The 55,816-nt window shown below is 70.0% G+C and carries 50 protein-coding genes and 1 pseudogene (1 of these 51 cut by a window edge); 21 read left to right on the forward strand and 30 right to left on the reverse strand.

Annotation, left to right across the window (positions count from 1 at the left end):
• Positions 1-275: integrase core domain-containing protein (locus T336_RS24725; RefSeq protein WP_035225256.1), on the forward strand; the 275-nt coding region annotated here is incomplete at its 5' end.
• Between the two features lie 32 nt (positions 276-307).
• Positions 308-799 (forward strand): annotated as a pseudogene (locus T336_RS24730) (transposase); the annotation flags it as partial.
• A gap of 33 nt (positions 800-832) precedes the next feature.
• Here the strand turns inward: T336_RS24730 and T336_RS0103530 are convergent.
• From T336_RS0103530 to T336_RS0103550, 6 genes are all read right to left on the reverse strand, one after another.
• Positions 833-1,711, reverse strand: a complete 879-nt coding sequence (locus T336_RS0103530; protein WP_026431513.1) for a macro domain-containing protein — start codon at positions 1,709-1,711, stop codon at positions 833-835.
• 21 nt (positions 1,712-1,732) lie between these two features.
• Positions 1,733-2,305, reverse strand: a complete 573-nt coding sequence (locus T336_RS24735; RefSeq protein WP_035225257.1) for a TIR domain-containing protein — start codon at positions 2,303-2,305, stop codon at positions 1,733-1,735.
• A gap of 271 nt (positions 2,306-2,576) precedes the next feature.
• Positions 2,577-3,746 carry a mandelate racemase/muconate lactonizing enzyme family protein gene (locus T336_RS0103535; protein WP_026431514.1) on the reverse strand — a complete coding sequence of 390 codons (1,170 nt, stop codon included), beginning with the start codon at positions 3,744-3,746 and terminating at the stop codon, positions 2,577-2,579.
• A gap of 54 nt (positions 3,747-3,800) precedes the next feature.
• Positions 3,801-4,604, reverse strand: coding sequence for an SDR family NAD(P)-dependent oxidoreductase (locus T336_RS0103540; protein WP_244883864.1), 804 nt, complete (start codon positions 4,602-4,604; stop codon positions 3,801-3,803).
• A complete protein-coding gene (locus T336_RS0103545) occupies positions 4,594-5,562 on the reverse strand; it encodes a Bug family tripartite tricarboxylate transporter substrate binding protein (protein WP_026431516.1) in 969 nt (322 codons plus the stop codon). Before T336_RS0103545 ends, T336_RS0103540 begins: the two co-directional genes overlap by 11 nt.
• A gap of 93 nt (positions 5,563-5,655) precedes the next feature.
• On the reverse strand, positions 5,656-6,594 hold the full coding sequence (locus tag T336_RS0103550; RefSeq protein WP_026431517.1) for a dihydrodipicolinate synthase family protein: 939 nt from the start codon (positions 6,592-6,594) through the stop codon (positions 5,656-5,658).
• 150 nt (positions 6,595-6,744) lie between these two features.
• Here T336_RS0103550 and T336_RS0103555 point away from each other — a divergent pair, with 150 nt between their 5' ends.
• Positions 6,745-7,734 (forward strand): LysR family transcriptional regulator, encoded by a 990-nt coding sequence (locus tag T336_RS0103555; protein ID WP_026431518.1) that lies wholly within the window; start codon positions 6,745-6,747, stop codon positions 7,732-7,734.
• Positions 7,735-7,759: 25 nt separating this feature from the next.
• Here the strand turns inward: T336_RS0103555 and T336_RS0103560 are convergent, their stop codons facing one another.
• Complete coding sequence (locus T336_RS0103560) at positions 7,760-8,200, reverse strand: VirK family protein (protein WP_026431519.1); 441 nt, start codon at positions 8,198-8,200, stop codon at positions 7,760-7,762.
• Between the two features lie 283 nt (positions 8,201-8,483).
• On the opposite strand from T336_RS0103560, the gene yddG reads away from it, so the two are divergent.
• Positions 8,484-9,395, forward strand: coding sequence for an aromatic amino acid DMT transporter YddG (yddG, locus tag T336_RS0103565; protein WP_026431520.1), 912 nt, complete (start codon positions 8,484-8,486; stop codon positions 9,393-9,395).
• A gap of 38 nt (positions 9,396-9,433) precedes the next feature.
• Here the strand turns inward: yddG and T336_RS0103570 are convergent, their stop codons facing one another.
• From T336_RS0103570 to T336_RS0103580, 3 genes are all read right to left on the reverse strand, one after another.
• Positions 9,434-10,507, reverse strand: coding sequence for a tripartite tricarboxylate transporter substrate binding protein (locus T336_RS0103570; protein ID WP_244883865.1), 1,074 nt, complete (start codon positions 10,505-10,507; stop codon positions 9,434-9,436).
• Between the two features lie 80 nt (positions 10,508-10,587).
• The gene (locus tag T336_RS0103575; protein WP_051647043.1) at positions 10,588-11,811 is read right to left on the reverse strand and encodes a CaiB/BaiF CoA transferase family protein; all 1,224 of its coding nucleotides are present in this window, start codon (positions 11,809-11,811) and stop codon (positions 10,588-10,590) included.
• A gap of 105 nt (positions 11,812-11,916) precedes the next feature.
• The gene (locus T336_RS0103580) at positions 11,917-12,894 is read right to left on the reverse strand and encodes a hydroxymethylglutaryl-CoA lyase (protein ID WP_026431523.1); all 978 of its coding nucleotides are present in this window, start codon (positions 12,892-12,894) and stop codon (positions 11,917-11,919) included.
• A gap of 115 nt (positions 12,895-13,009) precedes the next feature.
• Here T336_RS0103580 and T336_RS0103585 point away from each other — a divergent pair, with 115 nt between their 5' ends.
• The 4 genes from T336_RS0103585 to T336_RS0103600 all read left to right on the forward strand — a co-directional run bounded on the left by T336_RS0103585 (position 13,010) and on the right by T336_RS0103600 (position 16,052).
• Complete coding sequence (locus T336_RS0103585) at positions 13,010-13,948, forward strand: LysR family transcriptional regulator (RefSeq protein ID WP_026431524.1); 939 nt, start codon at positions 13,010-13,012, stop codon at positions 13,946-13,948.
• Positions 13,949-14,092: 144 nt separating this feature from the next.
• The gene (locus T336_RS0103590) at positions 14,093-14,428 is read left to right on the forward strand and encodes a winged helix-turn-helix transcriptional regulator (RefSeq protein WP_019700377.1); all 336 of its coding nucleotides are present in this window, start codon (positions 14,093-14,095) and stop codon (positions 14,426-14,428) included.
• Between the two features lie 64 nt (positions 14,429-14,492).
• Positions 14,493-14,852, forward strand: a complete 360-nt coding sequence (locus T336_RS0103595) for an FKBP-type peptidyl-prolyl cis-trans isomerase (RefSeq protein ID WP_013593870.1) — start codon at positions 14,493-14,495, stop codon at positions 14,850-14,852.
• A 111-nt stretch (positions 14,853-14,963) separates the two neighbouring features.
• A complete protein-coding gene (locus T336_RS0103600; protein WP_026431525.1) occupies positions 14,964-16,052 on the forward strand; it encodes a TIGR03118 family protein in 1,089 nt (362 codons plus the stop codon).
• 2 nt (positions 16,053-16,054) lie between these two features.
• Here the strand turns inward: T336_RS0103600 and T336_RS0103605 are convergent, their stop codons facing one another.
• From T336_RS0103605 to ppsA, 4 genes are read right to left on the reverse strand one after another with little or no spacing between them, the layout of a single operon-like run.
• A complete protein-coding gene (locus tag T336_RS0103605) occupies positions 16,055-16,600 on the reverse strand; it encodes a hypothetical protein (RefSeq protein WP_035225262.1) in 546 nt (181 codons plus the stop codon).
• Positions 16,601-16,650: 50 nt separating this feature from the next.
• The gene (locus tag T336_RS0103610) at positions 16,651-18,738 is read right to left on the reverse strand and encodes a VC_2705 family sodium/solute symporter (protein WP_026431527.1); all 2,088 of its coding nucleotides are present in this window, start codon (positions 18,736-18,738) and stop codon (positions 16,651-16,653) included.
• The gene (locus tag T336_RS0103615) at positions 18,731-19,078 is read right to left on the reverse strand and encodes a DUF4212 domain-containing protein (RefSeq protein WP_019700372.1); all 348 of its coding nucleotides are present in this window, start codon (positions 19,076-19,078) and stop codon (positions 18,731-18,733) included. Before T336_RS0103615 ends, T336_RS0103610 begins: the two co-directional genes overlap by 8 nt.
• A 16-nt stretch (positions 19,079-19,094) precedes the next feature.
• Entirely contained in the window at positions 19,095-21,485 is a 2,391-nt protein-coding gene (ppsA, locus tag T336_RS0103620) for a phosphoenolpyruvate synthase (RefSeq protein ID WP_026431528.1), read from the reverse strand.
• A 273-nt stretch (positions 21,486-21,758) separates the two neighbouring features.
• On the opposite strand from ppsA, the gene ppsR reads away from it, so the two are divergent.
• Positions 21,759-22,580 carry a posphoenolpyruvate synthetase regulatory kinase/phosphorylase PpsR gene (gene ppsR / locus T336_RS0103625; RefSeq protein ID WP_013593864.1) on the forward strand — a complete coding sequence of 274 codons (822 nt, stop codon included), beginning with the start codon at positions 21,759-21,761 and terminating at the stop codon, positions 22,578-22,580.
• 9 nt (positions 22,581-22,589) lie between these two features.
• Here ppsR and T336_RS0103630 read toward each other — a convergent pair whose 3' ends face one another.
• Positions 22,590-23,018: a hypothetical protein gene (locus T336_RS0103630; protein ID WP_026431529.1), complete on the reverse strand. Its 429-nt coding sequence runs from the start codon at positions 23,016-23,018 to the stop codon at positions 22,590-22,592.
• Between the two features lie 130 nt (positions 23,019-23,148).
• On the opposite strand from T336_RS0103630, the gene T336_RS0103635 reads away from it, so the two are divergent.
• Complete coding sequence (locus tag T336_RS0103635; RefSeq protein WP_026431530.1) at positions 23,149-24,093, forward strand: restriction endonuclease; 945 nt, start codon at positions 23,149-23,151, stop codon at positions 24,091-24,093.
• A gap of 64 nt (positions 24,094-24,157) precedes the next feature.
• On the forward strand, positions 24,158-24,550 hold the full coding sequence (locus T336_RS0103640; RefSeq protein WP_026431531.1) for a hypothetical protein: 393 nt from the start codon (positions 24,158-24,160) through the stop codon (positions 24,548-24,550).
• A gap of 43 nt (positions 24,551-24,593) precedes the next feature.
• Here T336_RS0103640 and T336_RS0103645 read toward each other — a convergent pair whose 3' ends face one another.
• From T336_RS0103645 to T336_RS0103665, 5 genes are all read right to left on the reverse strand, one after another.
• Positions 24,594-24,965: a hypothetical protein gene (locus tag T336_RS0103645; protein WP_026431532.1), complete on the reverse strand. Its 372-nt coding sequence runs from the start codon at positions 24,963-24,965 to the stop codon at positions 24,594-24,596.
• A 111-nt stretch (positions 24,966-25,076) separates the two neighbouring features.
• On the reverse strand, positions 25,077-25,850 hold the full coding sequence (locus T336_RS0103650) for a DeoR/GlpR family DNA-binding transcription regulator (protein WP_026431533.1): 774 nt from the start codon (positions 25,848-25,850) through the stop codon (positions 25,077-25,079).
• A gap of 175 nt (positions 25,851-26,025) precedes the next feature.
• Positions 26,026-28,230 (reverse strand): phosphocholine-specific phospholipase C, encoded by a 2,205-nt coding sequence (locus T336_RS0103655; protein ID WP_026431534.1) that lies wholly within the window; start codon positions 28,228-28,230, stop codon positions 26,026-26,028.
• Between the two features lie 102 nt (positions 28,231-28,332).
• A complete protein-coding gene (locus T336_RS26480; protein ID WP_156957786.1) occupies positions 28,333-28,542 on the reverse strand; it encodes a hypothetical protein in 210 nt (69 codons plus the stop codon).
• A gap of 255 nt (positions 28,543-28,797) precedes the next feature.
• The gene (locus tag T336_RS0103665) at positions 28,798-30,294 is read right to left on the reverse strand and encodes a carboxylesterase/lipase family protein (RefSeq protein WP_026431535.1); all 1,497 of its coding nucleotides are present in this window, start codon (positions 30,292-30,294) and stop codon (positions 28,798-28,800) included.
• 90 nt (positions 30,295-30,384) lie between these two features.
• On the opposite strand from T336_RS0103665, the gene T336_RS24740 reads away from it, so the two are divergent.
• Positions 30,385-31,305 (forward strand): LysR family transcriptional regulator, encoded by a 921-nt coding sequence (locus tag T336_RS24740; protein WP_209435939.1) that lies wholly within the window; start codon positions 30,385-30,387, stop codon positions 31,303-31,305.
• A gap of 100 nt (positions 31,306-31,405) precedes the next feature.
• Here T336_RS24740 and ahpF read toward each other — a convergent pair whose 3' ends face one another.
• Together ahpF and ahpC are read right to left on the reverse strand one after the other, a co-directional pair.
• Positions 31,406-32,974 carry an alkyl hydroperoxide reductase subunit F gene (gene ahpF / locus T336_RS0103675; protein WP_026431536.1) on the reverse strand — a complete coding sequence of 523 codons (1,569 nt, stop codon included), beginning with the start codon at positions 32,972-32,974 and terminating at the stop codon, positions 31,406-31,408.
• A gap of 154 nt (positions 32,975-33,128) precedes the next feature.
• Complete coding sequence (gene ahpC, locus T336_RS0103680) at positions 33,129-33,704, reverse strand: alkyl hydroperoxide reductase subunit C (protein WP_026431537.1); 576 nt, start codon at positions 33,702-33,704, stop codon at positions 33,129-33,131.
• A 256-nt stretch (positions 33,705-33,960) separates the two neighbouring features.
• Between ahpC and bfr the strand changes: the two genes are divergently transcribed.
• The 7 genes from bfr (at position 33,961) to T336_RS0103715 (ending at position 42,514) form a co-directional block, all read left to right on the forward strand.
• The gene (bfr, locus tag T336_RS0103685) at positions 33,961-34,437 is read left to right on the forward strand and encodes a bacterioferritin (protein ID WP_011794517.1); all 477 of its coding nucleotides are present in this window, start codon (positions 33,961-33,963) and stop codon (positions 34,435-34,437) included.
• Positions 34,438-34,772: 335 nt separating this feature from the next.
• On the forward strand, positions 34,773-36,941 hold the full coding sequence (locus T336_RS0103690) for a TonB-dependent siderophore receptor (protein WP_026431538.1): 2,169 nt from the start codon (positions 34,773-34,775) through the stop codon (positions 36,939-36,941).
• A gap of 19 nt (positions 36,942-36,960) precedes the next feature.
• Positions 36,961-37,269 (forward strand): DUF3649 domain-containing protein, encoded by a 309-nt coding sequence (locus T336_RS0103695; protein WP_026431539.1) that lies wholly within the window; start codon positions 36,961-36,963, stop codon positions 37,267-37,269.
• Positions 37,266-38,954 (forward strand): PepSY-associated TM helix domain-containing protein, encoded by a 1,689-nt coding sequence (locus T336_RS0103700; RefSeq protein ID WP_026431540.1) that lies wholly within the window; start codon positions 37,266-37,268, stop codon positions 38,952-38,954. The genes T336_RS0103695 and T336_RS0103700 overlap by 4 nt, the downstream gene beginning before the upstream one ends.
• Before the next feature lie 5 nt (positions 38,955-38,959).
• Entirely contained in the window at positions 38,960-39,316 is a 357-nt protein-coding gene (locus T336_RS0103705) for a DUF3325 domain-containing protein (protein ID WP_026431541.1), read from the forward strand.
• A gap of 126 nt (positions 39,317-39,442) precedes the next feature.
• A complete protein-coding gene (locus tag T336_RS0103710) occupies positions 39,443-40,162 on the forward strand; it encodes a DUF4198 domain-containing protein (RefSeq protein WP_026431542.1) in 720 nt (239 codons plus the stop codon).
• Positions 40,163-40,276: 114 nt separating this feature from the next.
• The gene (locus T336_RS0103715) at positions 40,277-42,514 is read left to right on the forward strand and encodes a TonB-dependent siderophore receptor (protein WP_026431543.1); all 2,238 of its coding nucleotides are present in this window, start codon (positions 40,277-40,279) and stop codon (positions 42,512-42,514) included.
• Positions 42,515-42,548: 34 nt separating this feature from the next.
• Here the strand turns inward: T336_RS0103715 and T336_RS0103720 are convergent, their stop codons facing one another.
• The 6 genes from T336_RS0103720 to T336_RS0103745 form a co-directional block, all read right to left on the reverse strand.
• The gene (locus tag T336_RS0103720) at positions 42,549-43,814 is read right to left on the reverse strand and encodes an FAD-dependent oxidoreductase (protein WP_026431544.1); all 1,266 of its coding nucleotides are present in this window, start codon (positions 43,812-43,814) and stop codon (positions 42,549-42,551) included.
• A 229-nt stretch (positions 43,815-44,043) separates the two neighbouring features.
• Positions 44,044-45,483, reverse strand: a complete 1,440-nt coding sequence (locus T336_RS0103725; protein WP_019700790.1) for an NAD-dependent succinate-semialdehyde dehydrogenase — start codon at positions 45,481-45,483, stop codon at positions 44,044-44,046.
• A gap of 204 nt (positions 45,484-45,687) precedes the next feature.
• The gene (locus T336_RS0103730) at positions 45,688-47,160 is read right to left on the reverse strand and encodes an efflux transporter outer membrane subunit (protein ID WP_026431545.1); all 1,473 of its coding nucleotides are present in this window, start codon (positions 47,158-47,160) and stop codon (positions 45,688-45,690) included.
• A 14-nt stretch (positions 47,161-47,174) separates the two neighbouring features.
• Complete coding sequence (locus T336_RS0103735; protein WP_026431546.1) at positions 47,175-50,420, reverse strand: efflux RND transporter permease subunit; 3,246 nt, start codon at positions 50,418-50,420, stop codon at positions 47,175-47,177.
• A 32-nt stretch (positions 50,421-50,452) separates the two neighbouring features.
• Entirely contained in the window at positions 50,453-51,709 is a 1,257-nt protein-coding gene (locus tag T336_RS0103740) for an efflux RND transporter periplasmic adaptor subunit (protein WP_019700787.1), read from the reverse strand.
• Positions 51,710-51,953: 244 nt separating this feature from the next.
• Complete coding sequence (locus T336_RS0103745; protein ID WP_026431547.1) at positions 51,954-52,799, reverse strand: alpha/beta hydrolase; 846 nt, start codon at positions 52,797-52,799, stop codon at positions 51,954-51,956.
• A 164-nt stretch (positions 52,800-52,963) separates the two neighbouring features.
• Between T336_RS0103745 and T336_RS0103750 the strand changes: the two genes are divergently transcribed.
• Both T336_RS0103750 and T336_RS0103755 read left to right on the forward strand, forming a co-directional pair.
• A complete protein-coding gene (locus T336_RS0103750) occupies positions 52,964-53,875 on the forward strand; it encodes a LysR family transcriptional regulator (RefSeq protein ID WP_026431548.1) in 912 nt (303 codons plus the stop codon).
• Positions 53,876-53,913: 38 nt separating this feature from the next.
• Entirely contained in the window at positions 53,914-54,249 is a 336-nt protein-coding gene (locus tag T336_RS0103755) for a VF530 family protein (RefSeq protein ID WP_209435940.1), read from the forward strand.
• 57 nt (positions 54,250-54,306) lie between these two features.
• Here T336_RS0103755 and T336_RS0103760 read toward each other — a convergent pair whose 3' ends face one another.
• Together T336_RS0103760 and T336_RS0103765 are read right to left on the reverse strand one after the other, a co-directional pair.
• Positions 54,307-55,215, reverse strand: a complete 909-nt coding sequence (locus tag T336_RS0103760; protein ID WP_225980290.1) for a hypothetical protein — start codon at positions 55,213-55,215, stop codon at positions 54,307-54,309.
• Positions 55,212-55,816: the 3' portion of an adenosylhomocysteinase gene (locus T336_RS0103765; protein ID WP_026431551.1), read on the reverse strand. The gene runs 538 nt beyond the window's last position; the window shows 605 of its 1,143 coding nt (coding positions 539-1,143); its start codon lies off the right edge, out of view — the gene reads right to left on this strand; its stop codon occupies positions 55,212-55,214. The genes T336_RS0103760 and T336_RS0103765 overlap by 4 nt, the downstream gene beginning before the upstream one ends.

Genomic DNA, 55,816 nt, shown 5'->3' on the forward strand with positions numbered 1-55,816 from the left:
TGGGCCTGAAACCCATCCACACGCCCGTGTGTAGCCCGCAGAGCAACGGGATTGCCGAGAGCTTCGTCAACACCTTCAAACGGGACTACGTGGCCCGCATGGACCTGAGTGATGCAAGGACGGTGCTGGCCCAACTGCCGGCTGCCTTCGAGCACTTCAACGAGGTGCACCCACACTCGTCGCTGAAAATGTGTTCGCCTCGTGAGTTCAGGCGGCAGCAGGCCGCCCGGGTGCGGCTGGAGCCATCGGTGGACCAGACGCTTTATTGCGAATAGGACGGGACCGGGAATACGGGGGCAACATCAGGCGCACATTGCAATCGAGTTGCGAGAGCGGGCCACGCGCAGGCTACGACGGCTACAAACGCAAGCGTGGCAGCAAGGTGCACATGGCTGTGGACACGCTGGGCCACCTGCTGGCTGTGCATGTCACGCCTGCAGACGAACAGGAGCGCGCGCAAGTGCAACGCCTCTGCGAAGACGTGCAGCAGGCCACGGGCCACACGGTGAAACTGGCCTGGGCGGATCAGGGCTACACGGGTGAAGCGCCATCCAAGGCGGCGCAGGACAACGGCATCGACCTGCAGATCGTGAAGCTGCCCGAGGCGAAGAAGGGCTTCGTACTGCTGCCACGGCGCTGGGTAGTGGAGAGAAGCTTCGGCTGGCTGGCGAGATTCCGCAGACTCACACGGGACTACGAGCGCCTACCCGAAGTGCTCGGCGGGCTGCATTTCTTGGTCTTCGCTGTGCTCATGTTGCCTGCCGCTGCACGGGTGCTGGCAGCGGCGGGAAGTTCATAACACGCTCTAGGAAAAGGGTTTTGCAGACCTTCCCTAGATATGCAAGCTTCGACTTAGGTAGTCTTTAATCTCAAACAGATTGACTTGAAAACGTTCAGCATCCTCTGGGCGAATCATTATTGTCAGCTTGTTGCTGAACACCTTTCCGATTGCGGCATCGGCAAACGATTGCGCGATCTTCTCTGTCATCTTCTTTCGAGACGTATCTATGCGACCTCGCCCCGTTCCAACCAGAGGAACCGCAAGATCATGCAAATGCCCCTGATCGGCAATGAACTGCCACAGGCACTCAAGCGCATCCTCTACGTCGCGAAGCGTTGAATAGGCCGTACCATGAGAGTTCAATCTCGACATGGCTAGAAAATAGAACGTCTTGTTGCCAGCATTGACCTTTGCCACCGTCCCAATGGGATATTCATGCTTCTTGCCGAGGGCATTGGGATTGATTGACGAATTGACCCCGCTAAGTCCCACTGCAAGCTGTCGGTCAATCTCTGCGGTGTTTCCTTGAAAAAACTTCAGCGCCAGCTGCCCCTGAAGACTATCAGGAGAGATCAGGCCGCTGGCCATATCTGTGTCAAAGGTTGTATTGGTGCTGATGACCGTGTCGCCACCCTCCGCAAAGATGTCTCCAATCTTTACCTCAAACATTACATCCCGCTTTGGAACCTTATATCCAACTCGGGAGACAGGTCGACGAGTGGTGATTACCCAGAGAATCGCCGCGGCAAGGATTGGGAAGATTGCGAATTTGCTGTACTTGTCCTTGGTATAGATTCCCAAGAAGTCCATGAACTCCATGAGGAAGTAAAGAGACCCGACGGTCGCGAAAATGGCAATAAGCGCGTCTCGCGAGAACAGCGCGTACTTCCAGAACGACGCTGTCGCAAGCGATCGAATGAAGAACTTCATAGATGTGATGCCAGCGCTTGATCAGGACAAACTAGCCGGATACCGGAAGAGGCCAGGAGCGCACTTGGTGGCAAGCATCAGGTCGGTATTCTTAAACGCGTGGGTGATCAAGCCCTTTGCCATAGGGACATGCAGAGTTGGCACCAAATTCATCGAGTCCCGAAACACCGGAAGTCCGTCCCATAGGTCCTTTACCGATTGCTTCAACAATCCATTTTCGAGAAGACTGTCTTTTGAGTCATACTCCGGATAGATCACGATAACGGGCAAACCCTGATCGTTGATGCCGTAGTCCACCTCTTCCCTCAACGCCCTCGAGTTTCGAGTGGCCGAGCTAAGAATGAGCACAATGTTCTTTGATGCGCGAAGCCGCTCCCGAAGTCTTGGTTTTAATGTTGTTTCCCAATTACTGTCGTCTCGTACGCTGTAAGTAATGGCGTGTGAATCAGTGAATGGAAACGAAGCATCTTGACCCTTCCACATTCGCAGCGTGTTGTAGTAGCAGAAATCCTTCGTCGCATGTGCACCTAGTGAACTGGGATTGAACGGTTCTGCAACATAGAACGCTGTGTAGTTCCCGCATCTTTGCGCCATATGATCCTCCCTCGTTGTCTCCACAGGATCATACAACTTTGCCAGCCCCCCGCCGGGGGTCGCCTCAGCTCAAACGCTGGACGTTTGCTCTTGGCCGAACACCGTCATTTGCAACCATAGCTTCAAGATGGGTAACCGCTGCAAACCAGTCTGTTGTTGAATCTCCAAAACCGGCAACAAACAACCCCGTGTCATACAGAAATGGCCACTAGTGGCCATTTCCCATAGGTCGCTGCCAACGCCCTTCCACAAGCGCCAGCACCTTCCTCCATCAACCCGCCAACGCCCGCATCTCCCTAATCAGGTCCGATTTCCCCTCAAACCCAATCCCCGGCAACGCCGGCAGCGTCACATACCCGTTCTCCACCTTCACTCCGTCCGGGAATCCGCCATACGGCTGGAACAAATCCGGGTAGCTCTCGTTGCCGCCCAGGCCCAGGCCGGCGGCGATGGCGAGTGACATCTGGTGGCCCCCGTGGGGGATGCAGCGGCTGGGGGACCAGCCGTTCTCTTTGAGCATGTCGAGCGTGCGCAGGTATTCGACGAGGCCGTAGCTGAGGGCGCAGTCGAACTGCAGCCAGTCGCGGTCGGGGCGCATGCCGCCGTGGCGGATGAGGTTGCGGGCGTCCTGCATGGAGAACAGGTTTTCGCCCGTGGCCATGGGGCCCTGGTACACCTCGCCGAGTTTGGCCTGTAGTTCATAGTCGAGCGGGTCGCCGGCCTCTTCGTACCAGAACAGGGGGTATTGCGAGAGGGCCTTGCCGTAGTCGATGGCGGTTTGCAGGTCGAAGCGGCCGTTGGCGTCCACGGCGAGCTGCTGGCCGGGGCCGAGGATCTTCAGGACGGATTCGATGCGTTCGCAGTCATCCGCCAGCGTGGCGCCGCCGATCTTCATCTTGACGACGGAGTAGCCGCGCGCGAGGTAGCTCTCCATCTCTTGCTTCAGGCCGTCCAGGCCCTTGCCGGGGTAGTAGTAGCCGCCGGCCGCATAGACGAAGACGCGCGGGTTGGCGGGCGTACCGTTGCCGTAGCGCTCGGCGAGCAGCTGGTAGAGGGGCTTGCCGGCTATTTTTGCCACGGCGTCCCACACGGCCATGTCGATGGTGCCGACGGCGACGGAGCGCTCGCCATGGCCGCCGGGTTTTTCGTTGGTCATCATGCGCGCCCAGATCTTGTGGGGGCACAGGTTCTCGCCCGTGTCATCGACCAGGGAGGCGGGGTCGGCCTCCAGCACGCGCGGGATGAAGCGGTCGCGCATGAGCGCGCCCTGGCCGTAGCGGCCGTTGGAGTTGAAGCCGTAGCCGATCACCGGCTTGCCGTCGCGGATGACGTCGGTGACGACGGCCACGAGGCTCAGCGTCATCTTCGAGAAGTCGATGTAGGCGTTGCGGATATCGGACTTGATGGGGCGCGTGGATTCGAGGATGTTGACGATTCGCATGGTGGTCAAAGGCGCGGGCCGTGTGGGATGAAACGGGATGGATGAAGGGGCGGCTCAGCGGGCGAGCGAGGAGCCGCCGCAGATGGCGATGTCCTGCCCGGTGATGGCCGCCGCCGCGGGCGAGAGCAGGTAGCCCGTGAGCGCAGCGATTTCCGCGGGTTCGATGAGGCGGCCGATGGGCGGCAGGCGCGGCGCGCTGCCGGCGCGGGCCGGGTCGGCGAGCATGCCGGTGGCGGTGGCGGCGGGCGAGACGACGTTGACGGTGACGCCCTGCCCCGCCACCTCGGCCGCCCAGCTGCGCGCGAGGGCGATGAGCGCGGCCTTGGTGGCGGCGTACTGGCCGCGCCCGGGCATGCCCTGGGCCACGCGGCTGCCGATGAAGACGACGCGGCCCCGCCCGCGAGCGGCCATGGCGGGCACGAGGGCGTCGGCGAGGCGTGTGGCGGCATCGACGTGCAGGCACCACATGAGTTCGCCGCCGGCATGGTCCAGCTGGCCGAGCGGGCCGACCCGCAACACGCCTGCAGCGTGTACCAAGGCATCGGGGGCCCGGGGCGCAGGCGGGGATTTCGGCGGCTGGGGGCTGGCGTGGCCCGATGCGTTCGGTGCCACGGTTTCGCGCGGCCCAGCCTCCAGCAACCCCGCCGCGGCCCGGGCGATGGCCTCGCCGTCGGCCAGGTCCACGGGCAGGTGCGCGAAGGCCGGGTGCACGATGGCGGGCGGCGCGATGTCGAGCCCCGTCACGCGCCAGCCGGTTGCGAGCAGCGATTCGGCGATGGCGCGGCCGATGCCGCTGCTGCTGCCGGTGACGACGGCATGGGGCACGGGGCCGGCCGCTGGAAGCGTGTCATTCGGCACGGATGCGGCCCTCGGTCACGATTTTCTGGGAGCGCTCCATGTCCTCGCGCTGGAATTTGGCGAAATCTTCCGCGCTGCCGGGCGTGACGAGCAGGCCCTGCTCCTTGAGCTTGGGGCCGATCTCGGCGAGGGCCTTGTTGACCTCGGCGTTGAGGCGCTGCACGAGCGCGGGCGGGGTCTTGGCCGGGGCCCAGAGGCCGTACCAGCTGTAGAACTCGTAGCCGGGGATGGTTTCGGCCACGGTGGGCACGTCCGGCAGGCTGGGCACGCGCTGGGCCGAGGTGACGGCCACCACGCGCAGCATGCCGCTCTTGTGGTACTGGAGCGAGCCGAGGATGGGGTCGATGAAGCCGTCGATCTGCCCGCCGATCAGGTCCTGGAAGGCCGGGGCCGTGCCCTTGTACGGCACGATCAAATAATCGATCTTGCCGGCGCGCTTGAGCAGTTCGGTGGAAAGATGCCCGGCCGAGCCGATGGAGCCGACGGCGAAGGTCATCTTGCCGGGGCGCGCCTGGGCGTAGGCGATCAGGCTCTTGATGTCGGTGATGGGCAGGTCCTTGTTGATCGCGACCGAGAGGGGCGCCTTGGCGACCAGGGCCACGGGGATGAAGTCCTGCGTGACGTTGTAGGGCACGGACTTGAGCGTCATCGGCGCCGTGGTGTGCGTGGAGGCACTGAACAGCAGGGTGTAGCCGTCGGCCGCCGCCTTGGCGACGGTATCGCCGCCGATCACGCCGCTGCCGCCGGGCTTGTTGTCCACGACGAAGGACTGGCCCATCTGCTCGCCGAGCTTCTGCGCGAGCATTCGGCCGACGGCGTCGAGCGTGCCGCCCGGCGGGAAGGGGATGACCATCCGCACGGGCTTGTTCGGATAGGTCTGCGGCTGTGCCACGGCGCCGGCCGCCACCGCGAGGGCGGCGGCGCCCAGGGCGGCGCGGAGGAAGTGCTTGCGTTGCATGGTGTCTTGTCTCCTGTCGTTGTTTCTTTGTGAGGCCACCCAGGCGCAGGGGACTCAAAATCCCCCGCCCCTTTTTGCTGGTGCTGCTGGCGTTCAGCGCTGGAGCAGGCCGGCCTGCTTCACCGCCGCGCGCAGCGCGTCCATTTCCTTGGCGCTCGGCGCCTCGGTGGGCGGGCGCACGGTGGCGTCGTCGATCACGCCGGCCAGGTACATGCCGCCCTTCATGCGGGCATGGGCCTCGCCCGTGGGTTCGCCGCCGCCATAGACGGCGTCTTTCAGCGGGGTGATGACGGCCTGCACTTCCATGGCCTTCTTGAGGTCGCCCGCCTTGACGGCGTTCCACAGGTCGATGATGAGCTGCGGGATGAAGGTGGCGAAGCCGACCAGCGCGCCATCGACGCCCTGCACCATGGAGGCGAGCAGGTATTCGTCGTGGCAGGTGAGGATGGCCTTGGAGGCATCGGCCTCGCGGATCGCCTGGATGTCGCGGGCGTATTTGTTCATGTCGCGCTGGCCCACCTTGAAGGCCTGCAGGTAGGGCAGCTTCGCGAGGTCTGCGAGCAGTTGCGACGAGTAGGAGGCGCGCGTCCAGGCGGGATAGACGTGGCAGACGAGGTCGGCCTCCGGCGCGGCCTCATGGATCGCCTCGAAGTACTGCAGGGCATGGCCGGAGGTGAAGCCGAAGCGCAGCCAGTGGTGCGGGGGCATCACGTCGAGGGCGACGGCGCCGGCGGCGACGGCGGCGCGGGCATGGTCGGCGGCGTCCTTCAGGCCCTCGCAGACGATGGAGGAAATGACGGGGCAGCGTCCTTTCAGTTCATCCGCCACGATGCGGGTGACTTCGGCGCGCTCGGCCGGGGTGAGCGAGAACACTTCGCCCGTGTGGCCGTTGGTCATGATGGCGACCACGCCGTCGTGGCCGGCCAGCCAGGAGGCGAGCTTGCGCAGGGCGGGCTCGTCGATGCGGTGGTCCGGCGTGAAGGGGCACGAAATGGCGGGGATGATGCCGCGATAATTCGCGATGGAAGGCATGTGGGCTGTCTCCGTGGTTCCGGGATGGTCCCGTCGTTGGATCGTTGGATGGAAGGGGAACGCAGCGGATGATTCCCGCCCCGCCCGCGGCCGTCCAATACCCGAATCGCATACAACTATCCGCGCGTGCCGCCACGCGCCAGGAGACCCATGGGCCCCGGCAACCGACCGCTGGATCTGGAGTGGCTGGAGGATTTCCTCGCCCTCGCCGAGAGCGGCAATTTCTCGCGCGCGGCCGAGGCCCGCGCCATCGCGCAGCCCGCGTTCAGCCGCCACATCCGCGCGCTGGAGGATTGGGTGGGCGCCGAGCTGTTCGACCGCAGCGCGCACCCAGCCACCCTCACCGCAGCGGGGCAGCGCTTCCAGCCGCTGCTGGAAGACGTGCTCGCGCGGCTGGAGGCGGCGCGGATCAAGGCCTGCGCGGCGCAGGCCCAGGCGGCGGCCAGCCTGCGCTTCGCGGCGACGCATGTGCTCTCGCTCACGTTCTTTCCGCGCTGGCTCGGGGGGCTGGAGTCGCAGTTGCGGCTGGGGCCGATCCAGACGATTTCTGACAGCTACCAAGCCTGCGAGGACCTGGCCCTGCAGCGGCGCGTGCAGTTCGTGCTCTGCCACGGCCATGCGGCCGTGCCGGGGCGGCTGGACGAGGCGGGCTATCCGGCGGCGCGCCTGGCGGACGACGTGCTGCAGCCCGTGTCGGCACCGCAGGGGGACGGCACGCCGCTGCATGCCATCCCCGATCCGCAGGCGCAGGGCAGCGCGCGGCCGCCGCTGCCGGTGCTGGCGTACAGCGATGCCTCGGGCCTGGGGCGGATCATGCGCGCGCTGCGCAGGGGCGTGTTCGATGCGGGGGGCGTGGCCGGCATGCCGGGCGAGGTGGAGGTGGTGTTCACCGCCCACCATGCGGCGCTGCTCAAGGCGATGGCGCTCGAAGGCCGCGGCATGGCATGGCTTCCGCGCAGCCTGATCGCGGAGGAACTGCAATCAGGCGCGCTGGTGGCCGCCGGGCCGGCCGGATGGGACGTGCCGGTGGAGATCCGGCTGTACCGGCAGCGCACGGAGATGTCGGACGCGGCGGAGACGCTCTGGCGCCTCGCCGCGGGCGGGCAGGCCGGGCAGGCCGCGGGCACCGCCCTGCCCTGATGCGCCGCCAGGCGGCGGCGGGTGTTCAATCCTTGTGGAAGCGCGTGCCCTGGCCGATGGTGCAGCGGTAAGCCACGGACGGCGTGCGCAGGTCGTAGCCCGGCAGGTTGAACATCCAAGTGGTGAAGTCCACGGACTGGTCGGGGCGCACCTGGTAGCGCATGAACTGGACGATGGGCTGGCCGTCGCCCGCCACGGTGAAGTGCGAATCGCTGAAGGAGACGGTGCCGTCCGGCACGATGCGGTAGGCGTCGATGCGGCGGCCGCCGCGCGTCTGCGAGGGCTTGGCACCGCCCTGGGGCATGCACTGGGAGAGATCGATGGCGACGGAGACGCTCTCGCCCTGGTCCAGCGCCTGCTGGATGGCGGCGTGGGTGGGCAGGACGTCGCCGGCATGGGCGGCGGCCATCCAGAGGGCGGGCGCGAGCAGCAGGCAGTAGGTGCGGTAGGGCAGCAGTCGGACCATGGTTGCGAACCTTTCGATGCATGGGTTGGAGGCAAAAGCGTGCCCATGGTAGGCAGCCATCGCGTCCGTGGTACCCCTGCCGCGCAGGGTGGCCACGGTGCGCGCGCGCAGGTCCGGCGACGGTGGCGATGTGCCCTTTGCACGGGAAAACCCTTATCCCACAAGGCCTGCGCGCCGATCGGCGCCGGCCGCAGGGACCTGCCGGACGGCTCGGCATTCAGGAACTTCATCCACTGCATTAGCTTTCAGCGGGATGCCAGCCAGGCGCTTCGATAATCCGGTGATGGAAAAAAGACACCGCGCCACCGGCATCGGGCTGGTCGCCATCCTTCTGTGGGCGTCGATCGTGGGCCTGATCCGCGGCGTGAGCGAGGGCCTGGGCGCGGTGGGCGGCGCGGCGATGATCTACAGCGCCGCAGCCGCCCTGCTGTGGGCGACGGTGGGTTTCACGCCGCTGCGCGCGTTCCCGCGCCGCTACCTCGCGTGGGGCAGCGTGCTGTTCGTGGGCTACGAGCTGTGCCTGTCGCTGTCCATCGGCCATGCGCGCAGCCGCCAGCAGGCGATCGAGGTGGGCATGGTGAACTACCTGTGGCCGACCTTCACCATGCTGGCCGCGATCGCCTTCAACGGCCAGCGCGCCAGCTGGCTGGTGGTGCCGGGGCTGGCCGTGTCGCTGGCGGGCATCTGCACGGTGCTGGGCGGCGGCAACGGCGTGAGCCTGGCCGGCATGGCCGCCAACATCCAGGACAACCCGCTGAGCTACGGCCTGGCCTTCACCGGGGCCGTGGCCTGGGCCGCGTACTGCACGGTGACGGCACGCCTGGCCCGCGGCACGAACGGGATCACGCTGTTCTTCCTGCTCACCGCGCTGGTGCTGTGGGCCCGGTACCTGGCCGGCGGCGCACCCGCGATGCAATGGAGCGTGCCCACGGCGGTGCAGCTGGCGTTCGCGGCGGCGGCGATGGGTTTCGGCTACGCGGCGTGGAACGTCGGCATCCTGCACGGCAATGTCACGGTGCTGGCCGGGGCGTCGTATTTCACGCCGGTGCTGTCGGCGGCGCTGGCCGCGCTGCTGCTGCGCGTGCCGCTGTCGGCGGCCTTCTGGGCGGGGGCGTGCATGGTGTGCGGCGGCGCGGTGCTGTGCTGGCTCGCCACCCGCGGCCGGCCGCGTGCGCCCGGCCCCGAGGCCTGCTGACGGCCGGCGCGCGCGGCACAGGGCGGAAGGCGGAGCGATCAGTCCATGGTCAGGTGCGCGTTCTTCACCACCTGCGCCATGCGCGCGGCCTCGCTGCGGAAGAAGGCTGCGGCCTGCCCGGGCGGGGTGAGCTTGATCTCGTAGCCCTGGGCGACGAGCGCGTCGCGCGCCGCGGGCATGTCCATCGCGGCCTGGAAGCCGCCGTAGAGGCGCGCGATTTCCGCCTTCGGCAGGCCGGCCGGCCCCACGGGCGCGATCCAGCCGTCGAGCTCGAAACCCGGCAGGCCCTGCTCGGCAATGGTGGGCACGCCCGGCAGCGTGGGCACGCGCGCCGCGGTGGTCACGCCCAGCGCCCGCAGCGCGCCCGACTGGATGTGGGGCGCGGCGGGAGCAGCCGCCACCACGGCCAGCTGCACCTGGCCGCCGAGCACGTCGTTCATCAGCGGCCCCATGCCTTTGTACGGGATGTGCTTGATGTCCAGCCCGGCCCGGTCCACGAACATGGCCGCGCCCAGGTGCAGGATGGTGCCGTTGCCGGAGGAGCCGTAGTTCAGCACGCCGGGCCTCGCCTTCGCATAGGCGATCAGCTCGCGCACGTTGGCGGCCGGCAGGGCCGGGTTGGCGACGAGCACGAAGGGGGTCGCGCCCAGGATGGTGATGGGCGTGATGTCGGCCAGCGAGTCGAACGGGATGTTCCGGTACACGCTGGGGTTCACCACGTGGTTGTTGGAGACCACGCCGATGACCGATCCGTCTTTCGGCGCGCGCACGATCTGCGCGGTGCCGGTGATGCCGCCCGCTCCGGGCAGGTTCTCGATCACCACCGGCTGGCCGAGCGCCTTCGCGAGGCTGGCGCTGATGGCGCGGATGGCGCCGTCGGCCCCGGAGCCGGCCGAGAGCGGCAGGATGACGCGCAGCGGCCGGTCCGGGTGGCCCTGCGCGCGTGCGGGGCGCAGGCCGGTCCAGGCCGCAGCCAGGGCAGCGGCGCCCCAGGCAGCCGCCGTGCGGCGGGTCAACCCGCCAGCAGGTCCGGCGGGGCCGGCAGGCACCGCAGGCGCGGCATCGGGGCGGCTGCGGCCGGGGGCCGCCTTCGGAAGTTCAGGGTTCGGCATGCGCGTGTCTCCATCGTTGTGGTGGGGCCGCGCGGACTGGCGCCGCGCTCGTCGAGGCCCCGGGGAATTCGGTCGGCCGGTCAGGCCACGGAACAGGCCTCGAGCAGCGCGTCGATGGCGCCGGGTGCGTAGCCCAGCCCTTCGAGCAGTTCGCGCGTGTGTTCGCCCAGGCGCGGTGGATCGGCGCGCACGGGCAGGCGTTCGCCGCCCATGCGCAGCGGCAGGAGCGTGACGCGCGCGCGCTCGCCAGCGTGCTCGCCGTCGGGCAGCGTGACGTCGGCCAGGCCGCCGGTGGCGTTCAGGTGGGGATCGTCGAAGAGCTGCTCCGGCCGCAGGATGGGTGCGAACGGCAGGCCGTGGCGCTCGAAGACGGCGGCGAGCGCGTCGGCCGTGTGCTCCGCGAGGCGCCGCCGCAGCTCCGGCAGCAGCGTGCCCCGGGCCCGCACGCGGTCGTTGTTGGTGGCCAGGGCCGGGTCGGCTTTCAGGTCGGCGTAGCCCATGGCATCGCAGAAGGTCTGCCACTGCGCGTCGCTCACCGCCGCCAGGAAGATCTGGCCGCCGTCCTTCACGCTGAACACGTCGTACACGGCCCAGGAGGAGATGCGGTCCGGCATGGGCGCAGCGGGCTGGCCGGTCACGGCGTACTGCATCATGTGCTGGCCTACCAGGAACACGTTGTTCTCGAACAGCGCGGAGTCCACTTCCTGGCCGCGGCCGGTGCGCGCGCGCTGCATCAGCGCCGCCATGGCGCCGATGGCGCCGAACATGCCGCCCATGATGTCGTTCACGCTGGTGCCCGCGCGCAGCGGGTCGCCGGGGCGGCCCGTCATGTAGGCGAGGCCGCCCATCATCTGCACCACTTCGTCGAGCGCCGTGCGGTGCTCGTAGGGCCCGGGCAGGAAGCCCGTGTGGTTCACGTACACCAGCCCTTCGTTCAGGCGCGAGAGGGCCGCATAGTCGAGGCCGTATTTGGCCATCACGCCGGGCTTGAAGTTCTGCGCCACCACGTCGGCGGAGGACGCGAGCCGGATCGCCACCCCCAGCCCCTCGGCGCTGCGCAGGTCGATCGCGATGCTCTTCTTGTTGCGGTTGAACATCGGGAAGAAGCCCGCGCCCGCGCCCAGCAGGTGGCGCGTGCGGTCGCCGTCCACGGGCTCGACCTTGATGACCTCGGCGCCGAGGTCGGCCAGCACCATGCCGCAGGTCGGCCCCATGACCATGTGGGTGAACTCCACCACGCGCAGGCCCGCCAGCGGCAGGGTGGATTGCGGGGAAGGGGCCGGGGAAGCAGTCAGGGAAGTCATGGACAGCGGAAATGAAGGATCGGACGGAAGAAAGGACCAGCGGCAGGCAACGGGGCACCGCGCGAAGGCGCAGCCAGGCACGCAGCAGGTGCGTGCCGGCCCGCTTCAGGCGGGCACCGGCTCGGGCCGCGCCACGAGGCCGCCCCGCGGCAGGCCGGCGCGCCAGAGTGTCCCATGCAGGGTCTCGCCCGCCAGCCACTCCGGCACGCGCCCGCGCAGGGCCAGCAGGGCCGGCAGGTCCAGGCCGGTGGCGATGCCCATGCGCTCCAGCATGAAGGCGAGGTCTTCCGTGGCCACGTTGCCGCTGGCGCCGGGCGCATGCGGGCAGCCGCCGATGCCGGCCAGGCTCGCGTCGAACCGCGTGACGCCCACCTGCCAGGCCGCGCAGGCATTGGCCAGGCCCATGCCGCGGGTGTCGTGGAAGTGCGCGCAGGCGAGGCGGTCGCCCACCCGGTCGCGGGCCTTGCCGAAGAGCCGGGCGACCGAGACCGGATCCGCATAGCCCACGGTGTCGGCCAGGCTCACGCGGTCGGCTCCGGCGTCCAGCAGCGCCTGCAGGAGGCGCAGCACCTCGGCTTCGTCCACGTTCCCCTGCAGCGTGCAGCCGAAGGCCGTGCCCACGCCGCCCTCGATGAGGGTGCGGCTGCCGGAGGCATCGCGTGCCGCGCGGATGCGCGCCACCTCGGCCACGGCCTCGTCGGGCGTCTTGCGCAGGTTGGCCAGGCTGTGCGCATGGCTCGCCGAGAGCGGCACCACCATCAGGTGCGCGCCGCATTCGAGCGCGCGTTCGGCGCCCTTCAGGTTGGGCACCAGCACCGAGGCCACCAGCCCCGGCAGCGTCCGGGCGAACGCCAGCACCTCGGCCGTGTCCGCCAGTTGCGGCAGCAGGCGCGCGGGCACGAAGGAGCCCACCTCGATCTCCCGCTGCCCGGCAGCGTGGGCCGCGGCGACCCAGGCGATCTTGCGCTCCGTGGGGAGGATGGCGGCGATGCTCTGCAGGCCGTCGCGCAGGCCGACCTCGCGCACCTGTGCGCGCGGCGCGGGGTCGCGCGCCGTGGCGGATGCGTCGGTGGATGGGGTCATGGATGTCTCCTCGTTCCGGGCCGTCGGCGGCCGTGTGTCCTATTCTAGAAATTCCCGCACACTCCATGATCTCAATTTGGGAAGCCCAGAATTTCCCAAAAGGAACATCTCAACCATGCGCTCCCTCGATCTCCAGACCCTGCGGCTGTTCGTGGCCGTCTGCGAACAACGCAACATCGCGCGCGCGGCGGAGCGCGAATCCATCGTGGGTTCGGCGGTCAGCAAGCGCCTGGCGCAACTGGAGGACACCCTGGGCACCCGGCTGCTGGTGCGCAGGCGCCACGGCGTGGCCCCGACGCCCGCCGGGGAGACGCTGCTGGAGCACGCGCGCGAGATGCTGGCCACCGCGGGCCGCATCGAGCGCGACATGGCCGGCTTCGCCACGGGCGTGCGCGGCCACGTGCGCATGCTGGTCACGGCCTCGGTCATGGCCGAATCGCTGGCCGACGACGTGGCCGCCTTCCTGCAGGAGCCTGCGCACCGTGACATCCAGGTGAGCATGGAAGAGCGCGTGAGCCCGGAGGTGGTGCGCGGCGTGCGCGAGGGCAGCGCCTCGCTGGGCATCTGCTGGGACGCGGCCGACCTGCAGGGGCTGCACACCCGCGCCTACCGCAGCGACCACCTCGCCATCGCGGCCCATGCGTCCCATCCCGTGGCGGCCCTGGAGACCGTGCGCTTCGCCGACGTGCTGGGCTACGAGTTCGTCAGCATGCCCGCCCTGAGCGCGGTGCAGGTGCTGCTGGCGCGCGCGGCCGCGCTGGAGGGGCGCAGCCTGCTGCACCGGGTGTTCGTGTCCAACTTCGACGCCGCGCTGCGCGTGGTGCGCGCCAACCTGGCCATCAGCGTGGTGCCGCGCGAGGTGGCGGAGCCGTTCGCCGCCGCCAGCGGCGTGCGCGTGGTGCCGCTGGCCGACCCCTGGGCCCGCCGGCGCTTCGCCCTGTGCGCCCGGGCGGGCGACGGCCTGCCCGCTGCCGCGGCACTGCTGGCCGATTACCTGGCGCACCGCGGGGGCGACGGGGGGGCAGCGCGAGTGCAACAGGCGGGTAACACCTGAGTTATTTGGGCGAGGTGCCTGCCAGACATGAATTTTGAGCTATTAAACTTGTAGCAAACGAATTTCCAGGCTATATTTTCGCGGTGCCCGGGTGCCCATCCGTCCCGCCAGCCGCGCTCCCCCCTCGCGCAAGGAGAACCCGCCATGAGTTCCAAGGAAAACGCCGCCATCAACCAGCTTTTCGAGAAGCTCGAATGCCGTTATGCGCTGCGCGTGCTCTGGGCCCTGCGCGACGGCCATCCGCAGACGTTCCGGCTGCTGCAGGACAGCGTCGGCGGCATCACGCCCAACACCCTCAACACGCGCATCAAGGAATTGCGCGAGGCCGGCCTGCTGGACCACGGCAGCGACGGCTACACGGTCACCCCCTCGGGCGTGGACCTGCTCAAGCGCCTGAGCGACGTGCAGGCCTTCGCCACCCGCTGGGTCGCCGCCCGTTCCGCCAAGGCCGCCGCGGCGTCCGCAGCCCCCCGCAGCTGACAGGCGGGCAGCGGCCCCCGCGGCCCTTCCCCCTTCCCTTTACCCACCCCAGGAGTTTTTCCCCATGGCATTCACCACCACCCCGTCCGGCCTGCAGTACGAAGACACCACCGTCGGCGAAGGCACCGAGGCCACCAGCGGCCAGCCGGTGCGCGTGCACTACACCGGCTGGCTCTACAACGACGGCCAGCAGGGCGCGAAGTTCGACTCCAGCCGCGACCGCAATGCCCCGTTCGAGTTCCACCTCGGCGCCGGCATGGTGATCAAGGGCTGGGACGAAGGCGTGCAAGGCATGAAGATCGGCGGCCAGCGCACGCTCATCATCCCCGCCGCCCTGGGCTATGGCGCACGCGGCGCGGGCGGCGTGATCCCCCCGAACGCCACGCTGAAGTTCGACGTGGAGCTGCTCGGCGTCGGCCGCTGAGCCGGCCAGCGGGCGCCGTGCCGCAGATTCCGCAGCACGGCAACCTTTCCCTGGCCCACGGGTACCCACGACGCGCAGAACGTCCTGCCGCAACCCGTGGAGTCTTGTCCCGTGAAAATTTCCCGTCACCTGCTGGCCCTGGCGCCTGCAGCCGCCCTCTTCCTGGCCGCCTGCGGAGGCGGCAGCAGCCCGACCCCGTCCGTCGCCACCGCGTTCACCGCGCGCACCGTGGTGTCCGACGGCAGCGTCCCGTCCACGCAGACGGACCCCAACCTCAAGAACGGCTGGGGCATCGCCTTCAATCCGCAGGGCTTCGTGTGGGTGACGGCCACCGCCACCCAGAAATCCACGCTCTACGACGGCAACGGCGTGCCGCAATCGCTGGTGGTCACGGTACCGCCCGCGGGCACGGCGCCAGCCAACCCGACCGGCATCGTGTTCAGCGGCGGCAGCGACTTCCAGGTCACCAAGGGCGGCGTGACCGGCCCGAGCCGCTTCATCTTCTCGAGCGAAGACGGCAGCATCGCCGGCTGGAGCCCCGCCGCCGACCTGAACAACGCCATCGTCACCTACAGCGACGGCGCGGGCGGCGCGGTGTACAAGGGCCTGGCGATCGCCGCCAACGGCAATGCCAACTTCCTCTACGCCACCGACTTCCGCAACCGCAAGGTGGACGTGTTCGACGGCAGCTTCCGCAAGGTCCGGCTCGCCAGCGACTTCTCCGACCCGCAGCTGCCCGCCGACTACGCCCCCTACGGCATCCAGGCCATCGGCTCGCGCATCGTGGTGACCTATGCGCGCCAGGACGCCAGCGGCCGCAACGCCGTACACGCCAGCGCCACGGGCGCGGTGAACCTGTTCAATACCGACGGCACGCTGGCCCAGCGCCTGCTGCAGCCCGGCGCCCCGCTGAACGCGCCCTGGGGCGTGGCCCTGGCGCCCGCGAACTTCGGCGGTGCCTCCGGCCAGCTGCTGATCGCCAATGAAGGCGACGGCACCATCGGCGCCTTCGACATGGCCACCGGCGTGACGAAGGGCGTGCTGGCCCAGGCCGACGGCACCGTGCTGCGCGTGGACGGGCTGCGCGGCATCGCGTTCGGCAACGGGCTGAACCAGCAGCCGCTCAATACGCTGTTCTACATCGCCGGTCCGAACCAGGGCGCCAACGGCGCCTACGGCCGGGTGGACCCGCAGAACTGATTTCAGCCGAACAGCGCGTCCTGCAGGCGGCGGTACTTCTCATCGCCGACCAGTTCGCGGATCTTCGGGGCCAGCGCGGCGAGCTCCTCGACGTTGCGCGCGCCCTCCACCGCCAGGTTCAGGCGGAAGCCGCGCAGGCCGGCGCCGGAGGTGAGTTCGGTGGCGACCCGGTAGGCGCCCTGGTAGCGGTCCGCCATCGCGGTGGCGGCCGGGGCGGGCGACGCGTCCGGCCCCGCGGCGGACGGGCCCTGCCCCATGCCGGCCGGCGCGGCCTGCACGCGCGCCAGGGGACGCCCATCCGGGCTCTCCAGCAGCCCCTGGTCGATCATGGTCTGCACGTCGTCCATGGTGATGCCCACGGCCGCCGTGGCGGCCAGTACCTGCCCCACGGTGCGCCGGCCGTCGAAGAGGATGAATGCGGATCGCTGGCGCGGCGTGAGGCCGCGATGGCGATCCTTGAGAGCCAACTGGCCGGCGGGGGTTTTGACGAGAAGCACGGTGGATCCGGCACGCGGCCGCGAGTGGCGATGTGCGGCGCAGAGTCGCATGCGCCCCCGGGTTTGTGAATCCGGGTTTCTTCTGTGCATAGGGCGCGCCGTCAGCCGGGCGACCGGCAGGCCAGGTCTGCACGGCGCGTCGCCAGGCTGACCGCCCAGGCCGCCACCAGGCCCGCAGGCACGCCGAACACGCCCGCGGAGACCGGGTCGATGCCGAACCACAGGCCGTCCGGCAGCAGCCAGGCCGGCACCACGGCCTGCACGGCATCGGTGGGGGCGGCGAGGTAGTAGAGCGCCGTGCCCAGGCCGCAGAGCATGCCCGCCACGGCGCCCTGGCGCGTGGCGCCCCGCCAGAAGATACCCAGCACCATGGTGGGCACGAAGGCCGAGGCGGCAATGGAGAACGACGCCGACACCATGGGCAGGATCTCCGAGCGCTTGAGTGCGGCGACGAAGGCGGCGCACAGCGCCACCGCCAGCAGCGCGAACTTGGTGAGGATCACGCGGTGCTCGGGCGACACCGGCCGGCCGCGGCGGCCGCCATGCAGGTAGAGGTCGCGCACCAGGGCGTTGCTGATGGTGAGCAGCAGCCCGTCGGCGGTGGACAGGGCTGCCGCCAGCCCGCCCGCGGCCACCAGCCCGGAGATCACGTAGGGCAGCCCGCCCAGTTCGGGCGTGGCCAGCATGATGAGGTCGGCGCCGAGCCGGATCTCGCCGAACTGCACGATGCCGTCGCCATTGACGTCCTGCACGGACAGCAGGGACGGATCGACCCGCGACCACTGCCCGATCCAGCCCGGGAGCGCATCGAAGCGGCTGCCCACGAGGTTCTGCATGACCTCGAACTTGACCAGCACGGCGAGGGCCGGTGCGCTCAGGTAGAGCAGCGCGATGAAGAACAGCGACCACGCGACCGAGGCGCGCGCGGCCGAGGGCGTGGGCACGGTGTAGTAGCGCGTGAGCAGGTGCGGCAGCCCGGCGGTGCCGACCATGAGGCAGAACATCAATGCCAGGAAGTTGCGGCGCGATGCCTCGTAGGCCTCGCGCTCCGCGGGCGTTCCTTCCGGGTCGCCGGCGTAGGCCAGGCCGTGGGGCGGCAGGCCGCCGAGCGGGCGGGCGCGCTCCCGGGCCTCGCGCATCTCGCGCGTCCAGAGTTCGCGTGCAGCCTCTGCGTCGCGCGGCAGCAGGGACAGTTCGCGGCTGGCGGCCACCACGAGGGCGACGTCGGCATGCGTGTCGCGCAGCCGGTGCACGCGCTCGCGCGCCGCTTCGCGCTCCCGCTCCAGGGCCGCCGGCACGTCGCGCAGCCGCTCCTGCAGTTCATGGGCGCGGCGCTCGTGCGCAGCGACCACCTCGCGCTCGGCGGGCGACTGCAGCAACTCCGACTCCAGCGCGGCGATCTTGCCGATCTGCCCGCCATAGACCGCGGCCGCGAGCGGGTTGCCCAGCTGCTTGTACGCCAGCCACGACACGGGGATCAGGAAGGCCAGCAGGATGACCACGTACTGCGCCACCTGGGTCCAGGTGATGGCCCGCATGCCGCCCAGGAAGGAACACAGCAGCACGCCGCCCAGGCCGAGCATGATGCCGATCTCGAACTGCACGCCCGTGAGCCGCGAGGCGATCAGGCCCACGCCGTAGATCTGTGCCACCACGTAGGTGAAGGAGCACAGCATCGCCGCCAGCGCCGCGATCACGCGCGGCCAGCGCCCGCCGAAGCGCACCTGGAAGAATTCGGGAATCGTGTAGAGGTTCATCGCGCGCAGGTGCGGCGCGATGAGCAGCGCGACGAGGCAGAAGCCCCCCGTCCAGCCCAGCAGGTAGGCGAGGCCGCCGGCCTGCCCCGGCCCGCCCGAGAAGCCCTGCAGGTAGAGCGCACCCGAGAGGCTGATGAACGAGGCCGCGCTCATCCAGTCGGCCGCCGCCGCCATGCCGTTGTAGAACGGCGGGATGCGCCGGCCCGCGACGTAATATTCCTCCGGGTCGGTGGTGCGGCCATAGACGCCGATGGCCGCATAGACCATCACCGAGAGGAACAGGAAGATCGGTCCGATCCATTGCCGCGACAGGCCCCGGCGCTCGGCCCAGGCCATGAGGGCCAGGAAGGCCAGCACGCCCACGGTGTAGAGCGCGAGCAGGCGGTGCAAGCGCCCGTTGCCCGGGCCCCCGGGGCGCCCGTCGTCAGCCATGGGAGCGCGGAGCGGCGTCCGCGCGCTCGAAACGGTCCATCGCCACGCAATAGACCACCACGATGGCGATGAAGGCCAGCACCGCGCCCTGCGAGGCGATCCAGTAGCCCAGCGGCCAGTCGCCCACCCGCCAGGTCAGGTCCCGCACGAAGTAGCAGGCCCCGAAGGACACCGCCGCCCAGGCCAGCAGCAGCGCGGCTTTCAGCCAGAGGTGGCGCGCGTCGTGCAGGTCGGGGGCGAACGGCGCGGCACTCCCGCCGGCCTCGCCGTACGGGTCGGTGGCCGCGCGCTCGCGGCCGTCCGCGGCCCGCGGCGCAGGGGGTGGCGGCGGCGCGGGCATGGTCCGGCGTGCGCCGTCAGCCGGCGAGCTTCTGCCAGGTAGCGATCACGCTGTCGGGGTTGAGCGAGATCGACGAGATGCCCTGCTCCGCCAGCCACAGCGCGAAGTCCGGGTGGTCGCTGGGGCCCTGGCCGCAGATGCCCACGTACTTGCCCTGGCGCTTGCAGGCCTCGATGGCGCGCGAGAGCAGTGCCTGCACGGCCGGGTCGCGCTCGTCGAAGTCGGCGGCCAGCAGTTCCAGGCCGGAGTCGCGGTCCAGGCCCAGGGTGAGCTGGGTCAGGTCGTTGGAGCCCACCGAGAAGCCGTCGAAGAACTGCAGGAACTCGTCGGCCAGCACGGCGTTGGAGGGCACCTCGCACATCATGATGAGCTTGAGCTCGTTCTCGCCGCGCTTGAGGCCGTGCTCGGCCAGCAGCTGGGTCACGCGGTCGGCCTGGCCGAGCGTGCGCACGAAGGGCACCATCACCTGCACGTTGGTCAGCCCCATGTCGTTGCGCACGCGCTTCAGGGCTTCGCATTCCATGGCGAAGGCCTCGCCGAAGTCCTGGCTGATGTAGCGCGCCGCGCCGCGGAAGCCCAGCATCGGGTTCTCTTCCTCGGGCTCGTAGCGGCTGCCGCCGATGAGCTTGCGGTATTCGTTGGACTTGAAGTCCGACAGGCGCACGATGACCGGCTTGGGCCAGAAGGCCGCGGCGATCGTCGCCACGCCCTCGGCCACCTTGTCCACGTAGAAGGCACGGGGGCTGGCGTGGCCGCGGGCCACGGATTCGACGGCCTTCTTCAGGTCGGCATCGACGGCGGGGTAGTCCAGGATGGCCTTGGGGTGCACGCCGATGTTGTTGTTGATGATGAACTCCAGCCGCGCCAGGCCCACGCCCTCGTTGGGCAGCTGGCAGAAGTCGAAGGCCAGCTGGGGGTTGCCCACGTTCATCATGATCTTGGTGGAGATCTTCGGCATCTCGCCGCGCTGCACCTCGGTCACCTCGGTTTCCAGCAGGCCGTCGTAGATGCGGCCCGTGTCGCCCTCGGCGCAGCTCACCGTCACCAGCGTGCCGTCCTTGAGCAGGCTGGTGGCGTCGCCGCAGCCGACCACGGCCGGGATGCCGAGTTCACGCGCGATGATGGCCGCGTGGCAGGTGCGGCCGCCGCGGTTGGTGACGATGGCGCTGGCGCGCTTCATCACGGGCTCCCAGTTGGGATCGGTCATGTCGGTGACCAGCACGTCGCCGGCCTGCACCTTGTCCATCTCGGCGATGTCGCTCACGAGGCGCACCGGGCCCGTGCCGATCTTCTGGCCGATGGCGCGGCCCTCGGCCAGCACCGTGCCCGTGCCCTTGAGCTTGAACTTCTGCTCGGCCTGGCCCTGCTGCTGGCTCTTCACCGTCTCCGGGCGGGCCTGCAGGATGTAGAGCTGGCCGTCGGTGCCGTCCTTGCCCCACTCGATGTCCATCGGGCGGCCGTAGTGCTTCTCGATGAGCAGGGCGTAGCGCGCCAGCTGCTCCACCTCGGCGTCCGTCAGGGAGTAGCGGTTGCGCTGCTCGGTAGGCACGTCGGTGGTCTTCACGAGCTTGCCGCTGGCCTTCTTCTCCTCGGGCGAGGCGAACACCATCTGGATGAGCTTGCTGCCCAGGTTGCGGCGGATCACGGCCCGGTTGCCGGCGGCCAGCATGGGCTTGTGCACGTAGAACTCGTCGGGGTTCACGGCGCCCTGCACCACCGTCTCGCCCAGGCCGTAGCTGGAGGTGATGAACACCACTTGGTCGAAGCCGGATTCGGTGTCGATCGTGAACATCACGCCGGCCGCCCCCTTGTCGGAGCGCACCATGCGCTGCACGCCGGCCGAGAGGGCCACCACGTCGTGCGCGAAGCCCTTGTGCACGCGGTAGCTGATGGCGCGGTCGTTGTAGAGGGAGGCGAACACCTCCTTCATCTTGTGCAGCACGTCCTCGATGCCCACCACGTTCAGGAAGGTTTCCTGCTGGCCGGCGAAGGAGGCGTCGGGCAGGTCTTCCGCGGTGGCGGAGGAACGCACGGCGAAGCAGGCCTCGGCATTGCCGCCGCACAGCGTGGCGAAGGCGTCGCGGATGGCCTGCTCGAGGTCGGCCGGGAAGGGCTGGGCCTCGACCATGGCGCGGATCTCGGCGCCGGCCGCGGCCAGGGCGCGCACGTCCTCGGTGTCGAGGGTCTTGAGGCGGTCGCTGATCTTCTGCGCCAGGCCGTCGTGGGCGAGGAACTGGCGGAAAGCGTGGGCGGTGGTCGCGAAGCCGGTGGGCACGCGCACGCCGTCGGGCAGCTGGGAGATCATCTCGCCGAGGGAGGCGTTCTTGCCGCCCACCGACTCGACGTCGGTCATTCTCAGGTTCTCAAACGGAACGACCAGGGCGGTCGACTCGAACAGTGCAGACATGGGAAAGCTCCAGAAGTTGAAACCGGGTCTGCGCGCCCCACGGGGCCGCCCGCGCGCGGAGGCGGGCTGGCGGAGGCGCCGTCTTCACGCATGCACGACACGCTGTGGCTTGGCTGTTCTGGTTGTGGGCCGGGCGCGTGCATGGTGGAAATGGGAATAATGGGCGCGATTGTAGGGCGGCCGGCCGCAAGGCGCTTGTGGGACATGGCCGGCCCCCGGTCCAGCCAGCAGCCCACCCAGCGAACGATCACCGCGGAAAGCCCCGACCCATCCATGCACACGCGCACCGTATTCTTCATCTCCGACGGCACCGGCATCACCGCCGAGACCTTCGGCAATGCCATCCTGGCGCAGTTCGACATCAAGCCGCGCCACGTGCGCCTGCCCTTCATCGACACCGAGGACAAGGCCCACCAGGCCGTGCGCCGCATCAACCACACGGCCGAGCTGGAGGGCAAGAAGCCCATCGTGTTCACGACGCTGGTCAACATGAGCGTGCTGCGCATCATCCAGGAGAACTGCCAGGGCATGCTGCTGGACATGTTCGGCACCTTCATCCGCCCGCTGGAGGGCGAGCTGGGCATCAAGTCGCTGCACCGCGTGGGCCGCTTCGCGGACGTGAGCCTGAGCAAGGAATACACCGACCGCATCGAGGCCATCAATTTCAGCCTGGACCACGACGACGGCCAGAGCCACCGCGACCTGAACGGCGCCGACGTGATCCTGGTGGGCGTGTCGCGCAGCGGCAAGACTCCCACCAGCCTCTACCTGGCCATGCAGTGCGGCCTGAAGGTGGCCAACTACCCGCTCATCCCCGAGGATTTCGAGCGCAGGCAATTGCCGCCCGCGCTGGAGCCGCACCGCAAGAAGATCTTCGGCCTGACCATCCTGCCCGAGCGGCTCTCGCAGATCCGCAACGAGCGCCGGCCGGGCTCGAAATACGCCGACCTGGCCAACTGCCGCCACGAGGTGGCCGAGGCCGAGGCGATGATGCGGCGCTCGGGCATCCGGTGGCTCTCGACCACCACGAAGAGCATCGAGGAGATCGCGACGACCATCCTGCAGGAGGTGCGGCCGGAGCGGCTGGTGTATTGACCCCTGCCGTCAGTCCTCGTCCTCCACCAGCAGGCAGGTGGCCACGGCGGGGCATACCACCAGGACCGCCGCGCTGAAGGTCGCGGAGGTGAGCGGCGACCAAGTGGAGGAGCCCCCTCCTCCGCCGTGGTACAGGTCCCACCGTCCATTGGTGAAGAAGCTGGCGCCCTCCGCGGCGCATTGCTCCAGGAAACGGTGCGCATGGGCATCCGCCTTCTCGCGGGGCATCAGCTCGACGCCGTACGCCAGGTCGCGCCACAGCAGTGCGCCGACGCAGGCGGCGGCCACCTCGCGCGTCACTTCGGACAGCGCACCGGCATCGGGCGGCAGGCCGAACGACTCCAGCAACGGTGCCAGCGCAGGCCCATGGCGGCTGACGGCCGACACGCGCACGAAGCCACTGCCACGTTCACCGATCAAGTCCAGCGCCGCATTCATCGTTCAGCCAGGGTGCAAAGGGGGAACAGACGCCGCGGGGCGGCAACGGGCGGCACACGTGGCCGGGCTGGCGCTCGACGGGAAATATTGCAGAATCTCCGCAGAAGAGAGAATAAGGGAGGAAGCCGCCATGGCAAGAAGAAGAGGGAAGGCATCCGTCCTCGATGACCTGATGGAGCTGCTGGCATGGCTGCCCTGGTGGGTGGGCGTGCTGCTCGCCATCGCGGGCTACGTGGTGCTCAATCGCCTGGCCAACGCCCCGTTGCCGGTGGCGGGCACGCCGCAGGACATCGCGCACATGGCCGCCCACGGCATCTGGCAAGGGTTGGCCCATGCCGGGCAGTTCATCGTGCCGCTCATCTGCGCCATGGGCGCCCTGGCGTCCGCCATGCGCCGGCGCGAGCGGCGCCGGCTGATCGACACGGCCTGCCGCAGCACGGCGGCCGACGCGCTGCACGGCATGGACTGGAAGGAATTCGAGAGGCTCGTGGGCGAAGGCTTCCGGCGGCAGGGGTACCTGGTGGCGGAAACGGGCGGCGGTGGCGCGGACGGGGGCGTCGATCTCGTGCTCGGCAAGGCCGGCGAGAAGTTCCTCGTGCAGTGCAAGCAATGGAAGGCGTTCAAGGTCGGCGTCGCCGTGGTGCGCGAGCTGTACGGCGTGATGGCCGCCCGCGGCGCCGCGGGTGGCTTCGTCGTGACGTCGGGCAGCTTCACGCAGGAGGCCACGGAATTCGCGAGCGGGCGCAACATCCAGCTGATCGACGGGCCCGCACTGCTGCGGCTGATACGCCAGGGGCGGTCCGCGCCGGAGCCCCTGGCACGGGCGCAGGCCCATGCGCATGCCAATACGCAGGCCCAGCCCGCGGAGCAGCCGGCAGGCAACGGCCCCACGCCCACGCCCACGCTCACGCCCGATCCCACGCCCGATCCAGCCTCCGGGACCGAAGCGCCGCCCAGTTGTCCTGTCTGCGCGCAGCCGATGGTGCGCCGGGTCGCCCGGCGCGGGGCATCGGCGGGGCATGGGTTCTGGGGATGCTCGGGCTATCCGCGCTGCCGGGGTACGCGGCCTCTATGAACCGAACACGTGCAGGGGCGCCTGCTGCAAAACATGCACGAAACAGCGCCCAGGAATCCAGTCCATGACTTGCTCGCGCCATCTCCGTTACCGTCTGGCCGGGCTGCTGATGGTTGTGGTCCTGGGAATTTCCGGCTGGCTGTCATTGGCGGTCGCTGGCCGCAAGCTGTGCTGCTCCGGCATCTACAAGACGTTCAGCAGCCCGGACCAGCGCTTCCAGGTGGCCGTATTCCGAATCAGCCAGCCATGGCCCGTCGCGCCGGGCTCCGCAGGCGACGCACCGGGTTTCGTGCGGCTCATGACCCGCGCGGGTAGCGTGCTCCAGGAGCAGGACGTGGAGGCGGTGCAACTGGTCGAGCAGGTTCGCTGGACGCCCCACAGCGTGGAAATCCCGCTGATCGCGGAATGGGGGTTGCCCGGCGGCATGCCTGTGCTACCCGGTCCAGACCGGCGGTAGGCGTGCAGGCCGGCGTGCGAACGGCCCTGCTGCTGGGTTGTGGCTATTGCACGGCTTCCGGCGCGGTATGCCACAGCCGCCGCTGCAGCTCCGCCGCACTGGGGCCGGCCGGCGCCGCAGCACCCTCCCCCTCGCCCTCCCCCGCCGCCAGGCCCAGCCGCCGCGACCAGCGGTTGTTCAGGTTGCCCGCCATGGTGCGGAAATGCGGGGACAGCCCGTCCATGCGCGCGAGGCTCTCCAGGTGGGCGGCGATCTTGCGGCCCATGGCGTCCCGGTCGCCCGCGCGGTCGCTGTGCGCATAGCCGGTCATGAGCGCGAGGGTGCCGGCGAGCAGGGCTTCGGCGCAGGGCAGGCCCGGCTCGGCCTCGGAAGGATGGAGCAATGGGTTGAGGGACGGACGGGATGCATCGGACATGGAAAAGGCCTCCTGGCTTGCTTGTGGGCATTTTATGAGAATGGTTATCAATCTCAAATAATGAAGCACAAACCCTGGTGCCGGCAAGGACGCGATGCGGGTGGGCCCGTGTCAGGCCAGCACGAGGCGCCCCACGGCCCGGCGCAGCGGTGCCAGCGCGGCCTGCGTGCCGGCGTGGCGGTCGGTGACCAGCACGTCCACTTCCTGCGCGGCGCAGTAGGCCATGCGGCTGGCCGCGCCGATCTTGCCGTGGTCGGCCAGCAGCACGACCTGGCCGGCCTGCCGGACCATGGCCTGCGCCACGGCCGCCTCGTGGTGTTCATAGCTGGTGGCGCCCTGCTGCGCGTCCAGTCCCACGGGGGAAAGCAGCGCGACGTCGGCGCGGTGGCGATGGATCTCGTTCACCGTGGCGTCGCCGAAGGTGGCCTGCACGTCGGGGCGGGGCGTGCCGCCCAGCAGCACCACGCGGTGGCCGGCCCGGTCTCCAGCAGGCGCCAGGGCCAGCGCGATGGCGATGGAGTTGGTCACGATGGTGAGGCCCGCCATGGAGCGCAGCTCGCCGGCGAAGCAGGCCATGGTGCTGCCCGCGTCCATGAACAGCGTCTGCCCCGGCTGCACCAGCCGCAGCGCGGCCTTGGCGATGGCGCGCTTCTCGCGCGCGCGCAGCCGCTGGCGCTCGGCATAGGGAGCCTCGGGCACCGGCGGCTTGAGCGCCACCGCGCCGCCATGCACGCGCCGCAGGGCGCCGCGCGCCTCCAGCGTCAGGATGTCGCGGCGTGCGGTCTCGCGGGAAATGTCCAGTTCCTGGGCGATCCGTTCGGTGCTCACGCGCACGACGGTGGCCAGCAGGGATTCGATGCGCAGTAGGCGCTCCTCTTGCAGCATGGCGGTGTCTTGGGGGCCGGGGACGGCGGAACATGTAAAAACGCCGCCCCGGCGAACCGGCGTGGCCGGCCCTGCGGGGTGGATGAAACAGCAAGCGCGCCATCGTGCCATGGCAGCGCTGGCGCGGAAAAGGGAAGAAGGAGAGCCTCGGCCCCGGCGGCTGCCGGGGCCCGCTTCAGCCCGCCACGCCCATGGCCGGGTCGCTCAGGCCGTCGCGGCCGGTTTCGACGCGGCCGGCGAAGCGGCGCGCGAAGCCCGGCAGCGCGTCGCAGCCGACCGTGAAGTCGTACCAGCTGGCGCTGCCGCTCAGGTCCCAGTGCATCTCCTGCGCCTGGCCCGGCGCCACGTTGAGGAGCCAGGGGCCGTCGTTGCGGTAGGCGCCGGCCGTCACCTTCAGCGTGGCGTAGCCGCTGCCGGTGTTCATGGCCGTGAGATAGACGTTGCCCTTGTCGATGTCGTAGCACACGCGCACTTCGGGGCTGGGCGCGGTCAACACCTTCAGCGCGGCGAGGTTGCCGGCGAAGCTGCGATGGAAGCCGTTGGGGCCCAGCACCCAGAGGTCGTAGGCGCCGCTGTCGGCCGCCGTGTCCCAGCGGTCGTCGAGCTGCTTGCCGGCCTCCACGGCATAGCGCCGGGGAGCGCGGTCCAGGTGCAGGCGGTCATAGACGTGGAACACCGCCGCGGCCGTGCCGGTGTTGGAAAAGAGCAGCTGCACGGTGCCGCCGGCCGCGTCGGCCCGGGCGCTGGTGTGCAGCTCGTAGGGCAGCGCGCGGGAAGGCCGCGTGCCGGAGTCCTGGCGCGGCGCCGCCTGCGGCACCGGCACGGCGATCTGCGGCAGCGCGGCCTGGGCCGCGCGCAGCGCATCGGCATCGCTCCTGGTGCGGCGCCCGCCCAGGGTGGCCAGGGGCGCGTCGTTGGGCGTGGCGAAGTTCAGGGCCGAAGTCAGGTCGCCGAACATGGCGCGGCGGTACGGGCTGATCTGCGGCTCCTTCACGCCGAAGCGGGCTTCGAGGAAGCGCAGCACCGAGGTGTGGTCGAAGTTCTGCGAATTCACCCAGCCGCCGCGGCTCCAGGGCGAGATCACCCACATGGGCACGCGCGGGCCGGGGCCGTAGCAGTCGCCGTCGGGCGGCGGCATACTGGTGCCGGTGACGGGCTTGTGGGTGTAGTACTCGTAGGCCATGTCACCCGCGGACAGCGTGGACTTGCCCAGCGTGCCGCCCTGCCCGTCCAGCGACGGCGCGCAGGGCGGCGGCAGGTGGTCGAAATAGCCGTCGTTCTCGTCGAAGTTGATCAGCAGCACCGTCTTGCTCCACACGTCCGGGTTGGCGGTGAGCGCATCCAGCACCTGCTGCACGTACCAGCCGCCCTGCACCGGGCTGGAGGGGCCGGGGTGCTCGGAATAGGTTGCTGGCGGGATGATCCACGACACCTGCGGCAGCGTGCCGTTCAGCACGGCCTGGCTGAAACTACCCAGGAAGCCGCCGTCGGACATGGTGTTGGCGATGCCCTTGTAGAGCGGATTGCCGGCATCGTCCCTGGCCGGGTCATAGGCCGGGCAGACGGTCTGGTCGCTGTACACCGGCTTGCCCGAGGCCAGGTTGGCCTGGCGGTATTGCCTGAAGCCGACCAGTGGGTTGTCGGTGAAGTTGTCGGGCATGTTCTGGTAGACCATCCACGACACGCCGGCCTTCTGCAAGCGCTCGGGGTAGGTGGTCCAGTCATAGCTCCCGGCGTTCAGGTCGGTGTCCGAATCCAGCTCGTCCCACTCGTTGTTCACCACCACCTGGCCCGAGGGGCCGCCGGCGCCGTTGGTACCGGTCATGTGGAACAGGCGGTTGGTGTTGGTGCCGCCGTGCAGCGAGCAGAAATACGCATCGCACACCGTGAAGGCATTGGCCAGCGCGAACTGGAACGAGGCTTCGGTCTGCATGTAGTAGCCCATGGACTGCGGCTGCTTGTAGCGCGGCCATTCGCTCATGCGGCCCCGGTCCCAGGCGTTGCGCGCATCGACCCAGCTGTGGGGCGTGCCGCGCACGCGCTGGGCGTTGCCGGCGGCCTGGTCCAGGTGATAGGGCAGCACGGGATTGCCGTTGGCGTCGAACTGCTGCCACACGTTGCGGCCGCCCGGCAGCGGGATGGTGAAGCGGTCGCCGAAGCCGCGCACGCCGGCCAGGGTGCCGAAGTAGTGGTCGAACGAACGGTTCTCCTGCATCACGATGACGACGTGCTGCACGTCCATGATCGTGCCGGTGCGCTGGGCCGCGGGAATGGCCAGGGCGCGGCGGATGCTGGGCGGAAACATGCTCAGGGCGGCGGCGCTGGCCGCCGTTCCGGCAGCGGCCTGCAGGAACTTGCGTTTGGAGGGATCGAGGGTCATGGTGGGCGCTGGAAAGGTCGGGGAAGGGGCGGAGGACGGCGGGTGCAGGCGCTTGGAACGTGCCGACGATCTCCCTGGGGTGGCGAGATCGTCCACACGTCCTTACGGTGCGCAGCGCATGCGCGGCTGGTCGGCGGCGGCCGGCGGATTGGCGCTGCCGCCGGGGCTGGCACCGTTGGCGCCGGCATTGCCGCCGCTGTCGCCACCGCCGCAGCCCGCCAGGGCGCAGGCCAGCGCCGAACCGGCCACCAGGGCGAGGAAACGCGGCCTCCAGCGGAGCCGGGCAAGGAGTGAGAAGAGGGAAGAAGTCATCGGGGATTCATGGGGAAGACAGTCGGGCGTCTGCCGGGCACGAAGAACCTCTGCGACAGACTTTGATTTGCAGAAAAATGCACAAAAGCACAAATCCGCAACACGGATGATCCGGCCCACCCATGTCAGGCCGATGACTGGGAGCGCGGGCGCCGCCCCACGCCCGGCGCCCGAGAACATTTCGTTTCCATCGCCCCCCTGCCCCATGAGACGCGATGGCCGCAGGCTGCAGCCCCTGGCAGCAGCTCCGCCCCGTCAGCAGCGCGCGCTGGCCTGCGTCCGGCGGCCGAAATGCATGCAGGCGCCGTCGCTGCCGAATCCGGGCCAGCGCGGCAGGCTGCCGCCTTCCGGGCTGCCGGTGCGGACGAAGGCGCAGAGCGCGCCCTGGAAAGTGGCGCTCAGGTCCTGCAGCTCGCCCGCGTCCGCCCCCTGCAGCATGGGCGCCGCGGCCTGCCAGGTGTCCAGGTTGCCGAAGAGGAAGGGCAGGTCAATGCAGTGGCATGCCTGCAGGCCCGCCCGGGGCGAAGCCCAGTCGAACTGGTACAGGTAGGAGCGAGCCCCGTGCCGTGCCTGGGCCCGCGCCAGTTCGGCGGACGGCCCGGCGAAGACTTCTTCGCTGCGCAAGGCGCTCAGCACGGAGGCGGGATCGGCCGGCGTCAGCTGGGCGCGCGTCCGCGCCAGGGCCTCGTCGGCACCGTCTCCGAACAGCCGCCGGTATTCCGCGCGCAGCTGCTCCGGCGTGAAGCGCTCGAACGACGGGTTGCCGTGGGCGAAGGCCGCGTATTCGTCGCGCGTGACGCCCACCAGGGTGTCGCACCAGGCGCCTGCGCCTTCGCGCAGCGCGTCGATGGGGCTGCGGGCGAGCCCGTCTTCGCCGACCGTCGGCAGGAAAGGCGGCGTCACGTCGCCCGGCACCGGGGACGGCGGCAGCATGCGCTCCTGCTGCACGCGGGCCAGCGCGCCCAGCAGATCGGCCACGGGCAGCGTGCGCAGCGGCTCCAGGTCGGCGGGATCGCGGCCCAGCGCACGCAGCATGGCCTCGGCCGTGGGCGGGGCATCGGCGGCGCGCGGCAGCGCCAGGCCCAGGGGCGCGCTCATGAGGATGGCGCGGCGGAACAGCCCCCGGCAGGCCGGGTCGGCCAGCATGGCGGCCACGCTGAAGGCGCCCGCCGACTGGCCGGAGACCGTGATGTTGCCCGCGTCGCCGCCGAAGGCTGCGATGGCCTGCGACACCCAGCGCAGCGCGGCGCGCTGGTCGTGCAGGCCCAGGTTGGCGGGCGCGAAGTCCGGCCGCGCCAGAAAGCCGAACAGCCCCAACCGATAGCTTACGTTCACCACCACGATGCCGGCCCGGCGGGCCAGCAGGGCGCCGTCGTAGCAGTCCAGCGATCCGCCGCCCGTCATGAAGGCGCCGCCGTGCAGGAAGACCAGCACCGGGGCGGGGCCGGCGGGCGCGGCCGTGCCCTGCCAGGGCGCCCAGATGTCCAGATGCAGGCAGTCCTCGTCCATGCCGGCCGGGTAGGCGCCCATGACGGCGTCCAGCCGCGAAGGCAGCTGAGGCGCCACCGAGCCGGGCACGCAGGCATCCCGCACGCCGGACCAGCGCGGCGGCTCGCCAGGCAGCGCGAAGCGGGCCGACCCCACCGGGGCGGGGGCGTAGGGCACGCGGCGGAAGCGGGCGACGCCGCCATCGACGCGGCCGCGCAGCGCGCCGAAGGGGGAATGGACTACGACTTGGGAAAGGTCTTGCATGGCAATGGCTCCGTGAAGTGGCGATGGAGCCATCCTAGGCCTGCGAGGGCCCGGCATGCGTCCCATAATCGGGACCTGATATCTACATAAATGGGACGCAAGGAAATGCACGGCATCGACGACATGTACCTCTTCAGGACCGTGGTCGAGAGCGGCAGCGTCTCGGCGGCGGCGCGGCGGCTGGACATGCCCAAGTCGACGCTGGCGCGCCGCATCGGCGAGCTGGAGGCGCGGCTCGGCCTGCCGCTCTACCACCGGGGCGGCCAGGGCTTTTCGCTCACGTCCTTCGGAGCGCAGTGCCATGCCCACTGTGCGCATCTGGCGGCCGAGGCCGACAAGGTGCTGGCCCTGGCCGACCGGCTGCGCAACCGGCCCAGCGGCGTGCTGCACGTGGTCTGCCCGCCTGCCATCGGCGCGGCCATCGTGGAAGAGATGGCGGCGGCCTTCGCCGCCTCGGTGCCCGATGTGCGGCTGCACCTGGAGGAGGTCGCCGGGGCCTTCGACCCCAGCGACCGGCATGCCGACCTGGTCATCCATCCAGACTTCCGTCCTCTGCCCGACGCCTCGCTGGTGGCGCGCAAGATCGCCGTCGCGGAATATGCGCTGGTGGCCGGCCCGGGCGCGCTGGGCCGCCATGCCGCGCCCGCGCATCCGGACGAGCTGGTGCCGCTGCCCTGCATCGGCCTGGGCGGACGCGGCGCCGAATGGGCCTGGCGGCTGCGCCGCGGGCGCCACACGGCCACGCACCGCTTCGAGCCGGTCTTCACCACCAACGTGCCCACGGCGCTGCTGCAGGCAGCGCGGCTGGGCCTGGGCGTGGCCACCCTGCCGCTGGCCCTGTGCCGGAACGACATCGCCCGGGGCCACCTCGCGCGGCTGCTGCCGGACTGGACGCCGGAGCCCGCGACCATCTACGCCCTCTACCCCGGAGGCCGCGCGCTCACGGCCGCTGCCCGCCGCTTCCTCGACATGCTGGCCGAGCACCTGCCCCGGCGGCTCGCGTCCACCTGAGCGGCCGACGCTGCAGCGCCCAAGAAACGAAGCAAGGGAGCGGCCAGGCCGCTCCCTTGTTGTGCTTCTTGTCGCTTCCGGGCGATCCGCCCGCTGCGCCTCAGGCCGGAGCCGAGGTGCGGATCAGGTGATCGAAGGCGCCCAGGGCCGCCTTCGCGCCCTCGCCCGCCGCGATGATGATCTGCTTGTAGGGCACCGTGGTGCAGTCGCCGGCGGCGAACACGCCCGGCACGCTGGTGCGGCCGTGCGGATCGACCACGATCTCGCCGAAGCGCGACAGCTCCACCGTGCCCTTGAGCCAGTCGGTGTTGGGCAGGAGGCCGATCTGCACGAAGATGCCTTCCAGCGCGAGCACGTGGTGCTCGTCGTTCGTGCGGTCCTTGTAGCTCAGGCCGGTCACGCGGTTACCGTCGCCCTTCACCTCGGTGGTCTGGGCGTTGAGGATCACGTCCACGTTGGGCAGGCTGCGCAGCTTGCGCTGCAGCACGGCATCGGCCTTCAGCTCGCCGGCGAATTCCAGCACCGTGACATGGGCCACCACGCCGGCCAGGTCGATGGCCGCTTCCACGCCGGAATTGCCGCCGCCGATCACCGCCACGCGCTTGCCCTTGAACAGCGGGCCGTCGCAGTGCGGGCAGTAGGTGACGCCCTTGGTGCGGTACTGCTCTTCGCCCGGCACGTTCATGTTGCGCCAGCGTGCGCCGGTGGAAATGATGACCGAGCGGGACTTCAGCGTGCCGCCGTTCTCCAGCTCGACCTCGATCAGGCCGCCTTCGGTGGCTGCCGGCCGCAGGGCGCGGGCGCGCTGCAGGTTCATCAGGTCCACCTCGTAGTCGCGCACGTGCTGCTCCAGCGCGGCGGCGAACTTCGGGCCGTCGGTCTTGCTGACCGAGATGTAGTTCTCGATGTCCAGCGTGTCGTTGACCTGGCCGCCGAAGCGCTCGGCCGCCACGCCGGTGCGGATGCCCTTGCGGGCGGCATAGACGGCCGCTGCCGCGCCGGCCGGGCCGCCGCCGACGATCAGCACGTCGAACGCATCCTTGGCCGAGAGCTTGGCGGCTTCGCGCTGGGCAGCGCCGGTATCGAGCTTGCCGACGATCTCTTCGATGGTCATGCGGCCGGAGCCGAACACCTGGCCGTTGAGGAACACCATGGGCACGGCCATGATCTCGCGGTCGGTCACTTCCTGCTGGAAGGCGCCGCCTTCGATCACGGTGGTGCGGATCTTGGGGTTGAGGATGGCCATGAGCGACAGCGCCTGCACCACGTCCGGACAGTTGTGGCAGGTCAGGCTCATGTAGACCTCGAAGCCGAAGTCGCCGTCGAGGGCCTGGACCTGCTCGATTACGTCCTGCTCGACCTTGGGCGGATGGCCGCCGGTCCACAGCAGGGCCAGGACCAGCGAGGTGAATTCATGGCCCAGCGGCAGGCCGGCGAAGCGCAGGCTGGTCTGCGTGCCGGCGCGCTGCAGCGTGAAGGACGGCTTGCGGGCGTCGTCGCCGTCGGTGCGCAGGGAGATCTTGTCGCTGCGCAGGGACTGGATGGTTTCCAGCAGCTCGCGCATCTGGGCCGAGGTGTCGCTGCCGTCCAGCGAAGCCACGATCTCGAACGACTGCGTCACGCGCTCCAGATAGGCGGAAAGTTGGGATTTGAGTTGGTCGTCGAGCATGGAGGTCTTTCAGTGGTTTCGAGTTATGCAGGGAGCCGGAGGCCGGGGCAAGGGCGAAAAACGGGCGAAAAAAAGCCGGACGGCACGGCGCGCGAGCGCCATGCGGGGGTCCGGCCGGGGAAGCGCACCGGGCGCTTCCGGATCGCGCGGGCGATTAGATCTTGCCGACCAGGTCCAGCGAAGGCGTCAGGGTCTTGGCGCCTTCCTTCCACTTGGCGGGGCACACCTGGCCGGGGTTGGCGGCGGTGAACTGGGCGGCCTTGAGCTTGCGCAGGGTTTCCGACACGTCGCGGGCGATTTCGTTGGAATGGATTTCCATCGTCTTGATGATGCCGTCGGGGTTGATCACGAAGGTGCCGCGCAGTGCCAGGCCCTCTTCGGGAATGTGCACGCCGAAGGCGTTCGTCAGCTTGTGCGTCGGGTCGCCGACCAGGGGGAACTTGGCCTTGCCGACGGCGTCGGAGGTTTCGTGCCACACCTTGTGCGAGAAGTGGGTGTCGGTGGTCACGATGTAGACCTCGGCACCGGCCTTCTGGAACTCGGCGTAGTTGTCGGCGGCGTCTTCGATCTCGGTCGGGCAGTTGAACGTGAAGGCGGCCGGCATGAAGATCAGCACGGACCACTTGCCCTGCAGGTTCTCTTCCGTGACGGTAATGAACTCACCCTTGCCATTGCGGTTCACGAACGCTTCGGTCTTGAAAGGCTGGACTTGGGTATTGATCAGGGACATTGCTGTTTCCTTGGTTGGTGGGTTGCTGAATGACAAGACGAAGTTTAGGGGCGTCCACCCAATCAATCCAATTAATTGATTCCATGCAATCGATTGGATCGAACTATTGGAGCCCATGGGGGTGTTCCAATGAGAACACAACTCAGTGTCACACGCAGGCAGACCGGGCGCGTGGGGGCTTCGCCTTGCCGTGGCGGGCGGGCATCACGACAATCGCGCCGACACCGCACCATTCCATTATTACGAGGAGAGCCCCATGCAAGGCGACGCCCAGGTTATTTCCCACTTGCAGGCCCAGCTCAAGAACGAGCTGACGGCCATCAACCAGTACTTCCTGCACTACCGGATGCTCAAGCACTGGGGCTTCGACCGCCTGGCGAAGAAGGAGTACGAAGAGTCCATCGGCGAGATGAAGCACGCCGACCGCATCATGGACCGCATCTTCATGCTGGACGGCCTGCCCAACCTGCAGGACCTGGGCAAGCTGCAGGTCGGCGAGGACGTGCCGGAGATCCTCGAGTGCGATCTGCGCTCCGAGCGCGGCGCCCAGGCCACCATCAAGGAAGGCATCGCCCACTGCGAGGCGGTGCGCGACTACGTCTCGCGCGACCTGCTGCAGGAAATCCTCGAGGACACCGAGGAGCACATCGACTTCCTGGAAACCCAGCTGGGCCTCGTGGAACAGGTGGGCGTGCAGAACTACCTGCAGTCGCAGATGGGCGAGGCGGACTGACGCCGGCAGCGCCGGCGCACGGGCCGGCGACACGGATACCACGGGCCTGAGGGCCCGTTTTTTTTTGCCCCCGCAGGACTGCGGACGCGGCGTGGCGAAGCCTGCGGCAAAAGTTGCATGCCCCGGGTGGAAATTTGGAGAATTCCATATACAAATGAGAATGCGTATCAAAAATAATTAGAATCCATCGCCTTGGAGCCGCCGCCCGCGCACCCTGCCCGGGCCTCTCGCCGCAGGCGTTGAACGGCGCTCCCACCGCAAGCCAGTCCGGACCCGGCCCTCCCGCCCCGGCAGCCAGCGCACTCAGGTCTTTTGCCGTCCCGAAGTCTGCCGCCATGCTGTCCTCCCCTGTCTCCACCCCTCCCCTGCCCCGACGCGCCACGTCCTGGGCCGGCCCTTCCTGCACCGCGCTGGCCCGTGCGGGCCTGTGCTGCGGCGCGGTGCTGCTGACGGCGGTGCCCCTGGCCGCACGCGCGCAGGCCGGGGAGCAGCGTTCCGCGACGCTCGGCGAAGTGCAGGTGAGCGCGGACCGTTCCGGCGAGGCGGCCACGCCCGCTCGCCGCGTGCAGAGCGCTTCGCGGCTGGGCCTGTCGGTGCTGGAGACGCCGCGCTCGGTGAGCGTGGTGGAGCGCGAGACGCTGGAGCAGCAGGGCGCCACCACCGAGCGCGAGGTGCTGCGCAACGCCTCGGGCGTGGCCTCGCGCAGCGAGTACTACGGCTCCTATTCCCAGTTCTCGGTGCGCGGCCTGTGGGCCAACAACACCTACAACTACCTGCGGGACGGCGCCAAGTTCATGCACCTGATCGATCCGCCGCTGTTCAACATCGACCGGGTGGAAGTGATCAAGGGGCCCGCTGCGCTGGAATACGGCCAGGTCGCACCGGGCGGGCTGATCCAGTACGTGAGCAAGCAGCCGCAGGCCGAGGCAATGCGCTCGGTGCGCCTGGGCGCCGGCAGCCATGGCTGGCGTTCCGGGGAGTTCGACCTGACCGGGCCGATCGACTCCGAAGGCACGCTGCTCTACCGCCTGACCGGCGGGGCCAGCCGCGGCGGCAGCGCCGTGGACGGCATCACCCCGGAAAAGCGCGGCCTGGGCGGGGCGCTGGAATGGCGCATCTCGCCGCAGACGCGCTGGCGGGTGCAGGCCGAGACCTACCGCCTGGAAACCACGTCCTATCCCGGCCTGCCGGTACCGGTGCCGTCCGACCCGCGCAGCGCCGACGCGCTGGACGAGGGCAACTTCTACGGCGAGCCCTGGCTCACCACGCAGGGCCGCATGCGCTTCTACGCGAGCGAGCTGACGCACCGCTTCACCGATGCGCTGGATGCGCGCCTGTACGTCTCGCGCAACGAGACGGAGCGCGACGTGCTGCTGCCGATGCTGTCGGGGGTGTCCGCCGGCCGGGTGGCGCGCGGCTACTGGCTGGCGCCGGGGCAGAGCTACACCTCGGACACGGTGCTGGCCGAGCTGCGCGGGCGCTGGCGCACCGGCGCGGTGGAACACCGCGTGCTGGCTGGCGTGGACTGGCGCGCGATGGAGAGCCGCTACGGCGCGAGCGGCACGGGCACCCTGCCCGCCGTCGATCTGTCGCGCCCGGTGACGGGCATCGCCCCGCCCGCGGCGTCCACCGGCGCGCCCGCGGTCGCCAGCGACACGCGCAACCCGGGCATCTACGTGCAGGACCGCATGGCCTGGGGGCCCTGGGCGCTGACCGCGGGCCTGCGCCACGACCGGCTGAAGGACCGCTACGCCCGGCCGCAGCTGGACGCGGGCAAGACCCAGCCCTCGCTCGCGCTGAGCTACGAGCCGGTGCCCGGCACGATGGTCTATGCCAGCCATGCGCGCTCCTTCCAGGCCAACGTGGGCACGCTGCTCGCGGGCAACGTGGCCGCGCCGCCGTCCGAGGGCAAGCAGATCGAGGTGGGCGTGAAGCAGGAGTGGCTGTCGCGCCGCCTGCTGACCACGGCGTCGCTATTCGAGCTGGAACTCACCAACAGCCCCGCCAGCGATCCTGCCAACCCCGGCTATTCCGTGCTCACGGGCCGCCAGCGCATCCGCGGCCTGGAACTGGAGGCCAAGGGCCGCATCGCGCCGGGCTGGACCGTGACCGCCCAGGCCACCTTCATGGACCCGAAGGTGCTGGCCGACACGGTGGCCGGCGCCAACGTGGGCAACCGCGTGGCGCTGGCGACGAAGCGCACCGCATCGCTCTGGACGCAGTACCGCGTCGCCGCGGTGCCCGGCCTGTGGGTGGGCGGCGGCCTCACGCACCAGGGCGACAAGTTCCTGACCAACGACAACCGGCGCCGCCTGCCGGGCTACACGGTGGCCGACCTGGCCGTGGGTTACGAGATGGCCGGCGGCCTGCGTCTGCAGGCCAACCTGAAGAACGCCGCGGACAAGCGCTACTACCTCGACGGCACCAGCAATGCCGCGGGCTTCGCCTCGGTCACGCCGGGCGAGCCGCGCGCGCTGCAGGTCACCCTCGACTACGCCTTCTGACCGCCCGGACGCCGCTGCCATGAAACCCACCCGTCCTCTCTGGAAGTACCGCCTGGCGATCGCGTCGCGTGCGCTGGCTGCCACGGCCGGCGGCTATGCGCTCGCGGCCGCCGCCACGGCGGCCGGCGCGCTGGCCCTGGCGCTGGCGATGCCGCGCGTGGAGGCGGTGCTGGCCGCGACGATGTTCTCCTGGCTGGTGTATGCCGGCGCGGTGGCCTGGGTGTTCTACGCGCGCACCGCATGGTCCGCCTGGGCTGGGGTGGGCGTGCCCGCTCTGCTGCTGGGGGCCTGCGTGCTCGCGCCGCGCCTGTGGGGAGGCGCGGCATGACGGCTGCTTCGAACGACACCGCGCGCCCCGCCGCGGCGCCCGGGCGCGAGGGCTTCCGGCAGGCGATGTCCTGGGTGCACACCTGGGCGGGCCTGGTGCTGGGATGGCTGCTCTTCGCCATCTTCGCCACCGGCACGCTGAGCTTCTTCAAGAGCGAATTCAATCTCTGGATGCGGCCGGAAATGCACGGGCTGGCCGCCCCGAGCCCCGACGTGGCCGACCGGGCGCAGGCAGCGCTGCACCGCCACGCGCCAGGCGTGACGCAGTGGATCATGCGCCTGCCGGACGAGCGCCTGCCGGCCGTCACGGTGCTCTGGCGCGACAGTGCCAACGGCCGCTTCCAGACCCTGCTCATGGACCCGGCCACGGGCGAGTCGATCGGCACGCGCGAGACCATGGGCGGCGAATTCTTCTACCGCTTCCACTTCGAGCTGCGCACGGCGCACCAGAGCCGCTGGGCGCTGCAGGGCCGCTGGATCGTGGGGGTGGCGACGCTGCTGATGTTCATCGCGCTGCTCACGGGCGTGGTCACGCACCGGCGCATCTTCAAGGATTTCTTCACCTTCCGGCCCAGCAAGGGCGGCCAGCGCGCATGGCTGGACGCGCACAACGTGTCCGGCGTGCTGGCGCTGCCGTTCTACCTCGTCATCACCTTCAGCGGGCTGATGATCTTCCACACGCTCTACATGCCCGCCGGCATCGCGGCCGCCTACGCGACGCCCAGGGGCACCGATTCGCAGGCCTATTTCGCAGAGATGCAGGGCGACGAGCCCGGAGCCCGCAGCGCCCGGCGGGCGCGCGGGGCGGCGGAAGCCGCCGCGCCCCTGCCGCCGCTGGACCTGGCCACGATGGTGGCCGGCGCCCACCGCACCTGGGGCGATGCCCGCATCGGCAACATTTCGGCGCGCCGCGACGCGGACGGCACGGTGGTGGAGGTCACGCGGCACGATGGCGACCGGCTGCAATACGGCCCCGCGCGGCTGCGCTTCGACGGCGCCACGGCGCGGCATCTCGCGCTGATCGATCCGCAGACACCCGCGATCAAGACCTACCGCGTGCTCTACGGGCTGCACCTCGCCCGCTTCGCGGGCCCGGGCATGCGCTGGGCGCTGTTCGGCTTCGGCGTGCTGGGCAGCCTGATGATCGCTTCCGGGCTGGTGCTCTGGTCGGTGAAGCGGCGCGCGCAGGCGCAGCGCAGGCCAGGCGAAGCCGGCCTGCCCTTCGGCGAGCGGCTGGTGGCCAGTCTGAACGTGGGCCTGATGGGCGGGCTGCCGCTGGCGGTCGCCGCCTTCCTCGCGGCCAACCGGCTGCTGCCCCTGTCCACGCCCGGGCGCGCCGACGCGGAGCTCGCATGGTTCTTCGGCACCTGGGGCGCAGGCCTGGCCATCGGCCTGCTGCGGCCGGACCGCCGCGGCTGGGCGCTGCTGCTGGGTGCCGCGGGTGCGCTGTTCGCGGCGCTGCCGGTGATCAACGCGGCCACCACCTCGGCGCACCTGGGCGTCACGCTGCCCGCGGGCGAATGGGCCTGGGCGGGCATGGACCTGTCGTTGCTGGCCACCGGGCTGGTGTTCGGCGCCCTGGCCCGCCACCTGCTGCGGCGCCCCGCGGCCGCCGCGCCGAAGGCGGCGCGCGCCGCCGTGCAGCCCGGCGCACCGTCCGGCACCACGCCCGCGCAAGGAGCCTGACGCCCATGCTCGAGTTGCTGCTGTGTTTCGCCGGCTGGGCCGGCATCGCGCTGGGGATGGACCGGCACCACGAGGACGCCTGGGGCCGCGAAGGCGCCCCGGCCCGGCTGCGTACCCTGCGCCGGGGCGGATGGGCCGTGCTGGGCCTGTCGCTGGTCCTGGCCGTGGCGTGGCCGCGCATGGCCAGCGTGCCGCTGTCGGTCACCTGGTGGGCCGTGGCGCTGTCCGTGTCGGCGCTGGGCGCCACTGCCGCAGCCACCTGGTGGCCGCGGCGCCTGCCCCGGCTCCGGGCCGCGGCCCTGGCGCTGGCGGTGCTGTGGGCCGCCCTGGCGGCCGCCCCGGGGCCGCTCGCCACGGGCTGAACGGGGCCTCTGGCCGCCCCGGTGCGGCAACAGTCCCGGCCTTCATTCCCCGCCGCCGCTGGCGCCTCCGGCGCGCCGCCGCATTGTTTTTTTCATCGACCTTTCCACCTTTCAAGGAGCCAACCGATGCCATCGTCCTTCCGCCCCTGGGCCACCGCCCTCTTCGCCGCCTGCGCCGCTGCCGGTGCCCAGGCCCACCAGGTGTGGCTCGAAGCCGGCAACGGCCAGGCACGGCTGCAGTTCGGCGAATATGCCGACAACCTGCTCGAAAAATCGCCAGGCGCGCTGGACAAGTTCCAGGGCATTCCGGTGCTGCAGGCCCATGCGCCGGGTGCGGCGGCGGCCACGCCCGTGGAAGGCCGGCGCACCGCCAAGGCCTTCGCCTACGCATTGCCCGGCGCTGCCGAGACGCTGTTCGCGGAAGCCCCCTATCCGGTGATCGACCGGAGCAAGGGCGGCAAGCCCGCGCTGCTCTGGCGCCCCGCCGCGCGCTGGGTCGCGGACCTGTCCCGCCCCATCGCGGCCACGGCACCGCTGGACGTGGTGCCCACGGGCCGCGCGGGCGAAATGCGCGTGGTGTTCAACGGCCAGCCGCTGCCCAAGGCCCAGGTGACGCTGGCCGCTCCCTCCGGCTGGGCCCGCGAGGCCGTGACCGGTGCGGACGGCACGGTGCGCTTCGCCCTGCCATGGAAGGGCCAGTACGTGGCCGAGGTGAAGCACTCCGACCCGGCCGCCGGCGAGCGCAACGGCGAGAAGTACGGCGAGACGGCCTACCTCACCACGCTCACCTTCGCCCAGGCCGAGGGCATGGAGTCTCCCGCCCTGCCGCCTGCCCCTGCGCACTGAACTCCCCGCCGCACCGGGCGCCACGCCGCCCGGTGCGGCACCCGCTCTCCTCTTCCGCCCATACGCCACCCGTACGCCGCCCGCAGCGGCGCGGGTGCCCCTTTCCTGCCTGACATGATGCAATCCTTCGACTTTCCCCCCGCCCCCCAACGGCATGCCTGCCGCCCCGACGCCGCCCCGCGTGCGCTCGTCCAGGCCCTGTCCGCGGCTGCTGCCGCGCTCTGCGCCCTGGGTGCCGCACCCGCCGGGCATGCGCAGCAGGCCGCCGCCACCGGCAGCGCCCCGGCGGCGGAAGCCACGCTCGCCCCGGTGATGGTGAACGCCGGCGGCCAGCAGGAAAACCCCGTGAACCCCGTCGCCGGCTTCGTGGCCCGCCGCGCACTGTCGGCCACCAAGACCGATACCCCGCTGATCGAGACGCCCCAGGCCATCAGCGTCGTCACGCGCGACCAGATGGAGGCGCAGGGCGCGCAGACGCTGCGCCAGACCACGGCCTACACCGCCGGCATGGTGTCCAACTACTTCGACAGCCGCGTGGACAGCTTCAAGGCCCGCGGCGGCGACGTGACGCAGTACCTGGACGGCCTGCTGCGCACCTACGGCACCTACAACAACATCAAGGCCGATCCCTACCTGCTCGAGCGCGTCGAATTCCTGCGCGGCCCCTCGTCCGTGCTGTACGGCCAGGGCAGCGTGGGCGGCGTGCTCAACCTCACGAGCAAGCGCCCGCAGGCCGAGCCGCTGCGCGAGGTGCAAGTGCAGCTGGGCAACCACGCCCGCAAGCAGATCGCGGCCGACCTGACCGGCCCGCTCACGCAGGACGGGCAATGGCTCTACCGCTTGGTGGCCGTGGGCCGCGACAGCGATTCCCAGGTGGACCACGTGGTCGACGACCGCCAGGTGTTCGCCCCGACGCTGACCTGGAAGCCCAGCGCCGCCACGTCGCTGACGCTGCAGTTCACGCACCAGAAGGACAAGAGCGGCTCGCTGATCGGCTTCTTCCCGTGGCAGGGCACGCAACTGCCCAGCCCATACGGACAGATCCCGACCTCGGCCTTCATCAGCGAGCCCGGCTGGGACGCCTACGACAGCGAGAACAATTCCTGGGGCTACCTCTTCAGCCACCAGCTGAACAGCGCCTTGACGCTGCGCCAGAACCTGCGCCGCACGGTGAGCGATGTCGATTACCGCAGCATGTACACCAGCTTCACCGCCAACCGCGCCACGGGCCGGCCGGCGCGCCCGGTGTTCGAGGCGGACAACCGCACGCTGCTGCGCGATGCCTCCTGGCAGCGCAACGCCAGCCGCCTGCTGATGGTCGATACCCAGCTCGAAGGCAAGCTGCGCGCCGGAGCCACCGAACACACGCTGCTGCTCGGCATGGACGCGCAGCGCAACACCACCAGCCAGTCCTCGTGGTTCAAGACCGTGAGCGGCATCGATGTCTATGCACCGGTGTACGGCAACTTCACGCCGCCGTCGGAATCCGACCTGGCACGCCAGCCCGGCGTCCGGCAGCGGCAGGTGGGCTTTTACGCACAGGACCAGGTCCGCTGGGACCGCTGGACGGCCACGCTCGGGCTGCGCCATGACCGGGCGAAGACCGAGACCGAAGGCCGCCCCGCTGCCGCCGTGGACGACAGCGCCTGGACCAAGCGCCTGGGCGCAACGTACCAGATGGATGGCGGCTGGGCGCCCTACCTGAGCTATTCGGAGTCGTTCCAGCCCCTGGGCGGGGTGGACTTCTACGGCACGCCGTTCAAGCCCCAGCGCGGCCAGCAGTGGGAAGCCGGCGTGAAATGGCAGCCCGAGGGCCGCGGCATCTCGGCGTATGCCGCCCTCTACCAGGTGCGCGAGAAGAACCGAAAGACCACCGATCCCACCAACCCGCGCAACAACCTGCAGATCGGCGAAACCAAGGCCCGCGGCCTGGAGGCAGAACTCACAGCCAGCATCGCGCGCAGCTGGGACGCCACGCTGGCCTACGCCTACACCGACGCCGAGATCTCGCGCAGCAACGCGGGCGACGAGGGGCAGCCGGTGGCCGGCGTGCCGAAGCACACGGCCTCCGCCTGGCTGTCGCACCGCTTCGGCACCGGCGGCCGCGGCCAGTGGACGGTGGGCGGCGGATTGCGCTACACGGGCTCGCAATGGACGGGCACGACCGCCATCACGACGCCCGCCTCCACCATCGCCGATGCCATGGTGGCGTACGACGCGGGCGACTGGCGGCTGGCTTTCAACGTGGTGAACCTGACGGACAAGGTGCAGATCACGCAGTGCCTGGCACGCGGCGACTGCTTCTACGGCCAGCGGCGCACCTACCTGCTGACCTCGACCTACCGCTTCTGACGGGTCGTCCCCGCGGGGCGCCCCGCGGGAGACCTCACTCGGGCAACAGCCAGTTGCCCAGTTCCTCGGCCTGCTCCATGCACTGCTCCTGCAGCACGGCGCCATAGGGCCAGCCGCCCACGAACAGCAGCGGCGGTATCTCGGCGCAGGGGACTCGCCCTTCCCCCTCGCGCCACCCTTCCACGAAGGCCTCGTTCAGCGCCCGGATGTCGGCCCGGGCCTTCACGGACACATCGAACACGTGGTGCCGGAAGGCCGCCCAGGCCTTGTCTTCCGGCCCCGACCGGGTGGGCGGCGACGGCCGCGCGGCCGGGCTGCCGGGCGCATCGCCGCTCCACTCCGCAGGCCGCCAGCCGGCGCCTCCCGGGGCCGTGCCCGATGGCCGGGGGGGCGGCATGCCCTCGCTCTCGTACCAGGCGGATTCGTCGTCCGTCTCGCAGACGCTGTCCAGGATGCGGCCGACCCGCACGCCGAAGGCCGCGGTGGCGGCGTCGAAGGCCAACACGCGCAAGGCATCGCCCGGCGAATTGGCCATGACGCAGATATCGAAGATCCGGGACTCGCCCCCGCGCAGCACTTCCACCATGTCGCTCATCACGCGTACCAGCAGCCGGCCGCCCGAGCGGATGGTGACGGCCACCTGCTCGTCCGACCGCTCCTCGAGGTGCGCGGCAAGCGATTCCGTCCATTTGCGCGATGCGTCGTCGGTGAAATCGGTTTCGGGCAGGGAGCGGCCGTCTTCCTTCCAGCGGATGTATTCCAGGGCCGCCTGCACCGGGGTGTTCTGCGGGCCCGAGGGGTCGCAGAGGAACATGGTCGAGATGAGGGGGTAGTAGTAGCCGTCGCGCACCTGCACGAGGGCGTCCATCACGCGCGCATCGCGCCAGTCGATGGACAGCGCCAGGGTACGCGCCGCCTCGTCGAGCATCGCTTCCGGGTCGCGCAGGCAGTCTTCGAAGAAGCGCCCGCAGGAGTAGTCGAGCCGGATGCGGCCACGCAGGGCCATGGCGGCGCGGTGCACGGTGCGGATCAGCGGCACGGCGAGCCCGTTGCCATCCTGCGGCGTGCGGTCGCCATCCCCCCCACCGGCCGGAGCCTGGCCAGCGGCCATCCCCGGGCCGGCCAGGACACCCTGGCCGTGCGCCTCCGGGGCCTCGCGGCCATCGAAGACATGCACGTCCAGGAACGCACCCAGGCGCCGCGCACGCTGCATGAGGTGGTATGCCGACGCGAGGCCCAGGGCCCCGCCGCCGACGATGGCCACGTGCAGCACATCGTCTGCGTCGCCGTGGTTTGACATGTTCTCCTGCCTGAGTTCTGAGTGACAGTGGCCCACTGTGCATGACCGGCAGCCGGTCTTCAAGGTATCGCCGGAGTCCACCCCTGCGAATCCGCAGCATGGAACGCTTTTTGCCGGCAGCGTCGCCGCGGCCCGCCCTGCCGGGGCCCCCGCCATGTGACAAAGCCCCCGGGATGGATGTCCGCGGGGGCTGTCCGGAGCACCGCCCCGGGCTCGATGGCCGGACCGGTCACACGTTGGTGATGGACACCGCGCGCGTGTTCAGGTGCGCCTCGATCGCCTCCGGGCCTCCCTCGGAACCGTAGCCGGAGTCCTTCAGGCCGCCGAACGGCAGTTCGGCGGAGGGGGACGCGGGCTGGTTGATCCACAGCATACCCACTTCGAGCCGCTGCGACAGCAGGTGGGCGTGCTTGAGGGAGCGCGTGAAGGCATAGCCGGCCAGGCCGTAAGGCAGGCGGTTCGCCTCGGCGATGGCGTCCTCGATCTTCTCGAAGCCACGTACCGCGGCCACCGGGCCGAAGGGCTCCTCGTTGAAGATGCGCGCGGACACGGGCACGTCGTCCAGCACCGTGGGCTGGAAGAAGTTGCCGTCGCCGCCGATGCGCTCGCCGCCGGCCGCCACCTGGGCGCCGTGCTGCACGGCATCCTGCATCAGTTCCGCCATGGCCGCGATGCGGCGGGGGTTGGCCAGCGGGCCCATCTGGGTGCCGTCGGCCAGGCCGTCGCCCACCTTCAGGCCCTGGGCGTGGCGCGCCAGCGCGGCCACGAAATCCTTGCGGATGCTCTCGTGCACCAGGAAGCGGGTCGGCGAGATGCAGACCTGGCCGGCATTGCGGAACTTCGCGCCGCCGGCGGCCTTGATGGCCAGTTCCACGTCGGCGTCGTCCGCGACGATCACCGGGGCATGGCCGCCCAGCTCCATGGTCACGCGCTTCATGTGCTGGCCGGCCAGCGCCGCCAGCTGCTTGCCCACCGGGGTCGAGCCGGTGAACGTGACCTTGCGGATGACGGGATGCGGGATCAGGTAGCTGGAGATCTCGGCGGGGTTGCCGTAGACCAGGCCCACGGTGCCGGCCGGCACGCCGGCATCGGCGAAGGCACGGATGAGCTCGGCGGGGCTGGCGGGCGTTTCCTCGGGGGCCTTCACGAGGATGGAGCAGCCGGACGCCAGGGCGGCGGCCAGCTTGCGCACCACCTGGTTGATCGGGAAGTTCCAGGGCGTGAATGCGGCCACGGGGCCGACGGGGTCCTTCAGAACGAGCTGGCGCACGGCGAGGCTGCCGCGGGCCGGGACGATGCGGCCATAGATGCGCTGGCCTTCGTCGGCGAACCATTCGATGATGTCGGCGGCGGCCATGGCTTCGACCTTCGCCTCGGCCAGCGGCTTGCCCTGCTCCTGGGTGAGGATGCGGGCGATGGCGTCGGCGCGCTCGCGCATCAGCGCGGCGGCGCGGCGCATGGTGCGGGCCCGCTCCACGGCGGGGATGTCGCGCCAGGCCTCGAAGCCTTTCTGGGCCGCCTCCAGGGCGCGGTCCAGGTCGGCACGGCCGGCATGGGCCACGCGGCCGATTTCCTTGCCCGTGGCCGGGTTGTGCACGGCGATGGTCTTTCCATCGGCGGCATCCTGCCATTCACCGGCAATGAAAAGGCGTGTGCTCGGATACGTCATGCGTGTGCTCCTGCGATAGCTGATAGGGACATGGGAAAGGGAAACGGGCCGGTCGTGCCGCGGGCATGGCGGGCGGCGCCCCGTATCCTAGCCGGGACCTATGACCTGGCCCGGCAACAAAAAGAAGCACTATAGGCCGGTTGGCGCCCCAGCGTCGGCACCGGACCGCTTTGCTACGTCGAGTTACCCAAGTTGCGGGAACTTTCAACCATTGCGCGCGACCGGCCGCTCGTCGTCCCGCATTTTCGCTCCATCGTCTCCCCAGCCGCCACCCAGCGCGCGGATCAGGCCCACCGTGGCCGTGTACTGCGCGGTGCGCACCTGCAGGGCCTGGCGGCGGTTGCGCAGCTCACTGCGGCGGGCGTCGAGCAGTTCCAGCTGGCTCACCATGCCGTTGCGGTAGCGCGAATCCGACAGCTGCGTGGCGCGGGCCGCCGACTGCACGGCGCGGCCCTGTGCCTCGGCCTGGCCGGCCAGCAGGCGCAGCGCGCCGAGCTGGTCCTCGACCTCGCGGAAGGCGGTGAGGACCTGGCCTCGGTGGGCCGCCAGCGCGCCCTCCAGCCGGGCGCGGGCGCTGTCTTCCTGCGCCTGGCGCTGGCCGCCGTCGAAGAGCGGCAGCGACAGCAGTGCGCCGATGCCCCAGGAGCGGGCCGACCACTTGAAGAGGTCGCCCAGTTCCGGCGAGGCATAGCCGCCATTGCCCGTGAGCGTGACCGCCGGGAACCACGCCGCCTGGGCCACGCCCACGCGGGCCTGCGCCGCCAGCACGGCCGCCTGCGCCGCAGAGACATCCGGGCGGCGCGCCAGCACGGTGCCCGGCACGCCGGCGGGAATGACGGGCAGCGCCGCCTCGCCGGCCGCGGGGGGCACGGTGAAACCGGTGGCCACCTCGCCGACCAGCAGGGCCAGCGCATGGGTCAGCACCGCCTGCTGGCGCTCCAGCGCGAGCGCGTCGGACTCGGTGGCGGCCACCTCGGTCTGCACGCGCGCCACGTCCAGCTCGGCCACGTCGCCGGCCTGGTAGCGGCGCTCGGTCAGGCGCAAGGTGTCCCGGTAGGCGGCCAGGCTCTCCTGCACCAGCGCCTGTTCGGCCTGCACCGAGCGCAGCTGCAGGTAGGCCTGGGCGGTATCCGCCTGGGCCATCAGGCGCGCGCTCTGCAGCAGCGCCTCGCGCGAGCGGGCATCGAGCCGCGCGGCATCGCTGGCCTGCGAGAGGCGGCCGAACAGGTCCAGTTCATAGGACACGTTCAGCCCTGCCGTGGCCAGGGTGGCGGGCACGGGGCCGCCCGTGGCCGTATTGGCGCCGGCCTGCCGCGCCACGCCGGCCGAGGCGCCCAGTTGCGGCGCGCGGCTGGCATCGGCGGACCGCAGCAGCGCGCGCGCCTCGGCCAGGCGGGCAGCGGCCTCCTGCACGCTGGTGTTGCCGCTGCCGGCGCGCTGCACCAGGTCGTCCAGCACCGGATCGCGGAAGCCCAGCCACCAGGCGCCGCGGGGCTGCGCCTCGGCGGGCGGTGCCGTGGTCCACGATGCGGAGCCGGCGGCTTCGCTGAAGGCGGCGGGCACGGCCACGCCGGCATGTTCCGGCACCGCCGGGACGCTCATGCAGCCGGCCAGCACCAGGGCCGCGGCCAGCGGCGCCAGCCGCGAGAGGGAATGGAAAGCAGAAAACATCGTCATCGCAAAGCTCCGTCTCATTCATGCAGGCCGCGCGGCGCGGCGATCACGGGGTGGGCCGAGGCCCCATGGCCCGGCGTGCCCTGGCCGGCATCGGTGATCGGCGCCACATGGCTGCCGTGCTGCTGCAGCGGCCGGTTGCCGGCCAGGCGGCGCAGGGCCACGTAGAAGACCGGCGTGAGGAACAGGCCGAAGGCCGTGACGCCGATCATTCCGGCGAACACCGCCACCCCCATCGCACTGCGCATCTCCGAGCCGGCGCCGGTGGACAGTACCAGGGGCAGCACGCCCATCACGAAGGCCAGCGAGGTCATGAGGATGGGACGCAGCCGCAGGCGGCTGGCCTCGATGGCGGCTTGCACGGGCGTGCGGCCGGCGAATTCCAGCTCCCGCGCGAACTCCACGATCAGGATCGCATTCTTGGCCGACAGCCCCACCAGCACGATCAGCCCGATCTGGGTGAACACGTTGTTGTCGCCGCGGGTGAGCCACACGCCCGCCATGGCGGCCATCAGGCCCATGGGCACGATCAGGATGATGGCGATGGGCAGCGTCAGGCTCTCGTATTGCGCGGCCAGCACCAGGAACACCAGCAGGATGGCCAGCGGGAACACCAGCACGGCGGAATTGCCGGCCAGGATCTCCTGGTAGGTCAGCTCCGTCCATTCGAAGCCGATGCCCGGCGGCAGCGTCTCGGCGGCGATGCGCTCCACGGCGGCCTGCGCCTGGCCCGACGAGAAACCGGGCGCGGGCCCGCCGTTCACGTCGGCCGACAGGAAGCCGTTGTAGCGCATGGCGCGCTCGGGGCCGAAGCTGCTCTCGATCTTCATGAGCGCCGACAGCGGCACCATCTCGCCGGTAGTGGAACGCACCTTGAGCAGGCCCACGTCCTCCGCCCGCGCCCGGTAGGGCGCATCGGCCTGCACGCGCACGCTGTAGGTGCGGCCGAACTGGTTGAAGTCGTTGGCGTACAGGCTGCCCAGGTAGATCTGCAGGGTCTCGAAGATGTCCGTCACCGGCACACCGAGCTGGCGGGCCTTGGTGCGGTCGATGTCGGCGTACAGCTGCGGCACGTTGACCTGCCAGCTGGTGAACAGTCCCGCCAGTTCCGGTGTCTGGTAGGCCTTGGCCATGAAGGCCTTGACGGCTGCGTCCATGGCGCCATAGCCCAGCGAGGCACGGTCTTCGATCTGCAGCTTGAAGCCGCCCGTCGTGCCCAGCCCCGCCACCGGCGGCGGCGGGAACATGGCGATGAACGCATCCTGGATGCTGCCGAAGGCCTGGTTGAGCTGGCCCGCGACGGCGCCGCCGCTCTGGTCGGCGTGCCGGCGCTCGGCGAAGGGCTTGAGCGTGACGAACACGATGCCCGCGTTGGAGCTGTTGGTGAAGCCGTTGATCGACAGGCCCGGGAAGGCGATGGCGTCCTCCACGTTGGGGTTCTTCTTCACGATCTCGCCCATGCGGCGGATGACATCTTCCGTGCGGTCCAGCGTGGCACCATCGGGCAACTGCGCGAAGCCCACCAGGTACTGCTTGTCCTGCGCGGGCACGAAGCCGCCGGGCACCGCCTTGAAGAGGCCCCAGGTCGCGCCGACCAGCACCAGGTAGACGGCCAGCATTAACGCCTTGCGGCCGATCACGCGGCGCACGCCGCCGCTGTAGGCCTCGGAGCCGCGGTGGAACACGCGGTTGAAGCGGCGGAAGAAGCCGCCCAGCACGCGGTCCATGCCGCGGGTGAGCGCATCCCTGGGCTCGTGGTGGCCCTTGAGCAGCAAGGCGCTGAGCGCGGGCGACAGCGTGAGCGAGTTGATCGCCGAGATCACCGTGGAGATGGCGATGGTCACCGCGAACTGGCGGTAGAACTGCCCCGTGAGGCCGCTGATGAACGCCAGCGGAACGAACACGGCCACCAGCACCAGCGCGATGGCGATGATGGGCCCGCTCACCTCGCGCATGGCGCGGTAGGTGGCCTCGCGCGGGGAAAGGCCCGCCTCGATGTTGCGCTCTACGTTCTCCACCACCACGATGGCGTCATCCACGACGATGCCGATGGCCAGCACCAGCCCGAAGAGCGACAGCGCGTTGATCGAGAAGCCCAGCAGGTGCAGCACCGCGAACGTGCCCACCACCGACACCGGCACGGCCAGCAGCGGGATGATGGACGCGCGCCAGGTCTGCAGGAACAGGATCACCACGACCACCACCAGCGCGATGGCCTCCAGCAATGTCTGGATGACCGAGCGGATGGAGGCGCGCACGAACTGCGTGGGGTCGTAGGCGATGCGGAACTCCACGCCCTCGGGCATGTGTTTCTGCAGTTCGGCCATGGTGGCGCGCACGTTGGCCGAGATGTCGAGCGCGTTGGAGCCGGGCGCCTGGAAGACGCCCATGCCCACGGCCGGGTCGTTGTTGAGCAGCGAGCGCAGCGAGTAGTCGGCCGCGCCCAGCTCCAGCCGGGCCACGTCGCGCAGGCGCGTCACGGCCCCGTCGGCGCCGGTCTTGACGATGATGTCGCCGAACTCCTCCACCGTGGCCAGGCGGCCCCGGGCGTTGATCGACAGCTGCATGTCCACGCCCGGCAGGCCGGGCGACTGGCCCACCACGCCCGCGGCGGCCTGCACGTTCTGCCCGCGGATGGCGGCCACCACGTCGCCCGCGGAGAGGCCGCGCTGCGCCACCTTCTGCGGGTCCAGCCATGCACGCATGGAGTAATCGCCGCCGCCGAAGATCTGCACCTGCCCCACGCCGGGGATGCGGGCGAGCCGGTCCTTGACGTTGAGCACGGCGTAGTTGCGCAGGTAGTCGATGTCGTAGCGGCCGTTGGGCGAGACCATGTGCACGACCATGGTCAGGTCCGGCGCGCTCTTGACCGTGGTGACGCCCAGGCGGCGCACTTCCTCGGGCAGGCGCGGTTCGGCCTGCGAGACGCGGTTCTGCACCAACTGCTGCGCCTTGTCCGGGTCGGTGCCCAGCGCAAAAGTGACGGTGAGGGTCATCACGCCGTCGGTCGTGGCCTGGCTGCCCATGTAGAGCATGCCTTCCACGCCATTGATGGATTCCTCCAGCGGCGTGGCGACGGTCTCGGCGATCACCTTGGGGTTGGCGCCGGGGTAGGTGGCGCGCACCACCACGGAAGGCGGCGCCACCTCGGGGTATTCCGAGATCGGCAGCGCCCGCAGGGCGATCAGCCCCGCCAGGAAGATGAGCACCGACAGCACCCCGGCGAAGATGGGGCGGTCGATGAAGAAACGGGAGAGGTTCATGGTGTCGTTCTCTGCTCTCTGGAGCCCGGCGCTCAGGCCGCGGGCTGGCGTGCGGCGGCGCGCGCCTGCGCGCCCTCCCCGCCCAGTTCGGACTTGGCGGCCATGGGCACTTCCTGCGGGGCGACCACGGCGCCGGGGCGCACGCGCTGCAGGCCGTTGACGACGATGCGCTCGCCCGCCTTCAGGCCCGCGGTGACGACGCGCAGGCCTTCGACCGGCGCGCCCAGCTGCACTTCGCGGTATTCGGCCTTGTTGCCCTCGCCCACCACCATCACGAACTTCTTGCTCTGGTCCGTGCCCACGGCGCGCTCGTTGATCAGCACGGCCTGCGTGCTCTTCGCCTGGCCCATGCGGATGCGGGCGAACTGGCCCGGCATGAGGGCGCCATCGGCGTTGTCGAAAACGGCGCGCACGCGCACCGTGCCGCTCCTCGCATCCACCTGGTTGTCGATGAGCTGCAGGCGGCCCGTGTGCGGCATGCTGCCGGCCGTGCCGGTGCCCATCTGCACGGGAATGCGCTCGATGAGCGTGCGGGCGCTCTGGCCGGAGCGCAGCCCTTCCAGGGCGCGGGCCACGATCTGCTCGTCGGTGTCGAAGCTCGCGTAGATCGGGCTCACCGAGACCAGCGTGGTCAGCACCGGCGCGCCGGCCCCCGAGCCCACCAGGTTGCCCACCGTGACCTCGACGCGGCCCACGCGGCCCGCGACCGGCGCGCGCACCTGGGTGTAGCCCAGGTTCAGGCGCGCCGTCTGCAGCGCGGCCTGGGCGGCGCGCAGGTTGGCCTCGGCCTCGCGCTGGGCGTTCACGCGCTCGTCGCGCTCGCGCTGGGCGATGGCGTGTTCTTCCCACAGGCGGCTGGCGCGTTCCATCTCGCTTCGGGTGTACGACACGCGGGCCTGGGCGGCCACCACCTGGGCATCGGCCCGGTCCACCTCGGCCGCATAGGGCGCCGGGTCCACGGTGAAGAGCAGGTCGCCCTGCTTCACCAGCGCCCCTTCGCGGAAGTGCACGGCCTGCACGGCACCGGCCACGCGCGGGCGGATGTCCACGCGCTGCACGGCCTCCAGCCGGCCGGAAAACTCGTCCCACAGCGCGACGTCCTGCTGCACCACGGCCGCGACGGACACCGGCACGGCCGGGGGCGCGGCATCGGCGGCGGGCGCCTCGGCGTGCGAGGCGGAGAGCCCGAACAGGGCCCCGCCACCGGCCGCGATGGCGGCTGCAGCGCCGGCGGCGGTCCACCAGCGGCGCGCGGGCGAGAAGAGGGAAACGGGTTGGGATGACGGCATGGCAGATCCTTCGGATGTGTCTGGAAACGTGTCTGGAAGCGGTGGTATCGCAAGCAAAAAAACGAGGCCGGCACCGGCCGGGCAAAGCCGTCCCCCTCCGGCCCGCAGGCCGGAAAAAATGCATCGAAGGGGACAGGCCGCTCCCAGGCGCGGAGACGGCAACGGGGCCGGATTCTCAAACCTCAACCATCGTTGAGGTCAATACCTTGCCTGGTGGCGAAAGGGAGTTTTTTCGAAGAGGGGGTCAGCGCGGCGCCGGACATCGGCCGGCCTCCATGAAGCGGCGGAACCGCTCGCGCGCCTCGTCCGCGCACGGACAGGCCTGGTTGCCGGACTCCAGCAGCGCATCGGGCCAGCGCTCGGCCTTGCGCAGCACGTGCAGTTCCACCGGCAGGCCGGCGGCCTCCAGCCGTGCCGCATAGGCCAGCGTTTCGTCGTGCATGGGATCGGTGTCGCCGACCAGCAGCAGCGTGGGCGGCAGGCCTGCCAGGCGCTGCGCGGTGCCGGGCACGGCATACGGGTGCTCCGCATCGCGTGCGCAGCGCAGGAACTTCTCCCAGCCCTGCGCCCAGCGGCAGGCGTCACTGCCTTCGGTGGCGGCCCGCAGCGACGGCGTGCCGGCGCAGGGGTCGAGCATCGGCGACACCAGGATCTGCCCCGCCAGCGGCGGGTGGGACTGGTCGCGCGCCATCAGGCACACGCCCGCCGCCAGGTTGCCGCCGGCCTCTTCCCCGGCCACATAGACCGGCGCGCCCGTGCCGGCCAGCCGCGTGCGGTAGCGATAGGCCCACTGCAGCACGGCATAGCCCGTCTCCAGCGGCTGCGGGAACGGATGCTCGGGCGCCAGCGGATAGGCCACCGACACCACCAGCGCCCCGGCTTCCTGCAGCAGGCCGGCGATCGTGCAGCCGCTGTCCAGGTCGCCCGACACGAAAGCCCCCCCATGGAAATGCACGACCAGCGGCGACGTCTCGCCGGCTTTCCTGCGGCCGTACATGCGCACGGCGACGTCCTGCCCCGGCGCCACCGCAATGGTGGATTCGGAGCGCGCGCCGGCGGGCGTGGAACGGGAAGAGGAAGTGGTGGGCATGGCGTGGGGGCCGGAAACGATCCGGTGCAGCAAATGTAGGCGTGTGGACAACGACGATAAACCAGCCGATGCGGGCCTCACTGTTTCCAAAGTCCGAACAATCGCCACCCGTGGCGCATGTGAGAATTTGACAGCCCCCGAAGAGGCACCGAGGAAGGAACGCCATGGACCAGATCCAGGCCATGCGCATTTACGCGCGGGTGGTGGAAGCCGGCACGTTCACGCGCGCCGCAGATTCCCTGCAACTGCCCAAAGCCACCGTCACCAAGCACGTACAGGCGCTGGAAGCGCGCCTGCGCGTACGCCTGCTCAACCGTACCACGCGGCGCGTGACCGTCACGCCCGACGGCGCGGCCTACTACGACCGCGCCGTGCGCCTGCTGGCCGATTTCGACGACATCGAGGCCAGCATGACCCATGCGCGCGCCACGCCCAGCGGCCGCCTGCGCGTGGACGTGGGCACATCGATGGCACGGCTGCTCATCATCCCGCACCTGGAAGAGTTCCAGTCGCGCTACCCCGACATCCAGCTCGACCTGGGCGTGAGCGACCGCATCGTGGACCTGCTCAGCGACAACGTGGACTGCGTGATCCGCGGCGGCGAACTCACCGACCAGTCGCTCGTGGCGCGCCGCATCGGCCTGCTGGAGTTCATCACCGTGGCCTCGCCTGCGTATCTGGAACGCCACGGCGCGCCGCGCGAACCGCTGGATCTCGAACGCGACCACCAGAGCGTGATCTATTTCTCGCCGCGCACGTCGCGGCGCTACCCGCTGGAATTCCACCGCGACGGCGAATCGCTGGAAATCGGCGGGCCCTCGCGCCTGGCGGTGAACGAGAGCAACGCCTACCTGGCCGCGCTGCTCGCCGGCCGCGGCGTGGGCCAGATCACCACCATGCAGGCCCAGCGCTACCTGGACCGCGGCGACCTGGTGCGCGTGCTGCCCGAATGGAGCCATCCGCTGCTGCCGGTCTATGTGGTGTACCCGCCCAACCGGCACCTGAGCGCGAAGGTGCGGGCGTTCGTGGACTGGGCGGCGGAGATCTTCGCCCGGGAGCAGCCCCTGCAGGGGTGAGCCTTCCGATCGTACTCTGGCCCGATATGCTCGGTGCCATGACTGTCGACTCTCCCGATCTCCCTGACGCCCCCGGCCTGCCGCCTGTCCCTTCTCCGGCAGGCCATGCGTCCACCCCCTCCGCCCCTGCCCAGCCCCACAACCCGCTGCACGGCCTCACGCTGGAGGCCATCGTGGTGGCCCTGCAGCAGGAATACGGCTGGAAGGGCCTGGCGGAGCGCGTTCCCGTGCGCTGCTTCCAGAGCGAGCCGAGCGTGTCGTCCAGCCTGAAATTCCTGCGCAAGACGCCCTGGGCGCGCGAGAAGGTGGAAAGCCTCTACCTTTTCATGCTGCGGGACCGCAAGCGCGGCCATCCCACCGCGAAAGGCCGCTGAACCCGGCACCCTGGGCGGCAAGCGCCTTGCAGCGCCCCGGGCAGAGCGCCGCAGGCTTCAGGGCAATGTCAGATACCGGGCCGCCGCCAGCAGCGTGATGGCGAGGATGACCAGGAATTCCAGGCGGCTGGGCCTTTCACGCAGCAGCAGGGAGGAAAGCGCCATGGCCATCAACCCCGTCGTGTTCAGGATGGGCCACGCCACGGCGGAGGCTGCACTGGTGATGGCGTAGATGAAAGTCACCTGCGTGGCCACCGTGAGCAGGGCCCGCACGCCGAACAGCACATCCACCGACTGCCGGGGCACCGCCGGGGCCCGCGCCCCCTGCAGGAAGAGCAGGGGCAGCGAAGACCACAGCGCACGCCATGCCATCACGGCCACCGCGAACGCCAGCAGGTTGCCGGAGGTCCGGCCCGGAGGCCCCTCCCCCGCCGGGAACAGCCACGGGGACACGGTCGCCTGCAGCGTCAATGCCGCGCAGACGATCGCCGCGCTCGCGATGAATCCGCGCCGCCTCTCCACGGCGCCGTGCCGCCAGAGCAGGGGCATGCAGGCCACGGTGGTCGCCACGGCGAAGGCATAGGTCTCGGCGCTCCACTCCCCGGTGAGCCACAGGATGCCCAGGGGGATGAACAGGTCGGACAGTTTGCCGGACACGGTCACCTGGTTCACGGTCAGTGCACGGAACGCATGGGAATAGGCATACGCGACGAGCTGGGCCAGCCCGCTGAAGACGACCGCCTTCCAGTCCAGCAGCCAGCCCAGCGGCGTCCCCCAGGACCGCAGGTACACCGCTGCGGCGCACAGCAGCAGGAGCGCGGGCAGTGCGTTGTTGAGGAAATTGACCCGGACGATCGACAGGCCCTTGCGTCCGATCTGCTGCCGGTCTATCAGGTTCAGGCTGGCCCTGCACAGGGCGGAGGCCCATGCCACCGCCATGACCTCCTGCGCGGACAAGGTGTTCAATGGACCGCGCCCTGCCGCGAGAAGCGGTTGATCCACAGCTCGGAGATGAATCTCTTCGCATCGTCGCCCAGCTCCACCACCCGGTCCCGCGGGGCGTCGCCGATCCTGGAGAGCGCGAAAAGCAGTTCGGCCTGCACGAGGTCGATGAAGGGCCCGACCACGCCTCCGTGCATGAAATTGGCCGACTTGCCCTCGTTGCAGAGGAAGAACCGGTTGCCCTGCGCATTCACCTGCAGCACGTGCCGGTGTCCGCCGGGGCTCGCGCAGTCGATCATGGCCTGGTGGTTCTCGATCTCGTCATCGGCCGACGTGGCCGTGAAGATGTAGGCATTGCGCCGGATGGCGCCCAGGTCGGACGTGCCGATGGACCGGTTGCCGGTCGCACAGAAAACGAGTTCCGACGACCTCAAAAGCTCGTGCTTCGGCCCGGTGTGGTACCCATGCGCCAGCGCCAGCACCTGGCGGACCGGGTTCGTGTCGTACACATCGACGCGGACGCCCTTGGCATGCAGGTGCCGGGCAATGCTCGATCCGATCTTCCCGTAGCCCAGTACCAGCGCCCTGCGGCCGGTCAGGATGTTCCCCAGTTCCCGCAGCAGGG

Source organism: Paracidovorax oryzae ATCC 19882, assembly GCF_000687165.1.
GTDB lineage: Bacteria > Pseudomonadota > Gammaproteobacteria > Burkholderiales > Burkholderiaceae_C > Paracidovorax > Paracidovorax oryzae.

What these genes read in the sequence shown, in the direction of transcription:
- T336_RS0103530 (WP_026431513.1), bottom strand. Translation starts at nt 1,711, where the DNA reads ATGAAGTTCTTCATTCGATCGCTTGCGACAGCGTCGTTCTGGAAGTAC.
- T336_RS24735 (WP_035225257.1), bottom strand. Translation starts at nt 2,305, where the DNA reads ATGGCGCAAAGATGCGGGAACTACACAGCGTTCTATGTTGCAGAACCG.
- T336_RS0103535 (WP_026431514.1), bottom strand. Translation starts at nt 3,746, where the DNA reads ATGCGAATCGTCAACATCCTCGAATCCACGCGCCCCATCAAGTCCGAT.
- T336_RS0103545 (WP_026431516.1), bottom strand. Translation starts at nt 5,562, where the DNA reads ATGCAACGCAAGCACTTCCTCCGCGCCGCCCTGGGCGCCGCCGCCCTC.
- T336_RS0103550 (WP_026431517.1), bottom strand. Translation starts at nt 6,594, where the DNA reads ATGCCTTCCATCGCGAATTATCGCGGCATCATCCCCGCCATTTCGTGC.
- T336_RS0103555 (WP_026431518.1), top strand. Translation starts at nt 6,745, where the DNA reads ATGGGCCCCGGCAACCGACCGCTGGATCTGGAGTGGCTGGAGGATTTC.
- T336_RS0103560 (WP_026431519.1), bottom strand. Translation starts at nt 8,200, where the DNA reads ATGGTCCGACTGCTGCCCTACCGCACCTACTGCCTGCTGCTCGCGCCC.
- yddG (WP_026431520.1), top strand. Translation starts at nt 8,484, where the DNA reads ATGGAAAAAAGACACCGCGCCACCGGCATCGGGCTGGTCGCCATCCTT.
- T336_RS0103570 (WP_244883865.1), bottom strand. Translation starts at nt 10,507, where the DNA reads ATGCCGAACCCTGAACTTCCGAAGGCGGCCCCCGGCCGCAGCCGCCCC.
- T336_RS0103575 (WP_051647043.1), bottom strand. Translation starts at nt 11,811, where the DNA reads ATGACTTCCCTGACTGCTTCCCCGGCCCCTTCCCCGCAATCCACCCTG.
- T336_RS0103580 (WP_026431523.1), bottom strand. Translation starts at nt 12,894, where the DNA reads ATGACCCCATCCACCGACGCATCCGCCACGGCGCGCGACCCCGCGCCG.
- T336_RS0103585 (WP_026431524.1), top strand. Translation starts at nt 13,010, where the DNA reads ATGCGCTCCCTCGATCTCCAGACCCTGCGGCTGTTCGTGGCCGTCTGC.
- T336_RS0103590 (WP_019700377.1), top strand. Translation starts at nt 14,093, where the DNA reads ATGAGTTCCAAGGAAAACGCCGCCATCAACCAGCTTTTCGAGAAGCTC.
- T336_RS0103595 (WP_013593870.1), top strand. Translation starts at nt 14,493, where the DNA reads ATGGCATTCACCACCACCCCGTCCGGCCTGCAGTACGAAGACACCACC.
- T336_RS0103605 (WP_035225262.1), bottom strand. Translation starts at nt 16,600, where the DNA reads ATGCGACTCTGCGCCGCACATCGCCACTCGCGGCCGCGTGCCGGATCC.
- T336_RS0103610 (WP_026431527.1), bottom strand. Translation starts at nt 18,738, where the DNA reads ATGGCTGACGACGGGCGCCCCGGGGGCCCGGGCAACGGGCGCTTGCAC.
- T336_RS0103615 (WP_019700372.1), bottom strand. Translation starts at nt 19,078, where the DNA reads ATGCCCGCGCCGCCGCCACCCCCTGCGCCGCGGGCCGCGGACGGCCGC.
- ppsA (WP_026431528.1), bottom strand. Translation starts at nt 21,485, where the DNA reads ATGTCTGCACTGTTCGAGTCGACCGCCCTGGTCGTTCCGTTTGAGAAC.
- ppsR (WP_013593864.1), top strand. Translation starts at nt 21,759, where the DNA reads ATGCACACGCGCACCGTATTCTTCATCTCCGACGGCACCGGCATCACC.
- T336_RS0103630 (WP_026431529.1), bottom strand. Translation starts at nt 23,018, where the DNA reads ATGAATGCGGCGCTGGACTTGATCGGTGAACGTGGCAGTGGCTTCGTG.
- T336_RS0103635 (WP_026431530.1), top strand. Translation starts at nt 23,149, where the DNA reads ATGGCAAGAAGAAGAGGGAAGGCATCCGTCCTCGATGACCTGATGGAG.
- T336_RS0103640 (WP_026431531.1), top strand. Translation starts at nt 24,158, where the DNA reads ATGACTTGCTCGCGCCATCTCCGTTACCGTCTGGCCGGGCTGCTGATG.
- T336_RS0103645 (WP_026431532.1), bottom strand. Translation starts at nt 24,965, where the DNA reads ATGTCCGATGCATCCCGTCCGTCCCTCAACCCATTGCTCCATCCTTCC.
- T336_RS0103650 (WP_026431533.1), bottom strand. Translation starts at nt 25,850, where the DNA reads ATGCTGCAAGAGGAGCGCCTACTGCGCATCGAATCCCTGCTGGCCACC.
- T336_RS0103655 (WP_026431534.1), bottom strand. Translation starts at nt 28,230, where the DNA reads ATGACCCTCGATCCCTCCAAACGCAAGTTCCTGCAGGCCGCTGCCGGA.
- T336_RS26480 (WP_156957786.1), bottom strand. Translation starts at nt 28,542, where the DNA reads ATGACTTCTTCCCTCTTCTCACTCCTTGCCCGGCTCCGCTGGAGGCCG.
- T336_RS0103665 (WP_026431535.1), bottom strand. Translation starts at nt 30,294, where the DNA reads ATGCAAGACCTTTCCCAAGTCGTAGTCCATTCCCCCTTCGGCGCGCTG.
- T336_RS24740 (WP_209435939.1), top strand. Translation starts at nt 30,385, where the DNA reads ATGGGACGCAAGGAAATGCACGGCATCGACGACATGTACCTCTTCAGG.
- ahpF (WP_026431536.1), bottom strand. Translation starts at nt 32,974, where the DNA reads ATGCTCGACGACCAACTCAAATCCCAACTTTCCGCCTATCTGGAGCGC.
- ahpC (WP_026431537.1), bottom strand. Translation starts at nt 33,704, where the DNA reads ATGTCCCTGATCAATACCCAAGTCCAGCCTTTCAAGACCGAAGCGTTC.
- bfr (WP_011794517.1), top strand. Translation starts at nt 33,961, where the DNA reads ATGCAAGGCGACGCCCAGGTTATTTCCCACTTGCAGGCCCAGCTCAAG.
- T336_RS0103690 (WP_026431538.1), top strand. Translation starts at nt 34,773, where the DNA reads ATGCTGTCCTCCCCTGTCTCCACCCCTCCCCTGCCCCGACGCGCCACG.
- T336_RS0103695 (WP_026431539.1), top strand. Translation starts at nt 36,961, where the DNA reads ATGAAACCCACCCGTCCTCTCTGGAAGTACCGCCTGGCGATCGCGTCG.
- T336_RS0103700 (WP_026431540.1), top strand. Translation starts at nt 37,266, where the DNA reads ATGACGGCTGCTTCGAACGACACCGCGCGCCCCGCCGCGGCGCCCGGG.
- T336_RS0103705 (WP_026431541.1), top strand. Translation starts at nt 38,960, where the DNA reads ATGCTCGAGTTGCTGCTGTGTTTCGCCGGCTGGGCCGGCATCGCGCTG.
- T336_RS0103710 (WP_026431542.1), top strand. Translation starts at nt 39,443, where the DNA reads ATGCCATCGTCCTTCCGCCCCTGGGCCACCGCCCTCTTCGCCGCCTGC.
- T336_RS0103715 (WP_026431543.1), top strand. Translation starts at nt 40,277, where the DNA reads ATGATGCAATCCTTCGACTTTCCCCCCGCCCCCCAACGGCATGCCTGC.
- T336_RS0103720 (WP_026431544.1), bottom strand. Translation starts at nt 43,814, where the DNA reads ATGTCAAACCACGGCGACGCAGACGATGTGCTGCACGTGGCCATCGTC.
- T336_RS0103725 (WP_019700790.1), bottom strand. Translation starts at nt 45,483, where the DNA reads ATGACGTATCCGAGCACACGCCTTTTCATTGCCGGTGAATGGCAGGAT.
- T336_RS0103730 (WP_026431545.1), bottom strand. Translation starts at nt 47,160, where the DNA reads ATGACGATGTTTTCTGCTTTCCATTCCCTCTCGCGGCTGGCGCCGCTG.
- T336_RS0103735 (WP_026431546.1), bottom strand. Translation starts at nt 50,420, where the DNA reads ATGAACCTCTCCCGTTTCTTCATCGACCGCCCCATCTTCGCCGGGGTG.
- T336_RS0103740 (WP_019700787.1), bottom strand. Translation starts at nt 51,709, where the DNA reads ATGCCGTCATCCCAACCCGTTTCCCTCTTCTCGCCCGCGCGCCGCTGG.
- T336_RS0103745 (WP_026431547.1), bottom strand. Translation starts at nt 52,799, where the DNA reads ATGCCCACCACTTCCTCTTCCCGTTCCACGCCCGCCGGCGCGCGCTCC.
- T336_RS0103750 (WP_026431548.1), top strand. Translation starts at nt 52,964, where the DNA reads ATGGACCAGATCCAGGCCATGCGCATTTACGCGCGGGTGGTGGAAGCC.
- T336_RS0103755 (WP_209435940.1), top strand. Translation starts at nt 53,914, where the DNA reads ATGACTGTCGACTCTCCCGATCTCCCTGACGCCCCCGGCCTGCCGCCT.